This window comes from Ectobacillus sp. JY-23, assembly GCF_023022965.1.
In the GTDB taxonomy this organism is placed as follows: domain Bacteria; phylum Bacillota; class Bacilli; order Bacillales; family Bacillaceae_G; genus Ectobacillus.
The window spans coordinates 342,857-400,527 of the sequence record NZ_CP095462.1 but is presented as its reverse complement, the minus strand read 5'-3'; the positions used below and the strand labels follow the sequence as shown (position 1 = coordinate 400,527).

The following is a 57,671-nucleotide window of genomic DNA, read 5'->3' as shown; positions in this document are numbered from 1 at the left end:
AATCGATAAATAGTGTGTATTTATATGTTGCTGGCGGAAATTTTCATATGTAAGTAAAAATGGGTCTAATGAGTTTGTATCGTGTACATAAAAGCTTTGTAAACGCTCATCATATCCCATCACTACTTGTACATGAGCCGCCTGTTCAAAGTCAACCGTCATCAAAATGGGAATTCCCGCATCTAATAACTGTTTATATAAGGCAACCTCACCCGTAAAATAGCGACACACAAATCCTAGTGATTCTCCATAAGCAACAGCTTCAGAAAGTTTCGAACCACTTTGGTCAAATATATGTGCACCAATTTCATCTTGATTTTTCGTTTCTCCAAACAAACGCAGCATCATCTCCATGCTAGCTGGCACACAATAATTATCCTTTTGTAATACAGCAGTAACAGGAAGCTTCACGTTTTTTCCTTCCGGAGTTGTAACAATACGTTGATACGGTGATGTTTTTAAAGAAGGGACTGTTTGTAAAAGGTTTATCAAATGAGATTCCTTTTGCTGTTCATAATACACATGAGCTCTCATGTCTGCGAAATACGCTTTATATACATGAAGGGGAAGTTTCTGATCAAAGTGATTCAGTTCCTCCAACAATTTGTCATATTGTTTTAACTCACGTAAACGCCGAATACGCTCCATCTGTAGTGCCGGAACTTGCGGATATTTTATAATTCCTTCCTCTAACAGCTGCAGTGACCGCGCATGCTCTCCCTTTGCAGCATAAAGGTGTGCGAGAAAATACCAGCATACATCGGCGCGATCACCGCCTTGTGTCCCGCGTAAAAAGAATGCTTCTGCTTCTTCCCAGTCACCTCGCTGCATATGATAATAGCCCCATCGATCGTCCGATACCGGTCCATATCCTTCTGCTCGTTGCAAATGTAACAACGCTTCATTATACCGATACATGTCAAGTAAACACTTCGCTAACGTAACATGAAGCCTTCCCTTATCTTGATCTGAAGCGTCATTCAGCGCCTTTAGCAACAATTCTTCCGCATCTAGTGGTTTTCTTTCACTTAACAATTCCTCACAAAGCCAGCTAAGCGTTCTAGGTGTTTGAAACCGTGCATACGCATATCGAACAAGAAACGCGCTATATTGATACATATAGCACTCATCCAAAAGACGAATCAGCGCATAGAAATCATCTTCACATGAAATACCGTCTAAATACATTTTCACATACGAAAAAGATTTTTTTGCTTTGATGTCATGAATAATCGTTACAATTTCATGTGATGCATCTATAAACTTTTTTTCTTCCAATTGCGTTTCTATATGTGTAAAACTCCTCATCCCTACACCCCTTTCTATTTCTTATAGTTTACAATTTACATAGGGTGCACTCAATGCTTTTTCCAAAAATAGGTCCGAAGCCACACGGCTCCGGACTTATTCACTAAATATTTTTTTACCTAGAACATGATCAATTGGAACAAAGCCAATCTCTCGGCTATCTCGGCTATTATTACGGTTGTCTCCCATCACAAAGACGTGGTATTTCGGCACAACCCACTTACCTTCATTCATAACCATCATCGGTTCTTTTATGTATGTTTCTTTTAGCGGCTTTCCGTTTCGATACACTTTTTCATTCTTTAGTTCAATCACATCGCCAGGCTTTCCAATGATGCGCTTTACATATAAAAACCCTTCTGGCTGTTCTGGAGACAATAGCTGATAAATGGCATTCTCTGAAACATCATCTGACCAGCTTCGTTCCCGATTAATTCGACTATCAATAATCACAATATCCCCGTAATCAGGTGTTGAACGAAAGGTGTGTGACAGCTTGGACACCATAATGCGTTCTTGATCGTGTAGCGTCGGATCCATCGAGTGCCCTTCGACGCGGTACGGCTGTATAAGAAAAACGCTTGTGAAAAAAGCCAGTGCCAACGCGAGTAAAATGGAGCGCACCCAGCTCCATATTTCATTAATTGTTTTCTCTTTCAATAACACCACGCCTTTCCATTCTTAGTAAGACAAGAGTACCATGATTACCCATCTGGAGACAATGCTTTTAAAACAATCCTGTATATTGCAAGAACAAAATGAGCAGACCGAGTCCCCATACATAATAAGCAAATATCTTAAGGGAGTGTTTTCGTAAGTACTGGATCATCCAAGAAACTGCAATATATCCGAAAAATGCAGCAGATACAGCACCTATGAATAATGCCGTACCGGAAATGGCTTCTGCTTTTCCTTGAAATAAATCAGCTGATTGCAATACGATACCACCTACAATAGCGGGTGTAGATAATAAAAAAGAAAAGTATGCTGCTGTTTCACGATCTAACTTCCGCCAAAGTGCGGCAACAATGGTCATACCTGATCGTGAAATCGCCGGAAAAATAGCAAAAGCTTGAAAGGAGCCAATGAAAAGTGCGTCTCCATATGTAATATCTTTCATTTTCTTCCTGCCGCCTTTTCCCAGCTCTGCCCAATATAAAAATACACCAGTGGCCAAAAATTCCCAACCAATTGTTATCCCTGTTTTAGAAATCTCGTCAAAAAAATCTTTGCATAGTAGCCCTACAATAACTGCTGGAATTGTTCCAATGACCAATAGCCAAGTTAATCTCCCGAACGGTTTTTTCAACATATCTATAAAGTCACGCTTATAATAAACAAACACAGCAAGCAATGTTCCAATATGAAGCATTGTATCCAAAAACAAACCTGCTTCATCGAGACCGACTAAATGTCGTCCTAAATACAAATGACCTGTGCTGCTAATCGGTAAAAATTCTGTTAGACCTTGTATAATCCCAAGTAAAAATGCTTCTAACCAGCTCATTCTGTCCCCTCCTCATCAGGCTCGTACCAATATATGAGATACATGTCTGATTCATGCGGATAGAATAATTCTTTTTAAATATTCCATAATAAGTATGAATTGGCAGGAGGTGCATGCATTGCAACGAACGCAGAGCGAATTTCCTAAAGACACAAACATTACAACTATCCAGCAGCTTTTTAAAACACTCGGTGATTCATCGGATTTTGTTCGCTATCCCATTCACGAAAGCGATAATGCTATGTGGGTTTCCTTTTTTAGGACAATGCTTGATGGAAACATTGCACAACGGGACTTTTTGCCGTATTTAAAAGAAGCACAGGTAACATCCTTAGAAGAATTACAGCAATTATTGCCGCTAGAAGTGATGGAAATTATATCTGACCTTGAAAAAATCCAGCTACTTATCGTAAAAGGATATGCTGCTGTACAATTGCGTGAATATGATGAACGATTTTTGCTGGTGAAGGTATCCTCTGACACATATCGTACATCTGCTACAGCCATCAACGAATCGACGATTGTAGGTCCACAAGAAGCATTTATTGAAGATATTGACACGAATATTAAGCTTGTACGAAAGCGTTTACCCTTGCCATATTTAAAAACAACGGGGCTTGATGTAGGGACGATTTCTAAAACAAATGTAGTTGTTATGTATTTAGATGGGATTGCCGATCCAGTTAATGTGCAAACCATTCTTCAAAAATTACAAGCTATTACCTTTGATCAAATATTAGATAGCTCTTATATCGAGCAGATGCTCGAGGATAATACACATTCTATTTTTCCTTTATTTATGAATACTGAGCGTCCGGATCGTGTTGCTTCCGCACTAGGAGCTGGTAAAGTTGCTATCTTTGTCGATGGATCCCCCTCTGTGATTATGGCACCTACAACCTTCCTGGATTTTTTTGTTTCAACTGAAGACTATAATGTATCTTGGATTATTGGTACTTCGTTTCGGTTATTGCGTCTTATTGCTTTGATCTTTTCTGTGTTCGCAACACCCTTGTATGTAGCTATTATGACATTTCATTATGAACTCATTCCGCGTGATTTATTACAAACATTAATATCTTCACGATCTACAGTTCCCTTTCCACCTTTTTTGGAAGCGTTGTTTCTAGAAGTGATTATCGAATTGCTCCGGGAAGCAAGTACAAGATTACCTGTAAAAATTGGGCAGTCACTCGGTGTTGTAGGAGGAATTGTTGTCGGACAAGCGACAGTGCAAGCTGGTTTATCGAGCAATATCCTGATTATTTTTGTTGCACTTTCCGCACTTTCAGCTTTCACATCACCTCTATATAAAGTAGGTTTCACCATTCGGTTCATTCGTTTTCTTTTACTTGTATTAGCGCAAGCATGGGGTATGCTTGGCATTGCAATCGGTTTTTTATTTATCGTAACACATATGCTTCGTTTATCCTCTTTAGGTCGTCCGTATACGGGAGTGGTCCCGTTTCGTAAGCAACACCTTTTGGATACATGGATTCGTTTGCCCTTTTTTAAGCAAACAAAACGCACATCACAAACTAGCTCTCCTCATCCAAATCGCACGACAGTTGAGGATTATTCACATCTTAAACCACGTACTGACTTTGATGAATGGTAAAAAGGAGATGAATCATATGAAACAAATTCCCCCTCACTTGCAAGTCTCTCCTTACTTTGCCTTCTTTTTAATTCATAGCAGTCAAGTTGGAGTAGGTATTATTGGGTTTCAGCGCATCATTGCTAAAAGTGCCGGTTATAATGCTTGGATTGGACTCATTATCGCTGGGGTGGCTACTAATGTCCTCATATGGATTATGTATCGGCTTCTTAATTGCGCAAAAGGTGATATTACCGATATTCATAGAGAACTTTTTGGTAAGTGGATAGGCGGTTTTATTAACACCATTATTATTTTCTACTTTTTAATGGCCTGCGTGTCTGTATTACGGGGATACATCGAGGTGGTACAAGTATGGATGTTTCCAGGGATACAAACAGCAGTATTAGCACTATTATTTTTAATTTTAAGCTATTATATTATTTCTGCTGGGTTTCGCACTGTAGCTGAAATTTGCTTTTTATCTGTTATCATTCCGTTTTTTATTGTAATTGGTCTCTTTTTACCGATTAAATACAGTCATTGGGACAACTTACTCCCACTGCTAAATCATTCATTCCCTGCGTTATTACAATCCGCAAAAGACTCTGCCTATACATTGGCCGGATTTGAGGTGCTGCTTATGTTTTATCCTTTTATAAAGAATGCCTCCTCGTCACACCGCTATGCACAGTGGGGCGTAACCTTTACAACCATCCTGTACTTGTTTTCCACTCTCTTTACTTTTGCATTTTTTAGTGAAATGCAACTATCACAAACTATATGGGCGCAGCTTTCCATGTTTAAAGTAATTAGTTTTTCTTTTCTACAAAGATGGGAGTATTTAGCTGTATCGGCGTATGCGTTTGTTATTATATCCAATATCGTATTGCCGCTTTGGATGGCAAGTAGAGGTGCGAAGAAGGTATTTCGCATCCAACAGAAGTACACACTCTTTGTAAGCCTTGTGGTCGTAATGATCGTATGTGAAATGCTGAATGATCGATATACTATGAATACTTTCTTTAATGGTGTAGCACAATTTGATTTATATTTTATAGGTGTATACATCCCTATCTTAACAGGAGTATATCTACTATATAAAAGGAGAAAACAAAAGCATGAAGCGGGCTAAATTTCTGTTGGTATGTACCTTGCTATGCGGCTGCGCAGAGAAGCATATCATCGATGATGTGAGCTTAATTCAAGCTGTCGGTTACGATGTAGGAAGTGATGGACGCATCAAAGGTGTGAATCTTGTACCCATTTATAATGAAGCGCACAAAAGTTCTGCCGAATTGTATATGTCAGAGGCTCACACTAGCAAAGCTATTCGCTTTCAAAATAATCACTCTGCCTCCAAACCGCTAGTGGGTGGTCAACTACAGTTAGCATTATATAGTAAAGAACTCGCTCAAAAGGGTATATATCCTATTTTGGATACATTAAATAGAGACCCCATTATTGGAAATTTAATCATCTTGGCAATCGTAGATGGTTATGCGGAGCCTTTATTGAAAAGTAAATACGCTAATAGCCAAAATGCAGCCATTTATGTCACAGAGCTCCTGCAGCAGATGATGAAAAATGATGTATTGCCACAGAGCAATCTCCATTCGTTTTTATTTGATTTTTTTCAAATGGGTAAGGATCCATATCTTCCTATAATTCGACAACAAAAAGATAAAGTTACAGTAATTGGTCTCGCTTTGTTCAAAGGTGATAAATATGTAGGTATGATTAAAAAAGAACGACTATTTGCGTTTAAAGCATTAATACAGGGATATGAAAAAGGGATGCATGAATTTAAAATTAGCAACAATGAGTATGTGATGTTAGAGAGTATGCGTACGTCTCATAAGTATCGTATGCAAACTCATTCTCCTCCATCTATTGATATTGATATCTCCGTAGAAGGGCGCATTCAGGAATTTTCAAATCGTAAACCATTAACAGGTGTACGATATATCAAAACACTTGAAAAAAAGATGGCAAAGCAACTTGAGACAGAAGCAAGTGCTGTAATTAGCCAATTAAAAATCCTACATGTGGATCCACTAGGGTTAGGAAATCGATATCGCAAACAGGAAACTCATCTCACAGAAACACAATGGGAGAAGCTATATGAAAAAATTCCAATCCGTGTTCATGTACGCTTAAAAATTGTGGAGCAAGGCGCTGTAGAATAAAAAAAAGTCCTGCAATATGCAGGACTTTTTTACACTGGATAGACAGGGTGTTTTCTGTCTGTAAATATTTGATATTTACTACCGTATACATCGTAGCGTTCTGACAATTCTTGACGAAGCTTGTTTGGGTGTACAATTCCGTCAATGACCATCTCGGAAGCCAAATGATAAATATCAATATCTTTTTTATATTCTTCTCGTTTTTGCTCAATAAATCTTTGGCGGTCTTCCTCAGGTAATGCGGCGATTTTATTGGCATACACTGCATTGACCGCTGCTTCAGGCCCCATAACAGCGATAGATGCTGTCGGCAGAGCCAAACAGCAATCCGGTTCAAACGCAGGACCTGCCATCGCATATAAGCCGGCACCGTACGCTTTACGGACAATAACTGAAATTTTTGGTACCGTTGCTTCGCTCATCGCTGATATCATTTTTGCACCATGTCTAATAATACCAGCGCGTTCTACCTTTGTACCGATCATAAAGCCTGGTACATCCGCAAGAAACAAAAGTGGGATATGATACGCATCACAAAGATTGATAAACTTAGCAGCTTTATCAGCAGAATCGTGAAATAATACACCGCCTTTCATACGAGGTTGATTGGCTACAATCCCAACTGGCTTCCCATTGATACGCGCTAAACCAGTAATCAACTCTTGCGCAAACAACTTTTTAATCTCAAAGAATGAGCCCTCGTCAATGATGCGATAAATAAGATCCATCATATTAAACGGCGCATTTTGATTTTTAGGAATAATTTCTTCCAGTGTTTTATCAAAAGCTTTTGGTGCACTCGGCGTAACATGAGGTGCTGCTTCTAAATAATTCGTTGGAAAGTAGGAAAGATATGTACGCGCCAGCGATAGCGCTTCTTCCTCTGTTTTACATAATACATCACCACAACCGGATACTGAGCAATGCATACGCGCACCACCCATTTCTTCTAACGTCACCTTCTCACCAATGACCATTTCTGCCATACGAGGCGATCCCAAATACATAGAAGCGTTACCATCAACCATCATGACGATATCGCAAAATGCCGGAATATACGCACCGCCCGCTGCAGATGGACCAAACAGCAAGCAAATTTGCGGTACTTTACCTGATAACTTTACTTGGTTGTAGAAAATGCGACCAGCACCGCGGCGTCCAGGAAACATCTCTACCTGATCTGTAATGCGTGCACCGGCAGAATCCACTAAATATAAAAGTGGCACACGTAATTTCTCTGCCGTTTCTTGAATACGGAGAATTTTTTCAACTGTGCGCGCCCCCCAAGACCCTGCTTTTACAGTAGAATCGTTGGCCATCACACAGACCGTACGGCCATTGATTTTCCCAATAGCAGTTACAACGCCGTCGGCCGGTAAATCAGCACTGTCGCAGTTTGCATACAGCCCGTCTTCGGTGTAACTATCGTCAAATAAAAGAGCCAAACGTTCGCGAACAAACAATTTGCCTTTAGCTTTGTTTTGTTCGTGATATTTCTGTGCTCCTCCTGCTTTGATCAATTCTTCACGTTCTTCCAATGAAAGTTGCTTTTGTTCTTGGTCCAACATGCTCATTCCCCCCTGTATTCCGGTTTTCGCTTTTCTTTAAAGGCTTGTAGCCCTTCTAAACGATCTTTTGTACCAATTACACCCTCGTATGCTTGCCGTTCCATACGAAGTCCCGTGTGTAAATCAGCTTGTATCCCTTGTGATATCGCTTGTTTTGCCAATTGAACAGCAATAGGACCGTTTGCCGCAATAGAGGTTGCTATGTTGATACATATCTCTGTTAAAGATTCAGGTGATACACTATATTCTACAAGTCCGTACTCAAGCGCTTCGGCGGCTGAAATGCGACGGGCTGTAAAAATTAATTCCTTCGCACGGCCCAGCCCGATTAAACGAGGCAAGCGTTGCGTTCCGCCAGCACCAGGAATGATAGCAAGAGACGTTTCCGTAAGTCCAAGTGTCGCTGTATGAGAAGCAATCCGTATATCACAAGCTAGACTGAGCTCTGTGCCTCCTCCAAGTGCAACGCCGTTAATCGCAGCGACGACAGGTTGCGGCAGCTCTTCCACCATATTAATGGTAGAACGAATGAGTGCTACTGCTTCTCGCACTTCAACCTCATTCATACCAGCTCGCTCTTTTAAATCTGCTCCTGCGCAAAATGCTTTATTTCCAGCCCCTGTTACAATTACAGCACGAATATCCTTACTTTCTTTAATTTGCTGCAATACGTCTTGTAACTCTTGTAGCAGTGCGATAGAAAGTGCATTCGCTTGCTGAGGACGATTGAGCGTAACGCGAACAATATAAGGTGCAATAATTTCCATTTGTACATACTGCAACAAAAGCAATACCATCACCTACTTATCGTTTTTGGCTTTCCTGCTTGATACACTTGACTCGGAAGCGAAGTTTGTAACGTATCGGCAATAAAGCGACTCGCTTCAAATAGTTTATTTTCATTTATATTTGTCCTAATTCCCATTTGGTGCAGCATATGCACAACATCATTCGTTGCAACATTACCGGATGCACCCGGTGCGTATGGACAGCCTCCTAAACCGCCGCAGGAACTATCAAATACAGTAATACCAGCTTGTAAGGAAGTAAGTATATTAGGAAGTGCCATACCATATGTATTATGAAAATGCATGGCAAAGACTGAGGCCGGGAAATGCTTCAGCAGATGAGTTAACACAGACTCTACCTGCATCGGGTTCGCGACACCAATTGTATCACCAAGTGAAATTTCGTATACACCGGAAGCAAGCAAATCTTCACATAAGCGTTCTACCGCTGAAAATTCCACTCGTCCTTCATAAGGACAACCGAATACGGTAGATACATAGCCTCGCACCTTTTTACCAGCCAGTAGGCTTTGCGTTGTCACTTCTTTGATTGTCTGGAAAGCCTCAGAGATAGACTTGTTAATGTTTTTTTGGCTATGCGTCTCACTTGCTGATAAAAAGACATTGACTTCATCCGCTTCTGCAGCTAATGCACGCTCAAGACCGCGTTGATTCGGAACAAGCGCAGTATATATTACATCAGACTGTCGCTGTATACGATGAAACACATCCGTTGCATCCGATAAAGCTGGAATCCATTTAGGATGAACAAAGGATGATACCTCGATATATGTTAATCCTGTCTCAGACAACATATTAATCCATTGTACTTTATCCGCTGTAGCTACTATTTGTTTTTCGTTTTGCAGCCCATCTCGTGGACCGACTTCTTTGATTTGAACAGAAGCAGGGAGTTTCATCGACATGCCTCCTATTCTAATTCGGCTAACACATCGCCTTCATTCACAAAATCGCCTTCTTGTACTAATAATTTCACAATTGTTCCTGATTCTTCTGCCATAATTGGAATTTCCATTTTCATAGATTCTAAAATAACCACATCTTGTCCCTCTTCTACTGTATCTCCTACATTCACTACGATTTTCCATACGTTTCCTGCCATTGATGCATATACCTTTGTCATGGTCATTTCCTCCCTGAATATAAAATGAATATAATCGACTCAGCTGCGAGCACCTGAGTCGATCACCTTTATTTTTTCACAAGCTGCTGCGATACAAAGCTGGTTGTGTAAATTCCGCTTTGAAACACTTCATCTGCAAGTACACGGCGCAGCATTGGAATATTTGTTTTGATACCTTTAATTTTTGTTTCGGCAAGCGCCTCATCCAGTTTTTGTAGCGCTTCTTGGCGCGTAGCACCATGTACAACCACTTTGGCAATCATAGGATCATAAAAAGGGGTAATCATTACGTTATCCTGCAAAAAGTGATCAATGCGAACATGTTGCGGCAATTGCAGCGCTGTCACCTTTCCTGGGGAAGGGAAAAACGTATTTGGGTCTTCTGCATATATACGTGCTTCCATCGCATGACCATTTCTCGCAATTTCCTCTTGTTGATAACGAAGACGCTCACCTGACGCAATGCGGAGCTGTTGTTCTACTAAATCAAGACCTGTAATTTCTTCTGTTACTGGATGCTCGACCTGTAAGCGTGTATTCATTTCCAAAAAATAAAATTGTTGATTTTCGTCTACTAGAAACTCAATCGTACCGGCATTTTCATAACGAAGCGCTTTTGCAGCCTGTACCGCAACTTCTCCCATACGCTTACGTGTACTTTCTTGTAAAAACGGGGAAGGCGCTTCTTCGATTACCTTTTGGTTACGACGCTGTACAGAGCATTCACGCTCCCATAAATACACCGTATTCCCATCTGCATCAGCCAAGATCTGGATTTCGATGTGATGCGCATTGGTAATAAGCTTTTCCATGTACATTTCACCGTTACCAAAAAAGTTTTTTGCACGCGTTTGATTATTTACAAATGCCTGAACGAGCGTTTGCTCAGTTTCAATGACCTGCATACCGATACCGCCACCGCCGGCAGAGGCTTTTAACATGAGGGGGTATCCGATTGTATTCGCGATGACTTTTGCTTCTTCTACATCGGCAATCGCAGCTGTAATACCTGGTACAACAGGTACGCCAGCTTCTTGCATTGCCTTGCGAGACTCAATTTTGCTACCCATACGAGCAATCACATCAGCGGAAGGCCCGATAAATACAATGCCTTCTTCTGCACAGCGCCTTGCCAAGTTTGGATTTTCAGATAACAAACCATATCCTGGGTGAATAGCCTCTGCGTTTGTTTTTTTGGCAATCGCAATGATTTTTTCCAAATTCAAATAGCTTTCTTGCACACGAGAAGCTCCTAATAGATAAGCCTCGTTTGCCATCTGTACATGCAAAGCATCTTGATCGGCTTCTGAATACACCGCTACTGTTTCAATGCCAAGTCGTTTACATGTTTTCATAATACGAACGGCAATCTCACCGCGATTGGCAATTAATATTTTGGAAAACATAGCTATTCCTCCTTATCGGCAACCAAGTTGTCTCGCAATAACAAGACGTTGAATTTCGGAAGTACCTTCTCCAATTTCAAGCAGCTTCGCATCACGGATATAGCGCTCTACTTCGTACTCTTTCATGTAGCCATAGCCACCGTGGATTTGAACAGCTTGATTCGCGGCGCGACTTGCTGTTTCAGAAGCAAACAGCTTCGCCATTGCGGCTTCTTTAGCAAACGGTTTATTTTGATCTTTGAGCCAAGCTGCTTTATGTACCATATTACGCGCCAATTCGATCTCAGTTGCCATGTCTGCTAACTTAAACTGAATGGCCTGGAAGGAAGAGATCGGTTTGCCGAATTGTTTGCGTTCTTTTGCATAACTGAGCGCTCGCTCAAATGCAGCCTGCGCGATACCCACAGCAAGAGCTGCAATAGAAATGCGACCACCGTCCAGCGTGTATAAAAATTGTTTAAACCCTTTGCTTTCATCACCTAAAATATTCTCTCTCGGTACGCGAACATCTTCCAGTATAATTTCACATGTGTTAGATGCCCGAACACCCATCTTGTCATATGGACTTGAAATTTTTAATCCTTTTGTATCTGTAGGTACGATAAAGGCGGAAATTCGTTTCTTTCCGTTCTCATCTACACCATTGACAGCGGTTACAATAATGGTCTTAGCATATTCAGCGTTAGTAATCCAACACTTTTCCCCATTAATGACGTATTCATCTCCATCTAGTACTGCCTTAGTTTGTGTTCCGCCTGCATCAGACCCTGCATTAGGCTCTGTTAGACCAAAAGCACCCAACGTTTTCCCGGAAGCCATCGGAACCAAGTAGGTTCTCTTTTGTGCCTCTGTACCAAAGTAATAAATCGGCGAAGCTCCTAGAGAAATTGTTGCAGCATAACTCAAACCTGTTCCGCCGCAAGCACGGCCAATTTCTTCAACTGCAAGGGCGTAAGATACGGTATCCCCACCTGAGCCACCGTATTGTTCTGGAAACGGAATTCCTAAAAGGCCCAATTCTCCCATCTTTTGAAATGTTTCATAAGGGAACTCTCCTGTACGATCGTAATACACCGCTTTTGGTGCAATCTCTTTTTCTGCAAAATCACGAACCATCTCTTTAATCATTTGTTTTTCATTAGTAAGCGTAAACTCCATCCTGTCACACTCCTTCAGCATTTTTCGACATGCTTCATTTTGTGCTACATATAGGGCTTGATTGCATATAATGTATGTCGCTAAAACTATTTTGACAATTCTGTCATTAATTCTATTGTAAAGCATATTCTGTATCTATGCACAAAAAAAATCCTACATTGTTCTACAACAACACAGGATGTTTTTTGTCGAAATATGTAATACAATCTAATAATCTCTTCCTTTTCCTGAATCACTAATGTCTATTAAGTCTTCCGGATAGGGTTCAAAATATGTTTGCTGCTCTAAGTATTGTTCTTCGAATCGAATGGTCCAAGAACGCAGCAGTGCCAGTATACTACTAAGTGGTATTTTTTTCTTGCTGTACTTATCAAGAAGCAATAAAAAATGCTCCTTTTCCTCTTTGCGTAATTTATCTTTAAAATAACCAAAAATATGCTGACATACGTTTACATGAGATGTATAACGTGCCGCACGCTGAAACATGTCATAAAGCCCTTTTTCGTATGCAACAAACACCTCAGATACTGAAAACTGTTCATGGTTCGCGACAATTCGGCCAATCTCTTTTAATTTTGTTTGATTATACGCCATAAACAAATATTTGTTATCACTATGAAACTTGACTAATTTTTTCATATTTGGTTCGTGTTTTAATGCTTTAAATGCCGCAATCGTAAATAGTTTTGTGAAAAAATGTTCACGAATCGTAAAATTACGAAGTCGGCCCTCTTCTTCAACTGCAAGGTGAGAAAATCTCTCTAGAACAGCACCGCCAAACAAACCACTGCCTTTGCCTGCCGGTATCTTACCACCGGCATATATTTTCACATCGCGTGTACCACAGCTCGGAGAACGACTTTTTAAAATAAACCCGTCAGCCTCTATGGATGATAAGTAGTGTGCAGAAAATGACATCATCGCTTCTGTTACATCTTCACCAGTAGAAGGTTGTACAAGCTTTAAAATACCACCTTCTTCAACAATACGAATCGTTTCACGTGGTGTACCAAGCCCAATTTCTACTTCCGGGCACACGGGGATGAAATGAACGTGCGGCATAAGACTTTTAACGACTATATCAGAGATCACATCACCGTTATAACGGCATGCATCAAATTCCAAACATTTGCTGACGATAACTTTCGGCTTAGTGAACGTTCTCATAAATTCCTCCGTACTCTTAAAAGTGATGTAAATGAGATACAAAAAACTTTATGATCTTATTATATTCCCCCGGATACTTTGCAAGCAAATATATCATTATGTTAGCACCAAGAATATGAAAAACGCACCCATGCTGGATGCGTTTTTCGTATGTATTATTTTACCGCTTCTTTAAGCTCTTTTCCCGCTTTAAATGCTGGTGCTTTTGTCGCAGCAATTGTAATCTCTGCGCCCGTTTGTGGGTTGCGGCCTGTACGAGCTGCACGTTCGCGAACTTCAAAAGTTCCGAAACCAATCAACTGTACCTTTTCTCCTTGTGCCAATGCGTTTGTCACTGCTTCAAATACAGCATTTACAGCTGCAGACGCATCTTTTTGAGATAGTTCAGCTTTTGCTGCTACTTGTTTTACTAATTCTGTTTTGTTCATGTTTTTCACCTCTAATTAAACTGCTGATGCGGGTTTATTATACCTTACTCTCATATAATTATACAAGTCTTACACGTTATTTTCATATAAGATTTGCATGATAAAGTACAAGAAAAGGCAAATCATAGGAGAAGAGCGTCCCTTTACCATATTGAAATTTTCTAAAAATTGAAGTATAATATGCTATATCTCAGGCTTTTCCTGTTACATGTGAATGTTTCATTATATGACCGGGCATACTATACAAGGTGTAAGAGTACTGCTTCATGTAACGTATATTTTATGAAGTGATGCAAGAAACAACCGTAATCCTAAAGGGAAATGCGTGCCAAACCGTAAAGAAAGGCTGTTAACGGTGCAGTTAACAGCCTTTCTGTGTTTGACGTACCACATAAAGGAGTGATTGTATGCACTGGAACAAGAAAAAAGATGCTTTCCAGCAAGAAAAAAAACAAGAGGACGTTGCGGTATGGGAATGCGAATCTGATGACTGCCTTGGTTGGATGCGCAAGGAATTTTCCTTTACTGATGAACCAGATTGTCCTTTATGCGGTACGAAAATGCAAGACGGTACTCGTCTTCTTTATGTGTTGTCAGAGTGATAAAAAGCTCTTGCATATCGCAAGAGCTTTTTACTTCATTTTCGTTACCATGCATGCGGCATAATATATAACGTTTAAGATTGTTTACGTTTCTTCAACATGTGATAATACGTAAATAGTAAACACCCAACCGCTGACGCAGAACATACATATTGGAAAAACTTCAGCATAGTCGCCCTCCTTATAGAAGTGTTATCTATCATAGCATCTCACATTTTTATTCTCTTATTCTCTCGACGTGTAAGACACAATTTTGTAACAGTTCTATTCGTGTTATCGTCCATTTTTGTTTATAATAAAATATAATCATTATAAACTGGAGGTATATATGCTTACATCTGCTGTTGGACGCCTTCGTATCATCGGCTTTATTGAAGGTATTTCTTATTTGTTATTACTTGGAATCGCTATGCCTTTAAAATATTTGGCGGACATACCAATGGCTGTAACAATCGTAGGAGCTTTGCATGGCTTATTATTTGTGCTATTTATATTAGCATTGCTTCATGTTATGCTTATCCACCGTTGGTCTATTTTGAAAGGTTTTATGGCTTTTGTCTCCTCTATAATCCCATTCGGTACCTTTTATCTAGATGCACAATTAAAAAAGGAATACTTCTAAAAAAAGAGAGCATCTAATTTGCTCTCTTTTTAATTGCTATATGATAAACAAGGTGATGCAACGGACACAATAGATGATATCGACATGTATAAAATTTAGACCCTTAATAAGCCGCGAAACCCTCTAGAAGCATAGTAGGAATCTGCTCCATTATGATACACAAAGATATGATTGAAGCGATTATCGCAAAAAAGTGCACCACCAAGTTCTCTGATATCAGCTGGTGTCTGTATCCAACTCGACGTTTTCATATCGAAGTTTTCAAGTTCCTGTAACGCTCGATACTGTTCTTCAGTTAAAAGTTCTATCCCCATAGAAAGTGCCATATCAATCACATTATTTTCAGGTTTGTGCTTCTTTCTTGACTCTAATGCTTCGCGGTCATAACATAAACTTCTGCGTCCTTTAGGACTTTCAGTTGAACAATCACAAAAAATGTATTCTTCCTTGTTTTCGTCATAACCGATTACATCTGGCTCTCCACCTGTTTTTTCCATTTCATTAAGCGACCACAGTTTTTCCGCATTTACATCCAATTTTGCCCGGACTTTAACCCATTCAAAATCTTTATGACGACTCATGTTTTTCTCAAACCTTGTTTTCAATATTTCCAGTAATTGTTCCCTTTGTTCTTTTGCCAACTCTTTTTTATCACTGCTTGTATTTCTTGTTATCACACTAATCCCCCCTTGTTGTTTTAAAAATCCCAATAAGTTCGACATATACATAATCAAATTGGAATTCTCTAATACAGTCTTCTTATTTTAGAATAAACTTCGTTTTACTACTACCGTCATGAAGTTTACTTACTTCTAAGGAAGCCGGCAAAGCATTTTTTAATTCTTGTACGTGCGAAATGACACCGATCAGCCGACCGGATTGTTGCAAATCAATCAATGTATCAATTGCTTTTGTTAACGACTCCTCGTCAAGCGAGCCGAATCCTTCATCGATAAACATTGTTTCAATGGAAATGCCACCCTCATATACTTGAATCATATCAGCCATGCCAAGCGCGAGTGCCAGAGAGGCATTGAATTTTTCTCCCCCGGAAAATGTTTTTACATCGCGTGTTTGTCCAGTATAAGCATCATATACATCCAAGCCCAAACCACTTTGACGATTTCTTTTTTCAACACGTTCACTGCGCTTTAAGAAAAATTGCCCATTAGATAGTTTACGCAGCCGCTCATTTGCAGCTTGTACAATTTGTTCTAAATATTCAATGAGAATGTATCTCTCAAAGGATAGTCTGCTTTCGTTATCACCTTTTATCACTTCATATAAATCTACAAGCTCTTGATAAACCGCCTCTTCTTCTTGAATCGCATCGTTTATCTTTTGAATATGTGAATGCAAATCTGAAATGTGGGCTAGCGTGTGACGCAAAGATTGACGTTGTTCTGTCAGTTTTGTCAGAATTTGATTACCACATTCTATGTCAGTCTGCATCTCGTTCAATTCAGTGTATTGCTTACCGTTTAGTTGTTCTCTCAGTTCTTCTATACGCTTCTGTACAGCTGTTATATTCGCATAATAAGCTTGAATTTGCTGTCGCAATTCTTGTATCTGCATCTGTGACAACTTAGATCTTGTATAATCTTCTTGCGACGCAAATCCTGCTTTTTGCAATTGTGTTGAAAAAGCTTCTTGTTTTTCGGCTTGCTTCTTCATGGCTTTTTCGTATTCCATTTGCAGATTTTCATACATAGATTGAATACGTACCAAGTGTCCGGCGCTTTGTTCATACTGTTTTTGTACGTCCTGCCATATTTGTTCTGCTTCTTCGTGCGCTTGCTTGGCCTTCTCCATATGCTGATTCCACATAGCAAAAGATGTAATCCCATCTGGCAGTTTACTGCGATCATTCTCATACAACATACGCTGTTGCAACTCATCCATTTGTAAACGCTGTAATTCTGTTTCTATACTACGCTTTTCATCTGCAAGTTGCTTTTCCTTTACTTCCAAAGCTTCTATTTGAGGCTGTAACGTTTTACGAATCTGCTCCTTGTTTTGTAAATATTTTACATATGCGTCTAGTTCTTTTCCTCTCACAACAAGTTGTTCATAGGCTGTATCAAAATCTGTATATCCCTTGCTTCTTATGTCTTGCTGATATTCTGTATGCTGCGCCATGTATAATTCGTACGTATTCTTTGCTTCAATATAAGCAACCTCTGCTTCTTTTTGCTCTTCACGAAGTTGCTGTAAGCGCTGCTCGGCGACAGTCGTTTGCTGTGCTGATGCTTTATGAGGATGATGAGCACTCCCGCAAACCGGACAAGGAGAGCCAGCTTGCAGATGAAGTGCTAATTGCGCAGCTTGCTCCGCAATCCAACTTTGTTCCACCTCTTCGCATGCTTTTGTCGTTGCTAGGAAATCATCTTTTGCTTTTTGATACTTCGCTTTGCTTGCTGCTACAACGTCATTTAGTTTTTTATATTGTGTGAGTTGCTTTGCCTCTTCCCGTAGTGCATGCAATTCTGTTACTTTATCTATGTAGTCACGTAACTCTTCTTCTAGCTCTCGATATTGCTTTATAAGCAATTCCTTACTCTTTACTTCTTCAACTTCTTGCATTTCTATACACAACAAGCGGTTTTTTCCATTTTGGATTTCCTGTGTCATCTGTACAAGGGTCTTTTCTCTATCGAATAACGTTTGTACAATGAGTTCTAGTTCTTCTAATACACGTATATGTTGTTTTAATTCTTCACGAATTGGTTCCCGTTCTTTTTCTTCACGCAAACGGAAAGCCGCTTTCTCATATTGCTTTTGTATATGTGCATACTCTTCTTTTATCTGACGTAATTGTTCTTCTACCTGTTTGGTATATGTCCCGGCTTCTTCATAAGACTGTTCAAATGTTACAATACGAGCTGCTTCTTCACCGTTTCGTAGACGTTGTTCTTGTTCTTGCATAAATTCATTTTGTGTTGACAGTGTTGCCAATTCTGCTTCCTTTGTTCGAAGCATATCAAACCGTTCATTGTTGGATTGTGCTTGCTGAAAAAGGCGCTGCATATCATCTAATTTTTTCCGCTGCATAGTTTCTTCTTTTGTAATATGATTCAACTGTTTCTCGTAGAATTCATATTCTTCATGAAGTACATCAAGGATTTGATAACTATTATATTGCTCCTGCTGCTGTAGCTGCTCTAAAGCGCTGTCTGGTCTTACAGGTAATTGTTTTACGGTCCGAAAATAAATTTCACGCTCTTGTTGCTTTTCCTGTAACACATCTTTTAGTGCCTTGCGCTTTTCATCTAACTTATCTCGTATTCGTTTATAACGCTCCGTTTTAAAGATACGACGTAAAATCTCTTCTTTATTTTCCGTTTCAGAGGTTAGTAGTTTTCTAAACTCTCCTTGCGGCAGCATCACAATCTGACTGAATTGATGCTTTGTTAGCCCAATAATTTCCTCAATTTTGCGATTGACATCTGTAACATGAAAACGATCTACACATGGCACCAATCGATTTTCAATAATTTCATGTAACTCTACTGCAGCACCAGTAGCCGTCTTGTTTCCTTTTTTTCGATGGCCCATTTGACGCATCACTTCATACATTTTATCCTTGATTTGGAAAACCAATCTTACGCTGGTGTAGACATCATCTGTTGCAAAATGACTTCGAAGCATGTTCACATCACTTCGCTCTTCACCGCTTGCTTCTCCGTAAAGCGCATAACAAATCGCATCAAAAATAGTTGTTTTTCCAGCACCAGTGTTACCAGAAATAGAAAACAAGCGATGAGGGCCAAGCTCAGTGAAATCAATTGTTTCTTGTTTTTTATACGGACCAAATGCGGTCATAGTTAGTCGAATCGGCTTCACATTCGCTCCTCCTCATTCACTTTTTCTAATACTTGTATAAATAATTGACGCTGTGCTTCTGATAGCTCGTTCCCTTTCATTTCCTTAAAAAATGCTTGCAGTAGTGTTACGTCGTCCACTTTATGTTTTTGTACAGTTGTTTCATTAATAGCTGCTGTATACTGGGTGACTCGCTCGACATGCATCGCATTTGGATATACAGAACGAATTTTCTCCATGGGCTGCATAACAGGTGTAGCATCATACAATTGTACAAATACATAATCCTCGTTACGATCATGCTGTAAAATTTCATCTACAGTGCCTTTAACCGTTCTCATATCACGTCGTGGTATAAGCTCTCGTTTTGACAGCGTTACATCGCCAGATGCATCCAATTCGACAATATAAAAACCTTTGTTGTGTTTTTCTTCAGAAATAGAGTACTTCATAGGGGAGCCCGCATAGCGAATTCGTTCAGAGCGGACATAGTGACCTTGATGCAAGTGACCAAGTGCTGTATAGTGAAAGCCTTCAAAATATGCACTATTCACGTGTTCTGCTCCCCCAATGGCAAGTGGTCTTTCAGATTCACTTGTGTTTTCTTTTGCTTCTCCCGTTGCTGTAACAAAGGCATGTCCGACACACACATGACGCACATTTTGATTTTTTTGCTCATGAATATGACTAAGAAACATACGCATCGCATCATCGTGATTTCGTATATCTTCATTATCCAAAATACCACGTACAATACCGGGATCCGCATACGGAATTAAATGAAAATGCACTTCTCCATGTTCGTCTTTTAACACAACAGGCTCATGAGGATACTGTAAACGTCCCACAATGTAAAGTCCTTGTGACCGCATTAATTCACTTCCAAAATGAACGCGATCGGGACTGTCGTGATTACCTGCGATTGCTAAGACTGGTGTTTTCAAGTCAATTACAATGCGCTTTAAAGTTTGATTTAGCAAATCAACCGCTTCCGTTGGCGGAATAGCTCTGTCATATAAATCTCCTGCGATAATAACTGCATCGGGCTTCTCTTGCTCTACAGCTTCTATGAATTGATTCAGTATATACTTTTGCTCTTCGGTCATATACACGCCATGAATCAACTTTCCTAAATGCCAATCAGCAGTATGAAATAATTTCATTGCTTCTCATCTCCTTTCTATTAGTTAACGGAATGTAGAGATGTTAAGCGATACCATAAAATAGTCTGTCCTGCTTCCCAAGAAATCTTTTCGGGTACAGCTTGTCCAATTGGCTCTTTATCAAATTTCCAAAGTGTCATCATCTCTTGAAGCGGATACAAATGATAACCATCCAATTTCAACTCAAATATATTGTTAGCAATGTCAACTCGCGTCTCCTTATCATAAGTTACAATGTTCGTATGCATTTCAAATTTCATAATAACATCTCCTTTTTGTCTTTTCTTTTATAGTAAATGCTAAAGTCGTAATTTACAAGATAACCCAAGCCTTACACAGGTAGTAAAAATAATTTTCTTTTAAGAGTGGAAGCTGTGTAGCTGCGGGACTGAGTAAAAACATACAACTGTCCAATCATTCTTGTGCATTCGCACTTTATTTCTATTAGGAAATGCAAATGAAGCATATAGATAGTACGATTCTCTTTAGCGCTTAACGTTGTCTATAATATCTTGCACTTGTTGTTCAAATGTGCGGTATGGTAACATACACATAGCTGGTATTCACAAATAAGGAGAGAAGATACATGATTCCAATTAGTACTGAAGAACAATTTCGTGAAGTGATTGGCGGAGAGCAAGCTGTGGTTGTCAAATTTTATACAACATGGTGTCCAGATTGTGTGCGCATGGATAACTTTATTGGCGATGTGATGGAAGAATTCAATAAATTTCAATGGTATGACATCAACAAGGACGAATTTCCAGAAATCGCAGAAGAATATCAAGTAATGGGGATTCCGAGTTTACTTATTTTTCAGAACGGACAAAAATTAGGCCATCTACATAGCGCGAATGCTAAAACTGAAGCGCAAGTAACAGAGTTTTTAGAAGCATACTAATTTTATTTCTCGAAAAAGCGTTGCTTATGAGCAACGCTTTTTTTACATTTATGGACATACTACTAAGTAGCCCACATGATTAAAGTAGTTAGAAGTGTATTTTTGTATATGTGCAACAATCTTATCTTATGTTCAAAAAGCTATCTCCAAACAAAAATGTTTGTATAGACCCACTCAATATTGGTTTGATAAGCTATAGAAAGTGTTTAGGAGTGGAGTGATATGATGAATACCCTTTCTAGAAAAGCGCAATATGGTGCACTTATTAGCATCGGTGCTTACATATTTTTATCATTAACGAAAATTGGCTTTAGCTTTTTAACTTCATCCAGCGCTTTACGTGCGGATGGGTTAAATAATTTGACTGATATCGGTGCTTCTTTAGCAGTTTATATCGGTCTGCGTATTTCCAAAAAGCCTCGTGATCCAGATCATCCGTATGGTCATTCTCGCGCAGAGCAAATTGCATCTTTGGTTGCTTCATTTATTATGATGAGTGTAGGACTACAAGTTATTTTTCAGGCATCCAAATCGTTTTTTACAGAGCGAACGACCGCACCAGATCCCATCGCAGCAGGTATTTCCTTATGTTCTGCACTATTTATGTATATGATTTACAGATACAACCACAAGCTTGCGCATGAAACAAAAAGTAAATCACTTGAAGCAGCAGCTAAAGATAATTTTTCGGATGCGCTTGTTAGTATAGCAACAAGTGCTGGTATTGTTGCTTCGCAATTCGGCATGCCAATTATCGATCCCATTTTTGCCGTAGTTGTGGGGGTTGTAATTTGTAAAACAGCATGGGAAATCTTTTCCGAAACTTCGCATATGCTAACGGATGGTATTGATCCTAATCATATGAAAGAATTCAAAAAAACAGTCCAGTCCGTCGAAGGTGTTGTTACAGTTGTAGATATAAGAGCCAGAATGTACGGTAACGACACGTTTGTGGATGTTACAATTCAAGTCGACAGCAGGATGAAGGTTTGGGAAAGCCATTGTATTGCGGATGCTGTAGAAGAAAAACTATTTCATACACATGGTGTGGGAAATTCGCATGTGCATATTGAACCAAGCGATACATCAGTACATTAAAAAATCCCCTGCTAAGGGGATTTTTTATATGTTCAAAAGAAGTCTCTTTGCGCAAAGGATTGGTGAATCGTTCACTGTATAAATCGCTGATGGAATAAAATACATAATAATAACCAAGCAATCCCTGCTGCGCTGCCCGCTATAATATCAGTTGGGTAATGTACCCCAAGATACACGCGACTAATACTAATTGAGAGAATCATAAGCGTAGTGAACACGAGCAATATAGTTTTTTGCCACAAGCGCAATTGATGCTCTGTGATAATCAGATATGCTATAAATCCTAAAAATGCTGCAGCATTCATAGCGTGGCCACTTGGAAAACTATATCCTGTAGCAGTTGTTAAGGTGTGAATATCAGGTCTTGGTCTTTGATACCATAATTTGAGCACTTGGTTTAAATAACGAGATCCCCATAGATTAAACACCAAGAAACATATATTGAGAAGTTTTTTTCGGACAGCACAGTAAATAGATAGAATACATATTACAGGTACATACATACGAATAGATCCTACATAAGTCATACATTGAAAAAAATAAATACCCGGTCTGGTACGAAAGTGTTGGATATACGAGCTAATCACTGTATCAAACGTACCCAGTTTTGTATAGGACAGCGAAAGTACTATGAATAGAATGAGACAAACAATAAAAATAATGATTATACTTAATTTATTCATTTCTGCACCTCAAAATAACAAAATGGAGAGGAATTATAGTTTTCCTCTCCATTTGTGTTATTATGCGCAGTTTAACAATATTTTGAGATGGTTTCTTGTAAGATTTCTGCTAATGTAGGAATATCTGCAGGTTTTACCACAAGCTGAACATGCGTTTCATCTAAATCAAGGGCTTCTGAAAACAGACCTGCCAAGCCCCTCGCTTTGCGATCAATCTCCATAATTATTCTGAGCTCTTCATTGGACCTCGGAAACAGTAGCAATTCTAGCTCATCTAGCTTGCCTCTGAACATGCCATAAACTGGAATAAATTCAAGTTCTTGTGCAAATGGAATACGTTCTCGCAAACGAAATGGAATCTCTTTGCATTCTGTCTGACGTAAACGAAAACCAAGTTGCTCAGTAGCCTGAATGACGCCAGCTATAAGCGGATTTGGCAACACTTCAATAAAGTCTTTATCAGTTGGATCTACACTGCTACTAATATCAAGACCAGTATGAATCCAAACTTTACCGCTTCCAAATGTCACTGGTGTGTCCACTGGTAATAAAAAAGAAAACGGAATCGTCTTTTCCTCAGCAGGTACAATATCAATACGATCTGTTAAGCGATGCTTATAAAGTGCATGCACAGCTGTAACTTTTTTATCGTCTACTTCACGTATGTAAGAACCAAACACCGTCAGATAAATGCTATCAACTTGTTGCGGAACATTTCCGCCTTTCACATGAACTATTCCTCGTACTTCTTCTCCGGCAAAATACTTTTCTTTTTCTAAGATTGTGTCTACTTTTGCTGCTCCGATTCCAACACTTGCTAAAAACTTTTGCAACATGTTTCTCACTCCTTCAGCATGGATTGAATCTGATTACATAGCTCATCTATTTCTTCGTAAGGCTGTTCTATCTGTAGCATTCTTTTTATGATATGCTTGCCCTCTTTTGTTAGTATCAACTCTTCAAACCAAGGACGTTCTTGTTTCATTGTAGGCTTATATCCTGCATACAGTAAAAACAATAGGAAATGACCGAGTGCATAAAAGTCGCTTCGATAGTGCACTTCTCGCATAAGTTTTTTCTCATCAGTAAATGCTTTAGCCCGCTCATCTTGTTCTCCTATATAACGAGCCAAGCCAAAATCAATAATATGAACTTGCCCTGCGTGCCACAATAAATTGGGTGTTCGTAAATCGCGATGAACAATTCCTAAACGATGAAAGTAAGCTACCGTTTGTAAAATAGAGAGTAAAATAGTAAAAGCCTCATGCTCTGTGAATGTTTGTCCATGTTTAAAAATTAAATCTTCAAACGTAATACCTTGCACATAATCCATCGTAAAAAACAATTGTTTTCCCTGCGAAAAAGCTGTGTGTTTCTTCGGTATCAGCGGATGTTTAAGGCGTTCTAATATACTTTGCTCATACTGAAAAGATTTTCTTCCTGATGCAGTACGACGCTTGCTGGTTCTTAATTGTTTAACAACAATTTCTTTTTGTGTTTGTAAAGATACAGCAAGGTACGTAAAGCCATAGCTCCCCATACCAAGCGTACGCTTAATTTGATAATTATCCACAATGGAGCCTTGGCGAAGCGGTCTATCAAACCAAGCAGATAAATACTCCCAGTTAATCATTAACTGCTGAAGAAGCTCGATAAGAAGCTACTTTTATGCTTTTTCTTGTAATATCCATGACCATGATGACGGTGTGCATGACGATCGCTGCTGGAATAACGCTTATAGCTAGGTCGACGATGGTAATCACTGCTAGAATAACGCTTATGGCTATGACCTAGTAATGATTTTAAGATTTTTTTTAACACTTCTTTCACCTCTTTTTGAAAGATTCAGTTTTATTATAGCAAGAATTCAGATAACAGAATGTTACATTTTTATAACTAATTACGTGGTATGTCGATCATTGCAATACGCTACTATCATTATATAGACTATAAAGTCACAGATAAGTAAAGACGACGAGTTACCTCGCCGTCACTCTTCTATCATTCCTCATCAAAAATCTCATCAATCATGCATTTTTCTAAGAGATAGTCGAATGTGATGTCCGCTAACTCTTCCATTTCTTCAGGTGCAGGCACATACCCCCGCTGGACTAGCTGCTTGTAAAAAAACTCCGCAATCTCTTCTGTATCAATGACCACTTCGATTTCTTTCACATTCATCACCCCTTTATTTCTGTTTTATGAGAAAAAAAGAAAATTATGAACACTTATCCTATACATTTTTCGTATCTTTTTTCTATACGCGGGTCTATACCACATCGCATATTCATATGTATATAGTACAAGTTGCATGAAGGGGGATTTATATATGAAAAACGTAAAATATATGCAGACAGAAGAAAAGCCGCTTTTGACTAGTTGCGAAAGCGAGCAGTTCGACACTATAATGGACAAGCTAATTTCCATCTTACTTTTGTTTTTAACAATTGTGGGCATACCTTACACTGTGTATTTATTACTAGAGCTCATTTTGATTCATTTGTAAAATTCCTTATAATCCGTTACTATTTCTTTTCTGATAACTTCGTTAAGTAATGCATTACTAAATTCATTACAATCATATATTCTTCATCTTTAAATGTTTCGTACAACTCCCGATAATCATTATAAATATCAAGCAGTCCATCAATAATTTCTTGGCGGTTTGTCTTTGCACCACTTCGTTTTGAATGATTCATAGACTTTAATTTTTCTAAATCCAATTTATTAATCCCTGCTTTGTCGTTTTTCAACTTTTTTAAAATGGAATTTGCAGTTTGTGCATTTGCAAGCAAGGTTAAATCAGATTCATCCGCTTCTAACCATTCACCATCAGTAATGCGTGATAACTCATAAATGGTATCTTCCCAAGCGTCATTTTTATATCTCCATACTTCAGTACGATAGCCGACAACGCGAAACACATCTTTGTCATAACCAGTTACCTGCACAAGATCTCCAAAGGTAAACTTGTAGTTAAGTTCAATCCATTCTTTTTCCACGTTACGTCCCTCGTAATCTGTAATTAATTGCAATGTATTTTCTACATAAAGACCGTCGTGATTATTTACTTCATATACATAAACACCATCTAGAATTTTTGCGTTTGTAATCTTTCCAACTGTTCCGTATAGCGTAATCACGACTATATCACCAACATTATATTTCGGTTGTTTTTTCCTGGTCATGTTGCTCCCTCCTTTGTAAGTCGTGATTGAAAAATGGCACTTTGACGATATCAGTATATGCCATAGAAAAGAAAACGCTTATTAGAGACGCGCCTGTTGTAAAAAGAATTTATAACAAAAAAAGACCTTTATAAAAAGGTCTTTTTTTGTGTGTAATTGTTTACTTATACAGCTTGCAGATAATACTCCCAGGCGCTGTCAAAAACAGACATATTAGGAAGTAGTCCGCTTAGCTCCAGATAAGAGCTGATTTCTTCGTAATCATTGGATTGCTTCGGAAAGCTATGATCTTCATACATGATTTGTGCCAAATCACTTAAATCATCTCGTTGAAATGTATCGCGATATTTCATCATGTAGTGATAAAAAGACTTTGTCATACCTCTATATCCCCTTTTGTAGCTTTAACGTTTTTGTGGTTATCACTTATCCCTACAATATAAGGAGATGTTATATATTTTGCAACATATTTATTTTTTTATTATGGTACATGAAATTTACAATTGTAAATGAAAGAACGCCGGACACGACAGCGTCTCACTTTTAACCTTGCGTAAAGTCAAAATAATTTCGCTTTAATAACCGGGGTTTTGCCATAAGCTCTTCATATGCTAAGGACTTTTCCAACTGCTTTGTGTTGATTAGAAATAACTGGTCTTCAATGTTTTTCACAATCTCAGTTGTTTGGTACTCCATGCCGCATTCAGCACAGCATATACATGGCGTATCTATAATGCCGATTGTTTTTGTACCGTCTGGCAATTCCCAAAACACTGTATTGCTACTTTCTTTTACATGTGTTGAACCACACCATTCACACGTCAACATATTTACCCCTCCTTATCAACACCTTCATGCAACTTCTTTAATTGAGATTGAAACTTCTTTTCCTTCAGTTCATCACGTTTTTCACGTTTGTTCTTCAAAGAAACGTGTTCAGGGTTGCTTTCGTATTGCTTGCGGCGATTAATTCGTTGTAGTCCTTCCGGCACTATATTTTGCTTTACATCGTTCATCAAACCAGACACACCAACATTTGATTGTTTAGTAGAATAATTTGGATAAACTGTACTAAAATAGTCTTCTGCACGACCTGCTATATAGTTTTCAGGCTCGGGATATGTCGTAATTACGCCTTCAAAATTACGAAGTACTACTTTATCCGGACTTTGAGATAGCAGATAATTGGGTTGTAGAGTAATTTTCCCACCTCCACCAGGCGCATCAACTACAAATTGTGGATTTGCATAACCTGATGTGTGACCGCGCAATCCCTCGATAATTTCCAACCCCTTTGAAACTGGTGCTCGAAAATGGCTGATTCCTTCAGACAAATCACATTGATAGATATAATAAGGCCGAACACGAATTTTTACTAAATCATGCATCAATTTCTTCATAATTGGCACGCTGTCATTAATGCCCGCTAAAATAACAGCTTGGTTACCAAGTGGAACACCTGCGTCCACTAACATTTCACAAGCCTTTTTTGATTCTTCGGTAATTTCAATGGAGGTATTGAAATGTGTATTAAGCCAGATTGGATGATATCTTCTTAAAATATTGCACAAATTCTCAGTAATACGCTGAGGAAATACGACTGGTGCTCTTGTACCGATTCGAATAATTTCCACATGAGGAATAGCACGTAAATGTTTTAAAATGTATTCTAAGATATTGTCATTAATTAGCAATCCGTCTCCTCCTGAAATAAGCACATCCCGTACCTCAGGCGTACAAGCAATATAAGATATGGCATCATCAAGTTGCTTTTTAGGTACACCCATACCGATTTGCCCGCTGAAGCGACGGCGTGTGCAATACCGACAATACATAGAGCATTGATTCGTAACTAAAAATAATACACGATCCGGATATCGATGTGTTAAACCCGGTGTTGGAGAGTCTTCATCCTCATGGAGTGGATCTTCTTGATCATATTTTGTTTTGTACAGCTCTTTTGAAATGGGAACGGATTGCATACGAACCGGGCAACGAAAATCATCTGGATTCATGAGCCATGCATAATAAGGTGTTATATTCAGAGGAATGGTTTTCGTAGAAATTCTAACACCTTCTTCTTCATCTGGTGTAAGGTGTATCACCTTCTTCAAATCTTCTAATGTTTTGATTGTATTGGTGAGTTGCCAAATCCAATCATTCCATTGCTCTTCTGTAACATCTTTCCATAGCTCAATATCCTTCCAATGCCTGTTCGGTTTATATAAATCATAATGCATACAATTCTCCTCCTTTGGCTTTCATCTATACATAAGCAAAAGCTATGCCGCTTGCTCTGTCGCAACTCTGTAAACATTCGCCTACTTTCTTTATATGAACGAGCGCAACAGTCTGTGAAACAGAGACAACATAAAAAGAACTGCTGATTTTTCAGCAGTTCTTTTTCATTTCTTTCGTTTCGCGCCCATATTTTGGCAACTTCTTTCCCTTGAGTACGGACTGTATGAACATCTTCGGTAAGTACCCTACTCACTTATCGTGAGTTTTTTAGTTTGTCTGTACATAGTATGCACAGCATCTTGTTTTCTTTCCACATATTACAAAACAACAGCTTCTCTGCTTGGCGCCTCTATTTTTTTTACAATATCACGTGCAATCCATACACCGCATGCGCTTGCCTGCGCCAACCCGCGTGTAACACCTGCACCGTCACCGCCTAAATACAGGCCGCCGATTTCTGATTCAAAATACTCATTTAACTTCGGACGCGCTGAATAAAATTTTGCTTCTACACCATAAAATAAAGTATGCTCTGATGCGATACCCGGCGTCACTTTATCTAGGGCTTCTGTCATCTCAATTAAACTTTTCATTGTATTATATGGCAAAACAAGTCCTAAATCCCCTGGAACAGCCTCTTTCAACGTTGGCTCTAGGAACCCTTCCCGAATTCGTTTTTCAGTTGAACGTCGTCCTTTTAAGATATCACCGTACTTTTGCACAATGACACCGCCCATTGAAATTCGGTTTGCTAATCTTGAGACCTCATGTGCATATTCATTTGGTTGATCAAATGGCTCTGAAAATTGATGTGATACAAGCAAAGCAAAGTTCGTATTTTCACTTCCTAATGTTGGATCTTTATAAGCGTGTCCGTTTGCGGTCATAATGCCAGAGTGATTTTCCACTACAACGTGTCCAGAAGGGTTGCTACAAAATGTACGTACCCTTGTTCCAACAGATGTATTAAACACAAATTTTCCTTCATATAAGTGCTTATTGATTTCTTCCATAACCACGTTGGAAGTTTCAACGCGAACACCAATATCCACTTGATTCGTACTCATTTTTAAACGGCGCTTTTTCATTACTTTCGTTAGCCAAGCAGATCCATCACGGCCCGGTACAATCACTACCTTTTGTGCTGAGATTTCTGTTCCATCTTTCAACAATACCCCACGAACAGCAAGTGTATTTTCAACTTTTTCCGTAATAAGATCTTCTACTTCTGTTTTGAATTGCATGTCAATTTTCGTCTTTAAGTATTCAAATATGCTTTGCAAAATCTCTAGGTTTTGTTCTGTTCCTAAATGACGAACTTGAGCACGTAGCAGTTTTAGGCCAGCTGCGTATCCTCTCCGCTCAATATCACGCACTTCTTCTGTTAATGGGTCGGTAATAGACGTTGTAGCCCCATGTGCTAAATTGATTTCATCTACATAGCGAATGAGCTCCATAACAGTGGAAGGTGATAAGTAATCTGTCATCCACCCGCCAAACTCACTCGTAATATTGAATTTACCGTCTGAGTATGCACCCGCTCCTCCAAACCCATTTGTAATAGAGCAAGCCGGTAAGCAGCCTGCAAATTCTTTTTTCCCTGCTGCAGGTGGACATTTCGTGATTTTTTTTTGTAAAATCGGGCAATTTCTTCGATAAATATCATGTCCTTTATCAATTAACAGTATGTTAGCTTGTGGCATTTTCAATGTAAGTTCATAACAAGTGAAAATCCCGGCAGGACCTGCTCCTACAACAATCACATCATAATCTCGCTTCATCTACGTATCCCCCAGTTCACTTATCTTTCGTAATTTCATAAGTAGCTATATCAAAAAATCCTTTTTAAAATTACCATAACCACACTTTAAAGTCAACAAATTTACGAATTATAAATACAAACAAACCTTATAATGTTCGTATTAAATTCGTCAGACCTCTTACTTTAAGGGCTTGAAAACCCTATTATCCATAAAAAAACGAAAAATACCGATCACACTACCGTGATCGGTTTAAAAAGAAACAGCGCCCTTTCTAATTACATCAGTGATACCATGCTGCTCCGATAATTACTAATAAAATAAACAATACAATCAATAAAGCAAAGCCATAGCCGCCGCCGTAACCACAACCGGCTCCATAACCTCCATAACCCCACATAGTTTTCACTCCTTACATACAAAAGTGCTTACATCTACAAGGTATGTCGGACAGGTATACATGCGTATGTGCATTTGCCCATACCATAAAAAAATCCCCCAGTGTATTGGGAGATTTCTCTTGAAATACCTATCACCTTTCTTAAGGTATAACCTGATGGTAGTTGTTATACGTTAATAATTCCAATGCTTCATGCATATACATACAACGGAATTACATCTAAGCAAAGGATGTGATATATTCTTATGTATCGTTCTGCTACTCCTGCAAAAGTACGCGTTTTACACGCATTTCCCAAATATCCTGTTTATGATATACACGTAAACCACCAACCTGTCCTGCAGAAACTTGCCCTTAAACAATGTAGCGAGACCTTTTCCTTACCCCCAGGGCAATATCGATTTGATGTAATGGAAGGTGTAAAGACAGCCCTTTCTGCTATCATTCCTATACGTAGCGGGATGAGTTACTTGCTTATTATCACAGGCAAAAGTACGCCGCGCATTCTTCAGTATACAGAAGATACGTTTTTGCCATTTGGTCAAGCCAAAATTCGATTGGGCCATTTTTCTTCTGATGCGCCACCCATTGATTTATTTCTTAAGACTGGTGAGCCGTTATTTTCAAGTGTAGCATTTACAGAATTAACTGCATATCTACAGGTAAGTCCAGGTGTAGCAGACTTCGAAATTCGCGCATCAGAAAGTGAGAAACCTTTGTTAACATCGCCTCGTCTACACATTGAAGCAAACCGAGTTTACACTTTTTATACAGTTGACTTCCTATCTAAAATGGAGCTTTTATACATCACCAATTAAAGCGGCATTTGTTATTATGACCTTGTTCGGCTAGGATTGGCTTGCTTTTGAAATGTCATACAAAATCGTGTCCATTCAGGTGAAGATTCACATGAAATATGACCATCATGCTTTTCGACAATTTGCTTACAAACAAACAAGCCAATACCCGTACCAAGCTTTTTTGTTGTAACAAACGGTTCAAATATGGTTTCAATTTTATCAACTGGTATCATAGGACCGTTATTTTTAATAATGATATGAATATCTTGTTCATCTTCAAATGTATCAATTATAATTTTACGATTTTTCCCGTGTGCTTCTAAAGCATCAATAGAATTCAATAAGATATTTAAAAGGACTTGACGCACTTCACTTCTGTATCCATACAAATCAATAGGATAAAACATATTTTTTTCAATCGACACGTTTGAATTCACCAAGCTCGGATATAGAAAATGAATAATCTCATGAAATAGTTCATTTAAACTAAACATCTCTTTCTCATTCCACATTTCTTTTCGGGATACGAGTAAAAATTGCGAAATGCGAAAGTTTAGCTGATCAAGTTCATGAGAAATGATATCAAGATACGGTAACATTGGATTATCTGCTCGAAGTAATTTTACAAATCCCATGATTGAGGTCAGGGGATTTCGAAATTCATGGACAAAGCTCGCTGACATTTGACCTAAAATAGTAAGTCGTTCTTTATGTGTTTCATCAATAAAGTGCTGCTTTTCTTCTAACGTTTTTGTGATGATTTCAGAATATTTAAGTACCGTGTGATAAATCATCGCATCAAAACAATGATGAACCTTTGTAATAAGCGGCTTTAGTTCGCTTGCTTGAACATCCAGTCCGTACATGGCTTCAAACAGCTCATTTCTCCCAACATTTACATTATATACAAACTCTCCAATATTCACATCGGCTTGCGCACGTTCCGATGCAATCTTATGACAAATTGGCTGAATATCCTCAATAACTGTTTCACCTTTTAACAGTGAAATAATAAATCGAAATAAATTCTCTCCATTTTCTATCATCTCTTTTTGAAATGGATCATGTTTTGAAACAATAATTTTACTTTGCCATGTTGCTACAAATCTTTTACTGTTCTCTATCAAATATGTACAAAATTGTTGTTCAATTTGGCTAATAATGTGAAAAACCTCCCGTTCCTCCATTAAATCTTGCCGTATATCTATATGTTGTATCGTAACATAAGAAGATAACTTCGCCCACAATTTATTGAAAAACATTCTTTTACATCTTTCGAAAGTGATACCTGTATTTCCTGCTTTTTAGACAAAAATTTTTAATTTGGATGTTCAACGGCATTTTGACATAAATTATTATAGAGAAGGAGGACTGTTATGAACAAAAAACTAGATGATTACTTACAAGAAGGAATATATGGTGCGAAAGAGCAACACCCGGAAGAGCGCCGCTTGTTTTTAGGTACTTTACGAGAAAGAGTTGAACTTGCATTAACAAAAGGACAAGTTATGAGACAGACGCCTTATCAAATTGGCACAGCGCTGCAGAAGAACGTAAAAATGCTGTTGAACGGGGATGTTGCATACTCTTATTTATCGCCGTATATTAGGTTTGCAAACGAAAAAAAAATCCCATTTACCATCGTTCAAAATGAAAAAGGAAATTCTCCATTCGGCCTTGTCCTTACTTATGACCAAGCAGTTGATACACCAGATATTTACATACGAGATGAGATTTTCCATGCAGAAATACCTGCTACACTTCCATAAATCTATATAGTAATTTGACAAATTCCTGAGAGAACTCGGGAATTTTCACTTTCTTTGACGATTCCCCACTTCTTTTGTCACGCTTGCAGGTAATTACATTCTAAGCGAGAAATCGTATTCTATTCAGAATGTAGGAGGGATTAAGATGGAATATAAAACTCCCATGGTCGCTCGAAAATTAGGTGTTAGTCCAAAGGTTATAATGCGGATTGTCAGTCAACTACAGATGGACGTTGAAAAAAATAAATTTGGTCATTATATATTCAGCGAAGCAGATGTGAATCGAATTATAGATTACTATACAAAAGAAGTTGCCAATACTGAAGTTGCTGCTACGGTTGCTTATGAAGTTACATCTGCACCAACTCAAGTTCTTGACATGAAACCAAACACAATACCTTTCATGCAAGATGAACGCTCCATAAAAGAAAAGATATCCAGCACAGAACTCCTTTCACGCCTGGATCGAATGGAAGAAAAGCTAGACACCAAGGCTGATGAAGTGGTAGCTTATCAACTTTTACAGCATCGCAATGAGATTGAAGAACTTCGAATACAAATTCAACTACTACAGACGCAATTACAAAAATTGGAGGAAGCAAAACCCCTTGCCCCCATTCGAGAAATTACAGCGGATAAAAAGAGACGTCGTATGATTTTAAGTATTTTTGGGTTTTAATACTTGATATCCTCTCGAACATGTATAAGCAATCTTTTTATAATAATGCAGCAAGACAATACCATAAAATGCTATCCAGTCTTCTTCAAAAAGGCACAACGAACTTACGGTTCATTGTGCCTTTTTCGCATAATTCTCCCAAAACGATTTATACTAATTGACAGTACGTACAAGGAGGATGATTACGATGAAAAAGAAGGCATTAATAGCGCTCTCTTCTGTGCTCTCACTTTCCATGATTGTCGGTTGCGGTGGCAACAAAGACGAAGGTAAAGAGAGCACAGGTGAAAAGCGTCCACAGGTTTTAAATTTAATTGAAACAGATGAAATTCCAACGATGGATACAACAAAAGCGACAGATGCTATTGCGTTCCGTATCATGGTTAACACTATGGAAGGTTTATATCGTCTTGATAAAGAAAACAAACCAATCCCTGGTATGGCAGAATCTTATACAGTAAGTGATGACAAAAAAACATATACCTTTAAGCTTCGCGATGCTAAATGGTCAAATGGTGATCCAGTTACAGCACAAGATTTTGTATACGCATGGCGACGATTAGTAGACCCAAAAGTTGGAGCGGAATATGCTTATATTATGTACTACATAAAAAATGCCCAACAAGTCAACGAAGGTAAAGCTGGGTTAGATACGCTGGGCGTGAAAGCAACAGATGATAAAACACTAGTAGTAGAATTAGAATCCGCTTTGCCAGAAACAACCTTACTGGCGTTAACAACGTTTCCGTCCTACTTTCCATTAAATGAAAAATTCATCAATGCACAAAGTGGAAAATTCGGTTTAGAAGCTGCTAATACATTGTATAATGGTCCATTCCAGTTAAGCGAATGGAAGCACAATGAAAGCTTCCAATTTAAGAAAAATGATTCCTATTGGGATGCCAAAACAGTTAAACTGAATACTATTAATTTTAACATTGTTAAGGATGTCTCTACTGCAGTCAACCTGTATGAAGGCGGTCAGGTGGACCAAGTGGGACTTTCTTCAGAATTTGTAGATAAGTACAAAAACAGTCCTGATTTCAAAACAGAACCGGAAGCAACCATTTTTTATCTGCGTATGAACTTTAACAATCCAGTGCTTAAAAATGTTAATGCCCGTAAAGCAATAGATTTAGCTATCGACAAAAAAGCATTAACGACGGTTATTTTAAACAATGGTTCAAAGCCAGCATATTTCTTTGTACCAAAAGACTTTGTCAGTAACCCTGCCGGCAAGGATTTTAGAGAATTGAACGGTGACTTTAATAAAACAGATACCAAAAAAGCTAAAGAGCTTTGGGCAAAGGCAAAAGAAGAAACTGGTCAACAACAAGTTACGTTAGAGCTTTTAAACTTTGATACCGAAACAAGTAAAAAGGTTGGCGAATATTTAAAAGAACAAATGGAAAAAAACTTGGAAGGTTTAACTGTTACTATTAAACAGCAACCATTTAAACAAAAGTTAGAGTTAGTCAGCAAAAAAGAATTTGAAATGTCGATTGACGGGTGGGGTGCTGATTATTTAGATGCGGTCTCCTATCTGGATATCTTTGTTTCAAGCAGTCCGAACAATAGCTCTTCTTACAGCAATCCAAAATATGACAAACTGATTAGTGACGTGAAATCCTCATTAGCCACCGATGAAGAAGCTCGTTTTAAAGCATTGTTAGATGCAGAAAAGATCTTATTTGAAGATGCTGCATTAGCACCTATTTATCAACGCGGACGCGCCATTATCACAAAACCGTATGTAAAAGATGTATATTATCATCAAATTGGCGGCGATTACTCCTATAAATGGGCGTACGTTAAATAAGAAAAAGGCTTGCTATAGCAAGCCTTTTTCTTATTTTTATACGTTACATGAAATTTTAAGACTTACTGCACCCATTCCGTAATAATACGCTTTAATTCTTTTTGTCCCATAAGATGTTCTACCTCTTTTTTGATATACGGATAAAACTGCAAAAAAATACCGCACCCAGCCTCAATTTTTTTTGCATGCATTTGGCTGCCTGGATATACACAAATTACTTCGTAGATTGCTCTTCTATGAAACACATTTCGTCCATCTTGCTGCTCAACATATTTAATGGACCAATACTTATACATCTGTTCTGTAGCTTTCGTATTCCCTATTGGTTGGAAAATATTATACATAGGACTATATTTAACCTCAATAATGATAGATGATTGATACATCCAACCCTCATCCTTCTTACGAAAATAATCAATTCGTACATCCGGCTTTTTTGTGTCCTCTCCGTTATAAAAATTACTTCCTTTACTGAGCGCAATCAGCGGATGTGTTTCAATCAATTCATTAAAAACGATGCGCAGGCGAACATCTTCTTTCTCTGTTACAACTGCAGTTCCATCCTGTAAACCATCTAAGTAAAAATAAGATTTTATTTGTTCAGACACAGATGGATTTGCTATGAACCCCATATCCTCTAAGATAGTAAGAACGGCAAAAAAGACATAATATTCATAAATCAAAAACGTTGGTTTATAAACAAATAAATATATGGGTTCATCATATACTTCTTCTCTTTTTTTCAAAAGCTTACGCATAAAATGACAAAACTCTTGATATACAGGAGCAGTAGGTGGTTTTGCATCACTTACCTTTACTTCATTCCAAAAACTCGTATGCAACCTCCCTCGCATGTCACACATCAGTTTATTGATGAGACTGTATAACACTTTATATTCCTGCAATTTTACAGAGACTTTCCGCAGATCTGTCTCTTTTAACAGTTGTATATTCTTATACTTTTGTTTATCACGCTCTGTTACAGACCCGTTTTTCTCAATATTTTGTACAATATTTTGAACAGCTTGTTTTTCTTGTTTGCCACTTTGTTCAATGCCTTGTAATTTTTGAATATTATCAGTAAGGAATTCATTCAGCTCTTCTAATACACCTAAAAACGAAATAGATTGCATTTTCACATATTGTAAATCCGTTCTCTGCTTTGCTTCTATCAGACGTCTATTCCAGTATTTAGTCTCCCCTTTAGCTGCATATAGCGCATTTCTCCGTATAGTCGCGCTGATAGGTTTTCGATAACACCTTTCCTGATGCAATATATATTTATACCCTACGTCTCTCTCAATCTTCTTATACATCCGTGTGATTTGTGCTACCTGTTGAGAAAGCCAGCGAATTGTTTTTAATTGAGAATGCTCCTCTAGGTCTTGAAACACAGAAAATGTTTTTTTATAATACCCCCGATCTGCAATCAAACTACCCATTATGGACTTAACCTTATTTTGAATTAAAGTTAATTGCTCATCGTAAAAATTTTTAGGATAAATACGAAAGGCACCATAATATACGTTTTGATTGTATATGACTTCAAAGTGATAAATGCCGCATCGCCACGGATATACGTAATCCGTTTTACCATGTTCATAAAGCAGTATGATGGGTTGTTTTTTCGTTAATATATGGCGATTCTCTCGTTCTTTTTTTCCTTCGTAGATTTTGTTCCATAAAAAAGTCACTGCTACACTGCCGAAAAGTTGCAAACGTAATGGCTTTAACTCTGGTACATTGTATACGCACATATGAATTTGGCTAGGTGAAGAACATAAACGTGACAATGACAACTTTTCTCCTTTATCCGCCGATCCAATAATCAGTTGAACCAAAAAAGGTAAACTCTCCCCATCCAATACTTCTGTATATGGCTCATTTAACATATCCATACAGCTCCAGCTCTTTAGCCTTTTTATTCATATAGGTAATACTGTGCTCAAAATTAGACACTTGTTGCGCCAATGGAGATCGCAGGATATGTTGTAGTGCGCTGTCTTTTTTTATGTCAAGTAAATGACCAATTGCAGTATCAATACCTCGTATTTTCGTTAATACACGCTGTTTGATTTGTAAATCAAAAGCTTCTTCTCTTGTAATGAGCGTTAATTGATTTTCATCCTTTGGTATATTGTGCAAATAGATTGCTATACCGGTTACACACCGAAACGAAATTCCCTTTGTTGGATCATTTGCATGTAAAGCATCGTGCAATGTATCTAAGAGTTCAAGTTCTGCTTCTGTAAAAGCAGATAATACATCCCCAGTGTGTGTCCATTTCTCCCGAAAATCAGATGTGGAAACATGAATTTCTGCCGGCTTTTTCGCACTATTCATATGAAGAGATTCTCGAAATGATAGTTTTTCCAGTTGTATGATGTTGACTCTGTCCAACAATCGATCAGATAAATCTTTTGTAGTTTCATCAAAATTTACTGTACCCACAAAAATCAGATTGGAACCCAAAGCAATTGTAGGTGGAATGTCCCGTTCTATCCCATCAGGTTCATATAGAGTGAGTATACGCTGTGTAGCCTCCAGCTCAAGCAAAGATAAAAACGAGGTGAACCAATGTTCAATATGTGACATATTCATTTCATCAAATACAATCATATATAACTGCCCAGGGTTTTTAGCAGCTGCAAGGAGTGTTCGCACTACTCCTGTTTCACTCGCTACATACATACCATCTGGATGCAAATAGCCCAGTATATCTTGAGGGTCTTGAAATGCTGGTGAACAAGGCACCCACAAAAGTTCCGCACCATAGCGCAATCCTAAGGCAGACGCATATGCCCCAACTAATTGTGATTTACCTATACCTGACATACCGCCAATGATCGTAATAGAAGAACTTTTTATACATACATGAATATTACAAAAATCAGTTTCTTCAAAAAATAATCTTTTATTGTAAGCAATTTGTTTAAACGTTCGTAAAAACATGCGTTCCTTCTCTGGAGTAACAGGAGTACGCACTTTTTCTTCTACACTGTTGACCACTAGTTCCCTTCCGTGTTCTTCTATTTTTTTTATGAGATGATCATAGGTACTTTGTGTGACAAAATACAGCTGTTCTTCAATCAAAATACCTTTCCAATCGTAAATATCATCTATTTCTACATACTTTACTTGTCTTTTCTTTTCTACATATAAAAATGGACTAAACGTAGCGCTTATATTTAAATTTCCATATAAACGCCCTCCATGTAAAAGTAGTTTAGGAGTAGGTAAATCACTCGGATACCGTCCTAGTAAAAAAGAGATGTAACCGTTTGTTAACTTACGTTCAAAGACTTCCCGTTCTTGCCCTTTTTGGAGCTGCGGAATCGGAATCATTTGATATGGTTCTTCTGTTGTATAAGGTTCTATTCGAACTGTTTCTGCATAAAAAGTACGATGTGCATACTTTAATCTAAAAAACAATAGTACTTCTCTACCTTGCTCATTTAACAACTTTTGATTTCCTTTATACGTATATAACCCCTTAAACACAGGCTCTTTTCCTTCAGCTGCGCTTGTAATCACATTTGGAACAGGTGACAAACATCTTGTCAAAAAGTAACTTTCGTTTTTATGTTCATACGTACCGACGAAAATCATGCGTTGTAATCGCTTGATAGTATGTGAGTCAAGAGCTTGCCGCAATCTCATTTGTCTCTCTCCCCTCTGTTCAACTTTTATCATTATATGAAGAAGACAAACTCGATAGAAATAAAAAACCTCTCTGTAGAGAGGCTAAGCTAGGTTCTTTTTAGTTTCTTTTTCATGCTGCATAGCATTTCGTGCAATTCGCATTTTAGTAATTGTATATCGTAATGTATCTTGTACATTTACATCTTGATCTAATTGAATTTTTGTTAACGCATCAACCGTATTAGCTAAATGCTCTACCGAATCTCTTAAGTAAGAATTGCGATCAAACAGTGATTCTTGCAACAGCATCTCCATAATCTCTCGGGCCAACTCTTGAATGCGTTGTAACTGCTCTCTTTCATTCATCATTTACACGCCCCCTCATGTATGTGTTCTCGCCATTCATATACCTATGTAGAATAGTATTCGCCTCACATATACGGAATTCCTGTTACATACTGATTTTTCCTGCCATCAACATGAAAGCGGAAATACCAGCACATAGTAAGATGCTTAACATAATAAATCGTTCCCATTTGGTAAATATGTATTGATTTTGTTGCTTTCGAGCTATGATATATACTAAAATTCCGATACCGTATACAATTGACACTAGCAATAAATTTTGCATTCCAGCAGCATAAACCAACCAAAAAGAATATGTTACCGCACAAATAGCAAGTATTCTGTCTCTCACTTTATTCGTTCCGTAATTTGGCTGAAATGTAAGTTTCAACGCATACAAGCCGGAAAATAAGTACGGTAAAAGAATGGACGTAGTAGCAATAAAGTACATAATTTGATAGGTTGAATTAGAAAACAAAATAATGATGAATAAAAATTGTGCAACACCACTTGATATCCATAACGCTGCATAAGGTGTGTGCTTCTTATCTATTTTTTCAAATATACGGGGAAACACGTGGTCTTTTCCAGCAACATGAGAAATTTCAGAAACGAGTAGAAACCAGCCAATCAGTGTACCTAAAAGCGATATGATGAGACCAATGTTGATTAGCGATGCTCCCCATGGCCCTACTACATGCTCTAGCACCTGACCCATTGAGGGTGTCTCCAGCTTAGACAGCTCCTGACGCTCCATTGCTCCAAGTGATAAAACAGAAATAGCGATATAGATAAACATAACAATAAGAAGACCCCATACAGTTGCTTTTCCAACATCACCATGTTGCTTGGCTCGTCCCGATAGAACGACTGCTCCTTCTACCCCTACAAATACCCATAGTGTAACGAGCATCGTATTTTTTACTTGTATCATGATAGGTTCTCCGCCCCCCCAGAAATCCACATGAAATGTTTCCCCTTTAAATACAGTTGTCATGATTGTAATGAATACGAGAATAGGAACAAGCTTCGCGATTGTTGCAATGATATTTACAACAGATGCCTCTTTAATCCCCATTAAAACAAGTCCATGCAACGTCCACAAGAATAGAGATGAGCCGATAACAGCATATGTGTGATTATGAAAAACAGCGAAAAAGTAAGATAATGCATTAAATAATAAGATAATGCTGGCCACATTTCCTAAAACACCGGCAATCCAATATCCCCAAGCGCTATTGAACCCCATATATTCACCAAATCCCTCGCGAGCATACGTATATATACCCCCTTCTAACTCTGGCTTTTTTTGCGCCAATGTTTGATATACTACAGCTAGCGGAATCATCCCCATAGCCGTTACCAACCATCCTATTAAAACTGCACCGCTATTCGCTCCTTCTGCGAGATCATGCGGTAAACTAAATACACCGCCGCCAACCATTGTACCTACTACTAAAGACATGAGCGCTAAAAATCCAAGCTTTTTCTCGATACCCGTCCCCTCCTCTCTATGTCTTATACTTTCTCTTTTCCTCAAAAATATTACACCTCTGCACGCAGAGGTGTAATATAGAATACTATTTCAGCAAGCCTTTGTTTTGTAAATACCGCTTAGCCACTTTGGCAGAAGTTTGTCCTTCTACATTTACCTGATAATTCATATCGCGCATTTCATCATCTGTGATTTGATTTGCAAGACGATTTAATATAGATGTAAGCTCAGGATATTGTTGCAGTGTTTCCTGTCGTAATAGCGGGGCACCTTGATAAGGAGGAAATACACCTTTATCATCAGCTAGCACTTTTAGGTCATATTGTCTTAACTCACTGTCAGTTGAATATGCGTCAATCACAGTCACATCCCCGGATTGTATAGCACTATAGCGCAATTTCGGCTCCATTGTTACTAAATTTTGAAATTGTAGCCCATAGCGCTTTTTTATCCCTTGATAGCCATCTTCTCGATCTGAAAACTCTAAAGTAAAGCCTGCTTTCAAATTACTGGCGACAGCTTGCAAACCTGAAATGCTTTCTAAGTTATATTGCTTTGCGACCTTTGAAGGCACTGCAAGAGCATAAGTATTGTTATATTGCATTGGTGCTAGCATAATCATTCCAAATTTCTTTCTCATACCATCACGTGCTTGTTCGTATACCACCTGACGGTCAGTACTTATGGCGTTCTCCTTCAAAAATGTAGAGATAGCGGTTCCCGTAAATTCGGGATATATGTCAATCTCACCCGATTGCAAGGCATTAAATACAAATGATGTTTTGCCAAATCCAGGTTTAATGGCAACATCTAAATCCGTTTCCTCTTCGATGAGTAACTTGTACATATGAATTAAGATTTCTGGTTCAGACCCTAATTTACCGGCAATAATAAGATCAGGCTTTCCGCTACCCAATACAGGTGCAATTAAAGTGCCTATCAAAACAATGGCGGTTATAAGTAACAGTTTCACTGAACGGCGCTTCTCTATAAACCGTAATAATCGATCCAAAATCAATGCTAATGCCGCAGCAGGAACAGCCCCTAATATAATTAGGAAGTGATCATTACGATCAATTCCAAGTAAGATTAATTTCCCAAGGCCGCCTGCTCCAATTAAGGCTGCCAGTGTAGCTGTACCCACAATTAATACCATAGCCGTTCGAATACCAGCCATCATAACTGGTAGAGCTAATGGCAGCTCTACTTTCTGTAATCTTTGCAGCCGGTTCATTCCCATTGCTTCAGCAGCCTCAATTAAAGCTGCATCAATTTCAGTAATCGCTGTATACGTATTCCTTAAAATAGGAAGTAGTGCATAAAGGACAAGTGCAACAATGGCAGGAATCTTTCCAATTCCCACAAGAGGAATAAGCAAACCTAATAATGCCAACGAAGGAATGGTTTGAATAACTGCAGCACTACCAATAAACCACTCTGCATTTCTTGTTTTGGTTAACAAAACAGCTACAGGGACAGCTATTAAAACAGCAATACATAATGCAGTAAATGAAATTTGCAAATGTTCGAGTAACGCAACCGTTAATTCCGCGCGACGGGTCAAAAACACCTCTATTACATTCACATTTTTGCCCCCTTTGCAAAATAGCTAACAATCGTACGATCTGTCACAACACCCACAATATTACCATTTTGCTCAACGGGAACTGCTTGTTGATTCTCTAAGCGATGGTACAGCTCTTGTAGCGAGGCCTTTATAGAGATTGGATTCGTTTCTCCGTTCCATGGCAAGAACACTTCTTGCAAATCATAAACAGTATGTCTATTTATACCCATAAACATTTGAACGAACTCCGTATTAGGTCGCATCAATAATTCCTCAGGTGTTCCTAATTGTTCAATCTCTCCGTTTCGCATTAAACAAATACGATCACCTAACATTAAAGCTTCTTCAATATCATGTGTAACAAAAACGATTGTTTTTTGAATACGTTTTTGTAATGACTTTAAATCCTGTCGCAATTGCTCCCTGCTGATAGGGTCTAAAGCACTAAACGGCTCATCCATTAAAATAATATCTGGATTTCCTGCAAGAGCTCTTGCCACACCAACTCGCTGTTGTTGACCTCCTGAGAGTTCGATTGGTTTTCTCTCTCGGTAAGAACTTGGCGATAATCCTATCATGTCCAGTAATTCGTCTACTCGCTTATGTATTTTATTTTTATTCCATTTCCGAAGTTCTGGCACAATGGCAATATTTTCTGCTACTGTCATATGTGGAAACAGGGCAATTTGTTGCAATACATAACCAATATTCCATCGTAATTCGTGAATAGTATAGTCTTGTATATTTCTACCTTGCATATAAATGCTTCCCTGAGATGGCTCTAGCAATCGATTCATCATCTTCATCGTCGTGGTTTTTCCACAACCACTAGGTCCGATTAATACAAAGCATTCACCCTGTTCTACTTGAAAGTTCACATTGGTAACAGCGCTAGTTTTATTCGGAAAACATTTCGTAACGTTCTCAAATCGAATCATTGAACTCCCCCCTTTATTGATCGAATAACCATGTTTTTAAAATTGCAATGTATTCGCGCACATACGACTTAGGCTTTGCTTTCCACGGTGTAGGTGCTGCGAGGCTTTCAGTCTCCATACCGAGGCGCTTAGCTATCAACTTAGCACGATACATATGAAAGTCATTTGATACAAGTACAACCTTATTTACTGAAAATTTGTCCATTGTATACTTAATATTCTCGTATGTGCTTGTGGCACGATCTTCCACTAAAATTCGTTCTTGTGAAATGCCTTGCTCAAGTAAATAACGTTCCATTGCTACACCTTCTGCTATTGTTTCATTATGCCCTTGTCCTCCTGAAACAATGACTTTAGTGTTTGTGTTGTGATGTAAATATATAAGCGCCTTGTCCATTCTCGCTTTTAAAGCAAGCGATAGACGATCGTCGTAGACTCGCGCTCCTAATATTAAGATATATTCTGCATTTTGCGTTGGCTTGTGCTTCGCTGCCGATATCATTAAAAATGTTGCTACAATAAAGTATATCAAACTCATTATTATACATATTTGTAATACACGCTTCATTGTCTCTCCTTATCCAAATACTTGTTTTATAATATAATATGGTTTTTTACTACGTATAGTGCAGCTTGTGTTCGATCTTCTAGATTGAGTTTCATCAGAATGTTAGAAACATGTGTTTTTACAGTTTGCTCTGTAATATGTAATGCAGCACCGATTTCTTTATTACTTTTCCCGCTTGCCAACTCGCGAAGCACTTCCCTTTCCCGACGTGTGAGCTTTACTACGTCTTGCTGCGCAGTATGTTGCCACATCAGGGACGATACTTTTTGATGCAATGAGATTGTGCCTTCGTATACTGCTTGAATGGCAGCAACTAATTGTGTTGGTTCTACATCTTTTAACTGATAGCCGTCTGCTCCTGCTTGCAAGGCAGGACGTACATACTCCTGTTCGGAAAAGCTGGTCAATATTAGAATTTTTATGGTATAATCCCATTCCTTTATTTTCTTTGTTGCTTCAATCCCATCCATAACAGGCATTGCCAAATCCATAAGTATAACATCAGGTCTCTCTTTTTGAACCATCTCATATGCTTCTTTTCCGTTGTTTGCTTGCTGGATAAAAGAAATCCCTGGTTGGCTTTCTAAAAAGAATACTAATCCTTTTCGAACAATGGGATGGTCATCTACAATTAATAATTTCATGCTATGTCCCCCCAAGGAATAGTGACAGTAATTGTTGTACCATTATTGTCTTGAATTTGAAAGGTGCCTTTCATTAATTCCGCTCTTTCTTTCATACTCTTTAACCCAAGTCCATGCTTCTTTGTGTGAGTACTTTCAAATCCAATTCCTTCATCTTGTATAACCATTCGAACTTCTCTTTTAGACCGGTGTAAGGAAAGGATAATTGTTACTTTGCTACACTCTGCATACTTTTTACAATTATTTAATGCTTCTTGTCCAATCCGCCAAAGTGTCTCTTCAATTTCACTTGGCAACATCAGTACTGACGAAACGCGACAATCAACTTCCAGCCCTAATATTTCACCATAACGCGTCAGCGCAGTAGCAATTCCCTCTTCTAGCCCTTCAGGACGTAATTGCCATATCAATGTGCGCATTTCCTGTAATGCAGTTGTTGAAAGTTCACTGATATAAGCAAGCGTTTGTCCAAGTTCTCTATCTTCAGTTCGATTTTGCATCCCTTTAGCTGTTAAGGAAATTGTAAACAATAATTGTTTGACAGAGTCATGTAGATCACGTGCCAAGCGATTTCGTTCAGAGATAATATCATACTTGCGCTCTTGTTCAACCAGCTTCATCCGCTTAATCGTTGTTCCAATTTGCAGTGCTACTGCCTCAAGCAACGCTAGTTCTTCATTTGTAAATGTTTGCTTTCCGGCTGCCGCTACATTCAGAACACCCAACCTTTCTTCACCAGCACGTAGCGGAACCGTTGCATGATGTGTAATGCCGCCTGTTCCGTTCCATTCTAAATCCAAAGCTTCTTCAATTCGTTTACATTCAATAATATTTGTAGCCTTTTGCAGACGACCTGAAGCAAAACGCTCTGTGCACCAACATGCACCTGTACACATCAGCTTTTTTTGTTCATGCTGTAATGCGGCTGGTAAGTTTGCATCGGCAATTAATTCATGTTTCCCAGTTTCATTTACAAATAAAATCCAACCAGTTTCTAAACTCATTACTTCAAGAAGACGGTACAATACATTCTCTAACATGTCATTCATGTCAGTCGCTTCATTTAAATGTTCGGCTATCTCTTTAAGTGCTTGTAGTCGATGTATATCCATGGTTATCTCTCCTTTGCTAGCTAGCGTACTGAGGTACGGTTTATTACCGTTTCATGGGAAACAAGAGAAAACGACGTTTTTCTCTTTCTTCTCTTTCTAAACTATACTTTTTCGACATATTATGATAATACTCCTTTTGTCTCTTTCTTTCTGCCCAGTTCATAAGAATAAATGTGTATGACTTTAGGCAATCTAATGGCAACAAAGCTGTTAGGAGGCATTCATGGAACATAATGTAAAGTTGTCATCCGCAGAAACTTCCCAAATATGGTCCTCTTACATGAATGATAGTGCTGTTATATGTATGTTACGATCACTTTTGGTACATGCAGAAGATAAGGAAATTCGTGCTGCTTTAGAATATGCTCTAGAAATTTCACAGCAACACATCACAAAACTAACGGCTTTTTTTCAAGAAGCCGACTATCCTTTGCCTCACGGATTTACAGAGGCGGAAGATTTAAACTTAGATGCACCCAAACTATTTTCTGATACATACTGCATTAACTTTCTTTCACAGTTGGGTAAAACTGGCCTAAACGCTTACGGTATGGCAGTTTCATTAGCAACCAGAGATGACATTTTCGACTACTTTCAAACATGCCTAATGGAATCTGTTGAGCTAACAAAGCGTGCTAATACTATTATGCTTCATAAGGGGCTGTATGTGCGACCTCCGTTTTTACCTATCCCTGCAACAATTGATTTTGTAAAAAAACAAAAATTCTTAACAGGATTTTTAGGTGAAAAAAGATCTTTAACCGCTTTAGAAATTACGAACCTTTATGCAAACATCCAACGTAACGCATTAGGGGTGGCAACTATGATTGCCTTTAGTCAAGCTGCAGAAGCAGAGGATGTTAGACATTTGATGGTTCGTGGAAAAGAAATTGCTTCTAAACATATTGATATTTTCACTACTTTGATGAGAAAAGATGATGTGCCAGCTCCGATGCGATGGGATACAGAAGTATCCGCTTCCACAGCAGCTCCGTTTTCTGATAAACTAATGGCATTTCAAACTACAGCATTGATTTCATTGGGAATGGGCTATTACGGAGCCAGTATCGCATCAAGCCCAAGAAGGGATATAGCAACTATGTACACAAGGTTGATGGCTGAAATCGGGAGTTTTGCAGAAGATGGAGCGAATTTGATGATTCAACACGGATGGGTAGAAGAACCCCCTATGTCACCTAACCGTGACGAACTCGCAAAAGGCTAGAGGCATGTGGGAAAACTACAAGCTGTGTTATGGAGTGTTGCACTTCCCGGTTTTGGACAATTATTAAACGGTAAATATCTAAAAGGTATCGTATTTATCTTTTTAGAATTTCTCATCAATGTACAGGCTAACTTTAATGAAATCATTTTATTAAGCTTCAATGGCGAAATTGAAAAAGCAATCCAGCAAGCCAACTATCAATGGTTAATGTTTTATCCCTGTGTGTATTCGTTTGCCATTTGGGATGCCTTTCGAGACGCCGGTGGGGGGAAAAGTCCTTTTTCAGCTATTCCGCTTGCTGCATCAGCGTATAGTACAACAATAGGACTCATGTATTCTGCACGTGTAAAGCTGTTTGGAGTGTTGCTAGGCCCAATTTGGTTGCCTATCTTATCATTCTTTATTGGTTTATTTATCGGCTATCTGTTTTTACGAATTTGTTTATATATACAGCAGCGTGAACGTACGTAGCCCCCACTGTAAAAATGGGGGCTGTTGCGTGTTCTGACATTAGTCACTTCTTAACCAGTTTACCAGAAATATGTAGGTTTGGTAATGTAAAATCTTAATAAAAAATAAAAACAGCAAAAAAAGAGAACCGGTAGCGCTGTAAATAATACCGAATTTTAAGCAAAGTGATACAGAAGGTGATAGTACCATGAGACGCAGTATAGCATACAACGACAGTAGCATAATACTAAATAGAGGTAAGTGTTGTAATTCAAAAGGAGCACCTGCCTGGCGCAATGTACGTGCCAAGCGTATGTGAACCCACTCAGCCATCAATAAACAAATGACTCCGTACATGATACTTAAAACCGCCACCTCCCCCTTTCTTATATAAGCAACTCGTAAAACATAACGTCTTGCCATTGTCCAAATTTATAACCTACTTCACGAAATGTGCCGGCATGTGTAAAGCCAAATTGTTCATGAAGATGGACGCTTGCATCATTTCCCTTTGTGATTCCCGCTATAATGACATGATATCCAGCATCTTTGGCCATATCAATAATACGGGCAACAAGTTGCTTGGCAACTCCTATTCCTCGTGCTTCTTTATGAACATAGACAGATATTTCCACCGTTTGCTTATATGCCTCTTTCTCCCGAAACGGAGATAAACATGCGTACCCAATCACATTTCCAAACCTTTCCGCAACAAGCAATGGATACTGCTCATTATATTTCGAAAACCAAATCCTGCGTTCTTCTACTGATTTTACATCTAAGTCAAAGGTAGCTGTTGTATGCAACACCGCATCATTATATATATTGGTAATTTCTTGTACATCTCTCTCTTCTCCTCTTCGAAGAAAAACAGAAACAGTAAAATTCTTTTCTAAGCAATCGACTGTAATTCCTTTAGTAGACTGCTTTTGGGCATAAAAAGAAAAGCCAAGATGTTCCCAAAAACGTTTTGCCTGTGTATGCCCTTTTATCACCGCTAAACGTATCGACGTTATTCCTTGCTGTTTCCACATGTCCTCTAGCATATAATACGCATTGGTCCCATAGCCATAGCCTTGATAATCACGATGAATCATCAACAGTCCCAACCATGGACGACCATCTTTTTCATGTTGCTTCATATATTCGACCAAACCAACATACGTCTCATCAGCTTTGATAAAATAAGTCACACGATTATTGTCATTATGGAAAAACTCTTCCCGAATTTCATCATCTGTACGAAACTCGCAACCATTCTCTAGCGTATTATATACATCGTTTGAATTCACAATCTCTTTCACAACTTCAAAAAACTCTTCTGTTACTGGTTCAAAAGTAAACATATGTCCTCCATAGGTGTTTTCTTATCATGTTAATATAAATGTATCATAAAGAACAAGCATTTATGATTGAATTATGGACTAGTTTCTATCAGCAGTTATCTATAATTTTATAAAAAATCTTTTATACATTTTTTCGGTAAATGAAATTTAGAGATATGAATAAAAAGTGTGTCTAAAAATGGGGAATCCATTCTTAGACACACTTGCTTTTATACATTCATATATGTTTGTTTTGTTGCTTCTTGAAAATGGCTGATATCATACTTGTGTTCAACATAAATCTGATGCCACACCATGAATGATAAAACTGTCCAGATTTTGCGACTGTAATCAGCTGTTCCAGCGCAATGTGCATCCAATAGATTTAGAACGTACTGCTTATCAATTAAATGATCTGTAGCGCTCTCTTTAATAATTGCCATTGCCCAATCTCGCATTTCATTTTTTAACCAATGACGAATCGGTACAGGGAAACCTAGCTTTTTGCGATTTAATACATGATCTGGTACAATTCCTTCCACTGCTTCACGCAATATCGCTTTTGTTGTACCGTTTGCAATTTTCAGTTCTGTTGGCAATTTAGACGCTACATCAAACACCTCTTTGTCTAAGAACGGAACGCGCAATTCTAGTGAATGTGCCATAGTCATTTTATCTGCTTTTACTAAAATATCACCGCGAAGCCAAGTAAACATGTCAATATATTGCATTTTGCTTACATCGTCATACATGTCAATTTCATTGTAAAGCGGCTTAGTAATATCAGTATAACGAATCGCGTTATTGTAAGAACGCATTAGCTGTTGCTTTTCTTCTTCTCGGAAGATTTTTGCATTTCCATAATAGCGTTCTTCAATTGGCGTACATCCGCGCTCTAAAAAGCTCTTTCCTTTAAATCCTTCCTGTAAAGCGCCGCTTAGTGCCTTTAACACGCGTTTACCCGGTTCCGGAATATATTGAAACATTTTTAATGAATTTGGCTCACGATAAATATTATATCCGCCAAATAATTCATCAGAACCTTCACCAGACAATACAACTGTCACATGCTTACGCGCTTCTTTCGCGACAAAGTACAATGGCACTGCAGCTGGATCCGCAAGTGGATCGTCCATGTGCCACATGATTTTAGGGAACTCGTTCATAAACTCTTCTGGCGTAACAAGGACACTATGATTTTTAACATTTAATTTCTCTGCTGTTTCTTTTGCAACATCTACCTCACTGAAGCCCTCGCGCTCAAAACCGACAGAGAACGTAAGTAAGTTTGGATTAAATTCTTTTGCAATAGATACCACAATGGACGAATCAATACCGCCTGATAAGAAAGAACCAACCGGTACATCGCTACGCATATGCATTTTAACAGAATCATACAATACGTCACGAATATTTGCGATATGTTGCTCTTTTGTCTCACCAGATGGCTTGAAATACGGTTTCCAGTAACGATGCGTTGTTAATGGTTTGCCAGGCTCCTTCACAAAGTAATGACCTGGTTCAATTTTATTAATATCTGCTGTCAAGGAAGCAGGCTCCGGTGCGTATTGATACGTAAAATAATGCTGCAAGGACGCAACATTTACACCCTTATCCTGCAAGGCATGAACAATGCTTTTCTTTTCAGAAGCAAAGTAGATTGCATCACTTTCTTCCGCAACAAATAACGGCTTAATACCAAAATGATCACGAGCACCAAATAAACGCTTTTCTTCGCGATCCCAAATCATAAACGCAAACATGCCGCGCAAATAGTCTACACATTTCTCTTTCATATGCGCGTATAACGCAATAATTACTTCCGTATCAGAATGCGTAGCGAATGTTGCTCCTTTTTCAAGAAGCATTTCCCGTAATTCTACGTAGTTATAAATTTCACCATTAAAAATAATCACATAACGCTCATTTTCATATGTTAACGGTTGATGCCCTGCCTCAATATCAATGATACTTAAACGACGGAATCCAAATTGAACATGCTCGTCCCTAAAGTATCCCTCATCATCCGGTCCGCGGTGAAAAATAATTGAATTCATCGTTTCAAACTGCTGCATTTCTTCAGTTGAAAGTTCTCTAGGCTTCTCGTATAAGCAACCTACAAAGCCACACATAGCCTTACCTTCTTTCTATAATAAAATCCATATCAACCTTATTTATACTAGCATAAGAATGACAATCAAGCGAGAAAAACCAAAAATGTTGTTTTAAAAATGTATCACGTTTAGGCATCTTCATCATATGATATTGCAGATTCACTTGAGGGAGGTATTACGATGAGCGAAGAAAATAAAAATCATCCGTCTCGTTCACAAATTAAAAATTACTTAAAGCAAATTGATGAGTTTTTTGAGCAAACCCCATTGCGCGGTCTTATCGCCGAAATGAATCACTTTTTCCAAAAAGGCAATCGCCTGCTTACATTTCCAGTGGACTTATATGAATCAGGAAATGACCTTGTGATAAAAGCTGAGCTTCCGGGTATTGCTAAAAATCAAATTAAACTTGAGATTCAAGGAGAATATTTACAGATCTCCGTCCAAGACGATATTGCAGAAGAAGTTGACGGTAACAACTATTATCGAAGAGAACGCTCTATTACAGAAGCGACCCGCGTTATTAAATTGCCTTACCCTATCCAAAAGAAAGCGGCAAAAGCATCCTACTATAATGGTGTTTTGGAAGTCCGTGCCCCGAAAGTCGTTGTACAATCTGATATTTTGACAATTGAGTAATAGTATAGTAAGGGATGCCATATGGCATCCCTTACTGCGTCAAGCGCTCTATATCACGCAATATTTCTTCATACGGTGTATTTTCCAGCCCGCTGTACTTTTTCATGACAACTCCATCGCTGACAAGAAAAAAGGAGGTCTGATGAATAACTTGATCTTCCCCTTCTGGCTTTTTAATAAATGATTTAAAATTTTTCTTTGCAAAAGCCTCAATTTCTTGTTGTGTGTAGCCGGTCAAAAAGTTCCAATTGCTATAATCAGCCGCAAATTTATCACCAAATGATCGCATCGCCTCGGGTGTATCAACCGTAGGATCTACACTGAACGAAACAAACTCAACGTCTAAGTTTTTTTCAGCAGTCATTTTTTGCAAACGGGCCACATTTGCTGTCATTGGCGGACAAACAGTGGTGCAGCTGGTAAAGATAAAGCTGGCAATCCAAACCTTGCCTTTTAAATCTTTAGAGCCGAACGGTTTCCCCTCTTGATTTATGTATTGAAACGATTCTGTTTTCCAATTTAATGGATCACGAATTTTCGCACCTGTACATCCTGTGATGACAAGCAGAATAGCAAGCACCCCTAATATCCTTGTACGCATCATGTTGATTCTCCTTTTTTGCAACTTCTCTTACAGTGTATCAAAAACATCTAGCATTCCCAACCTATTCACTTCCTTGACACAATTTTGTCAATTTCTTTGTCGCTTCTGTCTTATCAAATGTACTATACCATCGATAATCATCATCATCTAAAATGCGATAATGTTGACTGATTATATTTTGTTGCAATCGAAACGAACTCATTCTTTGAATCTCTTTCCACCATACTTTACCGCCCATTGTTCGTTCTTTTCTATACTCTACATGTTGCCGTGCAAGATTTGTTAAGGTATCAAGTGCATCATCACCAAATTGAATGCGTAAAATCTCGCTGTCGCGAAATAATGCACAAATAGTTACAACCGTATACCACGCCGGTGATATACGACCTTTTTCAATTTGTACAAGGGTTTTCTTAGAAATCCCTAAAATTTCAGCCATTTTTTCTTGTGTATAACCACTTTCAATTCGTACCAACTTGATATATTGTGCCATATGAGTAATAACTTCCTCTTTATTCATGTCTACACCTCAATACGTTTGTAAATAAAAGCTCATTGTAATTTTACACTTTTTTAATAGTAATTTAAAGGATTTCACCTCTTTGACTCGTATACAATGAACTGAGAAGCAATTCCGTATCAAACATTGAAACTCGTGTCACTGAAAGAGACTTATATTCTAAAAAGGGGGGTATATGATGGGAGAAAAGTATAAAAATATGGACGATGTCCAAACAACCAAATCTCTTTTTACGTATTTACGGTGGCGAAGAGAGCGCAGCAGCAAAAAGAAAGATTACTCACAAACCATTCCTCACTGTTCAAACAAAAAAGCTACATTTCTACAACAAAACACACAAGAAACTACAGTAACTTGGGTTGGTCATGCAACCTTTCTCATTCAAATGCAAGGTTTACATATTCTAACGGACCCCGTGTGGTCTGAACGCTTAAAGATTGTACCCAGGCTAACAAAACCCGGTTTGTTACTTTCTGAATTACCTCCTATCGATATTGTATTATTATCACATGGTCATTACGATCATCTGGATTTTGCAACAATTCGTCAACTACCACCCAACGTGTTATATCTCGTTCCAGTTGGAATGAAGAAGATATTTCTTCGTAAAGGCTTTTCAAGGGTGCAGGAATTCAATTGGTGGGAATCGACTACTATAGACCATGTAAGATTTCACTTTGTACCCGCACAGCATTGGACGCGCCGTACACCATTTGATTTAAACCGCTCACACTGGGGGGGCTGGGTGATGAAGAACGAGTCAGAAACGATTTATTTTTGCGGGGATACTGGATATTTCCGAGGCTTTCATGATATACACGAACGATTTCAAATTGATATTGCTTTAATGCCGATTGGTGCTTACGAACCAGAGTGGTTGAAAATCATTACATCACCAAGCTTTACCACCCTTTAAAAACCCTTGGTATTAAGCATTTCCTTGGACATATCAGCCTAAACTTATTACTTCTATTTAACACTGATTTTTCATTTCGTTATCATTTTTGTTAGCAAATTTGTTAGCATTTTCATGTAGAGTTTTAACAATTAAATTAAATTCTATTAATTACTTACTTAATCTCATAGGTAGCAGTGTATCATATATGTGATAAGTGGATTTATGAACTCCGCCCGTGATTAAAATACTAATCACATGTCATCCTTCCAAACCTTATTCATATAAGATATCTTACTGGTAGTTTTTTGGCACAGTGAAAAGGATTATTCTTTGGATGATCCAGATGACATAATGCGGATTATCAGCAGTTGTTTCATAAAAAAAACCATCTAATGTAAGATGGTTTTTTTATTTTTATAAAGTTTTCTCCATTTCATATTGTTCGATGTGTATATTGAGACCTATCTTTTTTAGGAAACGTATAGACTCTATATCGTACTTGTCTACATTGTTGATCGAGATTATTGAATGTCTTTTCCCAATCCATTGAAATAAAGAGTGACCAAAGCCTTGGTTTCTTTTTTCCTTAAGGACACCAAATTGGAGGATCCTCCCTTGTTTTGAATCGATTACAGCATATCCACATATAGTATTTTGTTCACTTATCGTAATCACATCATATAAGTGTGGATTACGTAATATAGCCTGAACAGATTGTTCCCAAGAGGGTTCAAAGTTCCAAAAAGCATGCACTATGCTCCAATCAAATTTGTTTGGACTAACAGTGGTTATACATATATGTTCAGGAGTAGTGGAGGGGGGTAGATCAATCCGAATACTACCTTTGAAACAGGAAAGTTCTCGCTTTATCTGAAACCCTAAATTGTTATAAGCCTTAATAGCTTTTTCATTCGTCTGGATAACTTCTAATAAGCATTTTTGAACATTATGTTGTTTCAGAATAGGAATAGCATGATTATAGATTTGTGCCACAAGACGCTTACCTCTATATGAGGGAATAACTCCTGTACCAATATCGAAAGCTATTTTTTCACCATTGTGTTCTTCAATTCCGTGCATAATAAAGGCTACCTGCTTATCTTCACTGAATACACCAAATGATAAATTATAATGAACCCCTGCACCTGTGAATCTTTCAGCTAAATAATGCGGAGATACTTTAAACGGAATTATATAATCAGAGAAAGCGTCATTAAAGCAAATTGTAAACTCTTGCAAATTTATGTTCTCAAGACTTTTAATAATTATTTTAACCACCTCTTAATATTCTCATCCAATGCTATTACTTTTAAATTATAAGCATAATCTACTTTTTTGTATATCCCATACAATGCTAGTTAACATAAGATTACATTATAGACAGTCACGATTTCTTCAAGATACAGCAGTCACAAGGTTTTTTAATCCTCTATCCCTTTTATTATGTATGCAGGATTTTATACAGTCTTGCCGCGGTTGTATTTTATAACATAGATCGTAACATCATTCTGCATAAAACCCTGTATAACATTATTATATAATGTTTATATTCTTCTAGTCATCACTTAATTTATCAGATAAATCAGCATTTTCTTTTTAACCTCATAATAGGCGGAGCTGCCATATGTGCGACAAATGGCTTAGTAGACTCTCCACCAATACGCAGGATATTAATTGCATGGAATCTCTTTAAATTGAAACAGTCCGCCAAATCAAACGGTGCGATCTCTTCTTTAAACTTTAGCCAGGTTTCTTTTGATGTTGGATACAAATGATAATGCGGCAATGCGTTTTTCACTGCGCTTTGTGCTTGCTTCGGCAGCTGATCCCAGTAATGAAACAGCCACACGAACCCCACACGCCATTTCCGACTTTCTACCGCCATACTCTCCCATAGCTTCGCACTTCGGTTAAATTGGTGCGGTTCATCAATCAGTACAAAGAACGGAAACTGATCTTCTTCTTTCCTCATTTGCATTGCCAGGTTCACCTTAGTCATGATGAGATTACCAATCAGATTGATTTGTTTCGGCGTGAGTCCATCCTTTTTAGCCACATCAATAATGATTGCTTTCTTTTGACTAAGTAGTTTCACGAAGTCAAGTGATACATCACTATGGAAACATTCCATCATAAAAGAATCTCCCATAATCATATCCATGCGGTTATAGATAGGCTTTACAATCTTCATCCGCATGTTCTCACTTTCTTTAGAAAACTGCATGAGTGTGGTTTTGTGCATCCCGTCTGGAAGCTTCTCAGCAACCTCCTCCAGGTAGTTCATGTCCTCCATGATACGGAATATCTCGTTAAGTTTGGCGGTCTGCATACCCATGATAAACGCCCGTAAATACCGCTCTGTTTGCACGCTATCTTCCAATGAATCTTCAAAGAAGGAAAGAACTGCATCAGCGAGTAGCCCCTTCCCATACTCACTGTACTGTGCCTCACACCAATCAAAAGAAGGTTTTAAGTGTTTGATATTGATAATTTCATATTGGTCCGGTTGTAATACCTTCTTCACCTGTTCGCTCACCTGATGTTTAGCTGGGTCGATGAACATGGCGCCAAATCCATTTCTCACCGCTTCTACTACACGATTTGCCCCAAAGCCATCTGTTTTCCCTTGCCCCATGCCACCGATCGCACAGACCGGCAGGCAAAGTTCATCCCAATTTGTTGTCGGCATATACACTTGTTTAGTCTCACCACGGTGTGTTTGTTCACCAAGAAGTAAACCACCTTCAAATAATGTAGCTGCCACCTCTGTCTCCTGGAGCTTAATGCCTGGGATATGATACTTTTCTTGTAGAGATAATGGCGGCAATGTGAATAATCGGGCTATTTCCGGAATAGACATGTAATCAGACGCTAGCTTCAACCCTTTGCGACGTTCTTTCATTAGAGAGAATGTCTTTTTTGTGTTCGTGATACGGTTCTGTAATTGGTTATCTCCATCAAACTCTCGGAATGCTGTACTAACAGCGCGATTTAACAGGTGCGCTTGCTTCGTATTTGGGCTTTGGATACCAATCCTAATACTCACGTCATATGCGTCTCCTCGTGTCTTCTGGACAGTCTCCGGACGTAAGGGACCGTCTCTAAGAATCATCCCACGTTCGCCTGCGGATAAATCCACCTTTTCCGGTTCTTCCCCTGTGAGTATCTCTGTTACGATAGATATGGCACCAAACGTAACATAAGCAGCTGCTTTCACCGTTGACTGCACCATATCCTTTTTTGTGAAACGCAGGCGCTGGGGCATACTTCCTTTTTTAAACTGCGTGTAAGCATCCGTTGCTGGCACGTACCAATCATGAAACGCTGGCTCACTGAACACTTGAATGACGACTTTGTCACCTTCTTGCATGATGTTCAGGACCTCAAGTAACGAATTTAACCAGTTGCCCCTCCGATCTACACGCATCGCTAAGAAATAATGGTGTCTCATCTCCATAACCGATGTGAGTGTGGGTGTAAAAGTATGCAGAATATCTTCCTGCTCTTGCACAGTCACTTGTGGCCAAGAAGAATGAACCGCTTTTTGTACAATTCGTTCCGCATCTGTTGGTAACGTAATATGAAAGCTGGTGTTCTTTGGCTCAAGCATAATTTCCCATGAAAAGAAATTGGCATCTAAGCGTTTTGTTTCCTTATTAAAACGTTCCAACATGGAGCGGTAACTGCATAAGGACTGTGCAAAATGTTCTACCCTTCCGTTTTCTAAGCGGCTATCCGGCATGATCCGCATATGCTTCATTTCGTCACCATCGCCTTT

59 protein-coding genes and 1 pseudogene (2 of these 60 running past the window's edge) are annotated in these 57,671 nt (G+C 38.4%); 16 read left to right on the top strand and 44 right to left on the bottom strand.

The features are described 5' to 3' along the window. The 3 genes from MUG87_RS02170 to MUG87_RS02160 all read right to left on the bottom strand — a co-directional run. Positions 1-1,308 carry the 5' portion of a tetratricopeptide repeat protein gene (locus MUG87_RS02170; RefSeq protein ID WP_247085107.1) on the bottom strand. It extends 2,832 nt beyond the left edge of the window, so only the first 1,308 of its 4,140 coding nucleotides appear in the window; it begins with the start codon at positions 1,306-1,308; the stop codon falls past the left edge of the window. A gap of 96 nt (positions 1,309-1,404) precedes the next feature. Next, the gene (gene lepB / locus MUG87_RS02165) at positions 1,405-1,953 is read right to left on the bottom strand and encodes a signal peptidase I (RefSeq protein ID WP_247087451.1); all 549 of its coding nucleotides are present in this window, start codon (positions 1,951-1,953) and stop codon (positions 1,405-1,407) included. A gap of 82 nt (positions 1,954-2,035) precedes the next feature. Beyond that, positions 2,036-2,815, bottom strand: coding sequence for an undecaprenyl-diphosphate phosphatase (locus MUG87_RS02160; RefSeq protein WP_247085105.1), 780 nt, complete (start codon positions 2,813-2,815; stop codon positions 2,036-2,038). Between the two features lie 118 nt (positions 2,816-2,933). Here MUG87_RS02160 and MUG87_RS02155 point away from each other — a divergent pair, with 118 nt between their 5' ends. The 3 genes from MUG87_RS02155 to MUG87_RS02145 are packed head-to-tail and all read left to right on the top strand — an operon-like array spanning position 2,934 to position 6,601. Next, entirely contained in the window at positions 2,934-4,433 is a 1,500-nt protein-coding gene (locus MUG87_RS02155; RefSeq protein ID WP_247085103.1) for a spore germination protein, read from the top strand. Between the two features lie 16 nt (positions 4,434-4,449). Beyond that, the gene (locus tag MUG87_RS02150) at positions 4,450-5,547 is read left to right on the top strand and encodes a GerAB/ArcD/ProY family transporter (RefSeq protein ID WP_247085101.1); all 1,098 of its coding nucleotides are present in this window, start codon (positions 4,450-4,452) and stop codon (positions 5,545-5,547) included. Beyond that, positions 5,534-6,601: a Ger(x)C family spore germination protein gene (locus MUG87_RS02145; RefSeq protein WP_247085099.1), complete on the top strand. Its 1,068-nt coding sequence runs from the start codon at positions 5,534-5,536 to the stop codon at positions 6,599-6,601. The genes MUG87_RS02150 and MUG87_RS02145 overlap by 14 nt, the downstream gene beginning before the upstream one ends. Before the next feature lie 29 nt (positions 6,602-6,630). Here the strand turns inward: MUG87_RS02145 and MUG87_RS02140 are convergent, their stop codons facing one another. The 8 genes from MUG87_RS02140 to MUG87_RS02105 all read right to left on the bottom strand — a co-directional run bounded on the left by MUG87_RS02140 (position 6,631) and on the right by MUG87_RS02105 (position 14,260). After that, a complete protein-coding gene (locus MUG87_RS02140; protein WP_247085097.1) occupies positions 6,631-8,169 on the bottom strand; it encodes an acyl-CoA carboxylase subunit beta in 1,539 nt (512 codons plus the stop codon). A 2-nt stretch (positions 8,170-8,171) separates the two neighbouring features. Beyond that, a complete protein-coding gene (locus MUG87_RS02135; protein ID WP_247085095.1) occupies positions 8,172-8,960 on the bottom strand; it encodes an enoyl-CoA hydratase in 789 nt (262 codons plus the stop codon). Between the two features lie 5 nt (positions 8,961-8,965). Beyond that, a complete protein-coding gene (locus tag MUG87_RS02130; protein WP_247085093.1) occupies positions 8,966-9,877 on the bottom strand; it encodes a hydroxymethylglutaryl-CoA lyase in 912 nt (303 codons plus the stop codon). A gap of 11 nt (positions 9,878-9,888) precedes the next feature. After that, positions 9,889-10,101 carry an acetyl-CoA carboxylase biotin carboxyl carrier protein subunit gene (locus tag MUG87_RS02125; protein ID WP_247085091.1) on the bottom strand — a complete coding sequence of 71 codons (213 nt, stop codon included), beginning with the start codon at positions 10,099-10,101 and terminating at the stop codon, positions 9,889-9,891. Between the two features lie 68 nt (positions 10,102-10,169). Further along, a complete protein-coding gene (locus MUG87_RS02120; protein WP_247085089.1) occupies positions 10,170-11,507 on the bottom strand; it encodes an acetyl-CoA carboxylase biotin carboxylase subunit in 1,338 nt (445 codons plus the stop codon). 12 nt (positions 11,508-11,519) lie between these two features. Beyond that, positions 11,520-12,665, bottom strand: coding sequence for an acyl-CoA dehydrogenase (locus MUG87_RS02115; RefSeq protein WP_247085087.1), 1,146 nt, complete (start codon positions 12,663-12,665; stop codon positions 11,520-11,522). 207 nt (positions 12,666-12,872) lie between these two features. Next, positions 12,873-13,832, bottom strand: coding sequence for a YbgA family protein (locus MUG87_RS02110; RefSeq protein WP_247085085.1), 960 nt, complete (start codon positions 13,830-13,832; stop codon positions 12,873-12,875). 155 nt (positions 13,833-13,987) lie between these two features. Next, positions 13,988-14,260 carry an HU family DNA-binding protein gene (locus tag MUG87_RS02105; protein WP_124564671.1) on the bottom strand — a complete coding sequence of 91 codons (273 nt, stop codon included), beginning with the start codon at positions 14,258-14,260 and terminating at the stop codon, positions 13,988-13,990. A 407-nt stretch (positions 14,261-14,667) separates the two neighbouring features. Between MUG87_RS02105 and MUG87_RS02100 the strand changes: the two genes are divergently transcribed. Then, complete coding sequence (locus tag MUG87_RS02100; RefSeq protein WP_247085083.1) at positions 14,668-14,862, top strand: cold-inducible protein YdjO-related protein; 195 nt, start codon at positions 14,668-14,670, stop codon at positions 14,860-14,862. A gap of 328 nt (positions 14,863-15,190) precedes the next feature. Next, positions 15,191-15,484 carry a DUF3817 domain-containing protein gene (locus MUG87_RS02095; RefSeq protein WP_247085081.1) on the top strand — a complete coding sequence of 98 codons (294 nt, stop codon included), beginning with the start codon at positions 15,191-15,193 and terminating at the stop codon, positions 15,482-15,484. 95 nt (positions 15,485-15,579) lie between these two features. On the opposite strand, the gene MUG87_RS02090 is transcribed toward MUG87_RS02095, so the two are convergent. From MUG87_RS02090 to MUG87_RS02075, 4 genes are all read right to left on the bottom strand, one after another. Continuing rightward, a complete protein-coding gene (locus MUG87_RS02090; protein WP_247087449.1) occupies positions 15,580-16,158 on the bottom strand; it encodes a DUF4256 domain-containing protein in 579 nt (192 codons plus the stop codon). Between the two features lie 85 nt (positions 16,159-16,243). Then, on the bottom strand, positions 16,244-19,327 hold the full coding sequence (locus MUG87_RS02085) for an AAA family ATPase (RefSeq protein ID WP_247085079.1): 3,084 nt from the start codon (positions 19,325-19,327) through the stop codon (positions 16,244-16,246). Next, the gene (locus MUG87_RS02080; RefSeq protein ID WP_247085078.1) at positions 19,324-20,469 is read right to left on the bottom strand and encodes an exonuclease SbcCD subunit D; all 1,146 of its coding nucleotides are present in this window, start codon (positions 20,467-20,469) and stop codon (positions 19,324-19,326) included. Before MUG87_RS02080 ends, MUG87_RS02085 begins: the two co-directional genes overlap by 4 nt. Before the next feature lie 20 nt (positions 20,470-20,489). Beyond that, a complete protein-coding gene (locus tag MUG87_RS02075) occupies positions 20,490-20,729 on the bottom strand; it encodes a DUF2584 family protein (protein ID WP_247085076.1) in 240 nt (79 codons plus the stop codon). 326 nt (positions 20,730-21,055) lie between these two features. Between MUG87_RS02075 and MUG87_RS02070 the strand changes: the two genes are divergently transcribed. Together MUG87_RS02070 and MUG87_RS02065 are read left to right on the top strand one after the other, a co-directional pair. Further along, positions 21,056-21,370, top strand: a complete 315-nt coding sequence (locus MUG87_RS02070) for a thioredoxin family protein (protein WP_247085074.1) — start codon at positions 21,056-21,058, stop codon at positions 21,368-21,370. Between the two features lie 225 nt (positions 21,371-21,595). Further along, on the top strand, positions 21,596-22,468 hold the full coding sequence (locus tag MUG87_RS02065; RefSeq protein ID WP_247087447.1) for a cation diffusion facilitator family transporter: 873 nt from the start codon (positions 21,596-21,598) through the stop codon (positions 22,466-22,468). Between the two features lie 71 nt (positions 22,469-22,539). Here the strand turns inward: MUG87_RS02065 and MUG87_RS02060 are convergent, their stop codons facing one another. The 5 genes from MUG87_RS02060 to MUG87_RS02040 all read right to left on the bottom strand — a co-directional run bounded on the left by MUG87_RS02060 (position 22,540) and on the right by MUG87_RS02040 (position 25,326). Then, positions 22,540-23,151, bottom strand: a complete 612-nt coding sequence (locus MUG87_RS02060; protein ID WP_247085072.1) for a phosphatase PAP2 family protein — start codon at positions 23,149-23,151, stop codon at positions 22,540-22,542. 71 nt (positions 23,152-23,222) lie between these two features. Beyond that, the gene (locus MUG87_RS02055; protein WP_247085070.1) at positions 23,223-23,987 is read right to left on the bottom strand and encodes a sporulation protein; all 765 of its coding nucleotides are present in this window, start codon (positions 23,985-23,987) and stop codon (positions 23,223-23,225) included. Positions 23,988-23,992: 5 nt separating this feature from the next. Beyond that, entirely contained in the window at positions 23,993-24,781 is a 789-nt protein-coding gene (locus MUG87_RS02050; RefSeq protein ID WP_247087445.1) for a serine/threonine protein kinase, read from the bottom strand. A gap of 2 nt (positions 24,782-24,783) precedes the next feature. After that, positions 24,784-24,972, bottom strand: a complete 189-nt coding sequence (locus MUG87_RS02045) for a hypothetical protein (RefSeq protein WP_247085068.1) — start codon at positions 24,970-24,972, stop codon at positions 24,784-24,786. A 180-nt stretch (positions 24,973-25,152) separates the two neighbouring features. Next, positions 25,153-25,326: a YozD family protein gene (locus MUG87_RS02040; protein ID WP_247085066.1), complete on the bottom strand. Its 174-nt coding sequence runs from the start codon at positions 25,324-25,326 to the stop codon at positions 25,153-25,155. Positions 25,327-25,480: 154 nt separating this feature from the next. Between MUG87_RS02040 and MUG87_RS02035 the strand changes: the two genes are divergently transcribed. Further along, complete coding sequence (locus MUG87_RS02035; RefSeq protein ID WP_247085064.1) at positions 25,481-25,657, top strand: DUF3930 family protein; 177 nt, start codon at positions 25,481-25,483, stop codon at positions 25,655-25,657. 19 nt (positions 25,658-25,676) lie between these two features. On the opposite strand, the gene MUG87_RS02030 is transcribed toward MUG87_RS02035, so the two are convergent. From MUG87_RS02030 to MUG87_RS02005, 6 genes are all read right to left on the bottom strand, one after another. Continuing rightward, positions 25,677-26,339: a hypothetical protein gene (locus tag MUG87_RS02030; RefSeq protein WP_247085061.1), complete on the bottom strand. Its 663-nt coding sequence runs from the start codon at positions 26,337-26,339 to the stop codon at positions 25,677-25,679. A gap of 164 nt (positions 26,340-26,503) precedes the next feature. After that, positions 26,504-26,719, bottom strand: coding sequence for a YozE family protein (locus tag MUG87_RS02025; protein WP_247085059.1), 216 nt, complete (start codon positions 26,717-26,719; stop codon positions 26,504-26,506). 163 nt (positions 26,720-26,882) lie between these two features. Next, positions 26,883-27,164 carry a YokU family protein gene (locus MUG87_RS02020; RefSeq protein ID WP_247087443.1) on the bottom strand — a complete coding sequence of 94 codons (282 nt, stop codon included), beginning with the start codon at positions 27,162-27,164 and terminating at the stop codon, positions 26,883-26,885. Positions 27,165-27,169: 5 nt separating this feature from the next. Beyond that, positions 27,170-28,579 (bottom strand): lysine 2,3-aminomutase, encoded by a 1,410-nt coding sequence (gene ablA, locus MUG87_RS02015; protein WP_247085057.1) that lies wholly within the window; start codon positions 28,577-28,579, stop codon positions 27,170-27,172. A gap of 318 nt (positions 28,580-28,897) precedes the next feature. Continuing rightward, positions 28,898-30,361: an NAD(P)/FAD-dependent oxidoreductase gene (locus tag MUG87_RS02010; protein WP_247085056.1), complete on the bottom strand. Its 1,464-nt coding sequence runs from the start codon at positions 30,359-30,361 to the stop codon at positions 28,898-28,900. Between the two features lie 262 nt (positions 30,362-30,623). Beyond that, a complete protein-coding gene (locus tag MUG87_RS02005; RefSeq protein ID WP_124564655.1) occupies positions 30,624-30,740 on the bottom strand; it encodes a YjcZ family sporulation protein in 117 nt (38 codons plus the stop codon). A 245-nt stretch (positions 30,741-30,985) separates the two neighbouring features. On the opposite strand from MUG87_RS02005, the gene MUG87_RS02000 reads away from it, so the two are divergent. After that, positions 30,986-31,558, top strand: a complete 573-nt coding sequence (locus tag MUG87_RS02000; RefSeq protein ID WP_247085054.1) for a DUF4397 domain-containing protein — start codon at positions 30,986-30,988, stop codon at positions 31,556-31,558. Between the two features lie 14 nt (positions 31,559-31,572). Here MUG87_RS02000 and MUG87_RS01995 read toward each other — a convergent pair whose 3' ends face one another. Then, a complete protein-coding gene (locus tag MUG87_RS01995) occupies positions 31,573-32,727 on the bottom strand; it encodes a histidine kinase N-terminal domain-containing protein (protein ID WP_247087441.1) in 1,155 nt (384 codons plus the stop codon). Positions 32,728-32,916: 189 nt separating this feature from the next. Here MUG87_RS01995 and MUG87_RS01990 point away from each other — a divergent pair, with 189 nt between their 5' ends. The 3 genes from MUG87_RS01990 to MUG87_RS01980 all read left to right on the top strand — a co-directional run bounded on the left by MUG87_RS01990 (position 32,917) and on the right by MUG87_RS01980 (position 35,807). After that, positions 32,917-33,309, top strand: coding sequence for a YueI family protein (locus MUG87_RS01990; RefSeq protein WP_247085052.1), 393 nt, complete (start codon positions 32,917-32,919; stop codon positions 33,307-33,309). Positions 33,310-33,454: 145 nt separating this feature from the next. Next, the gene (locus MUG87_RS01985; protein ID WP_247085051.1) at positions 33,455-33,988 is read left to right on the top strand and encodes a chromosome segregation protein; all 534 of its coding nucleotides are present in this window, start codon (positions 33,455-33,457) and stop codon (positions 33,986-33,988) included. Between the two features lie 187 nt (positions 33,989-34,175). Further along, entirely contained in the window at positions 34,176-35,807 is a 1,632-nt protein-coding gene (locus tag MUG87_RS01980; RefSeq protein WP_247085049.1) for a peptide ABC transporter substrate-binding protein, read from the top strand. A gap of 62 nt (positions 35,808-35,869) precedes the next feature. Here the strand turns inward: MUG87_RS01980 and MUG87_RS01975 are convergent, their stop codons facing one another. From MUG87_RS01975 to MUG87_RS01935, 9 genes are all read right to left on the bottom strand, one after another. After that, positions 35,870-37,699 (bottom strand): hypothetical protein, encoded by a 1,830-nt coding sequence (locus MUG87_RS01975; protein WP_247087439.1) that lies wholly within the window; start codon positions 37,697-37,699, stop codon positions 35,870-35,872. Beyond that, complete coding sequence (locus MUG87_RS01970; RefSeq protein ID WP_247085047.1) at positions 37,689-39,467, bottom strand: AAA family ATPase; 1,779 nt, start codon at positions 39,465-39,467, stop codon at positions 37,689-37,691. The genes MUG87_RS01975 and MUG87_RS01970 overlap by 11 nt, the downstream gene beginning before the upstream one ends. Positions 39,468-39,551: 84 nt before the next feature. Continuing rightward, complete coding sequence (locus tag MUG87_RS01965; RefSeq protein WP_247085045.1) at positions 39,552-39,818, bottom strand: LemA domain protein; 267 nt, start codon at positions 39,816-39,818, stop codon at positions 39,552-39,554. An 82-nt stretch (positions 39,819-39,900) separates the two neighbouring features. Next, positions 39,901-41,289 (bottom strand): basic amino acid/polyamine antiporter, encoded by a 1,389-nt coding sequence (locus tag MUG87_RS01960; protein ID WP_281503692.1) that lies wholly within the window; start codon positions 41,287-41,289, stop codon positions 39,901-39,903. Positions 41,290-41,374: 85 nt separating this feature from the next. Beyond that, positions 41,375-42,874, bottom strand: coding sequence for an ABC transporter permease/substrate-binding protein (locus MUG87_RS01955; protein ID WP_247085043.1), 1,500 nt, complete (start codon positions 42,872-42,874; stop codon positions 41,375-41,377). Beyond that, positions 42,871-43,794: an ABC transporter ATP-binding protein gene (locus MUG87_RS01950; RefSeq protein ID WP_247085041.1), complete on the bottom strand. Its 924-nt coding sequence runs from the start codon at positions 43,792-43,794 to the stop codon at positions 42,871-42,873. The genes MUG87_RS01955 and MUG87_RS01950 overlap by 4 nt, the downstream gene beginning before the upstream one ends. Positions 43,795-43,807: 13 nt before the next feature. Further along, positions 43,808-44,362 carry a YdcF family protein gene (locus MUG87_RS01945; protein WP_247085039.1) on the bottom strand — a complete coding sequence of 185 codons (555 nt, stop codon included), beginning with the start codon at positions 44,360-44,362 and terminating at the stop codon, positions 43,808-43,810. A 26-nt stretch (positions 44,363-44,388) separates the two neighbouring features. Further along, positions 44,389-45,006 (bottom strand): response regulator, encoded by a 618-nt coding sequence (locus MUG87_RS01940; RefSeq protein WP_247085037.1) that lies wholly within the window; start codon positions 45,004-45,006, stop codon positions 44,389-44,391. Beyond that, positions 45,003-46,118: a GAF domain-containing sensor histidine kinase gene (locus tag MUG87_RS01935; protein ID WP_281503669.1), complete on the bottom strand. Its 1,116-nt coding sequence runs from the start codon at positions 46,116-46,118 to the stop codon at positions 45,003-45,005. The genes MUG87_RS01940 and MUG87_RS01935 overlap by 4 nt, the downstream gene beginning before the upstream one ends. 223 nt (positions 46,119-46,341) lie before the next feature. On the opposite strand from MUG87_RS01935, the gene MUG87_RS01930 reads away from it, so the two are divergent. Continuing rightward, a complete protein-coding gene (locus MUG87_RS01930; RefSeq protein WP_247085035.1) occupies positions 46,342-47,343 on the top strand; it encodes a DUF3231 family protein in 1,002 nt (333 codons plus the stop codon). Positions 47,344-47,349: 6 nt separating this feature from the next. Further along, positions 47,350-47,814 carry a hypothetical protein gene (locus MUG87_RS01925; protein ID WP_247085033.1) on the top strand — a complete coding sequence of 155 codons (465 nt, stop codon included), beginning with the start codon at positions 47,350-47,352 and terminating at the stop codon, positions 47,812-47,814. A 39-nt stretch (positions 47,815-47,853) separates the two neighbouring features. Here the strand turns inward: MUG87_RS01925 and MUG87_RS01920 are convergent, their stop codons facing one another. The 3 genes from MUG87_RS01920 to asnB all read right to left on the bottom strand — a co-directional run bounded on the left by MUG87_RS01920 (position 47,854) and on the right by asnB (position 51,250). Beyond that, the gene (locus MUG87_RS01920; protein ID WP_247085031.1) at positions 47,854-48,168 is read right to left on the bottom strand and encodes a hypothetical protein; all 315 of its coding nucleotides are present in this window, start codon (positions 48,166-48,168) and stop codon (positions 47,854-47,856) included. Between the two features lie 11 nt (positions 48,169-48,179). After that, the gene (locus tag MUG87_RS19660; RefSeq protein ID WP_368042553.1) at positions 48,180-49,139 is read right to left on the bottom strand and encodes a GNAT family N-acetyltransferase; all 960 of its coding nucleotides are present in this window, start codon (positions 49,137-49,139) and stop codon (positions 48,180-48,182) included. 209 nt (positions 49,140-49,348) lie between these two features. Continuing rightward, complete coding sequence (asnB, locus tag MUG87_RS01905) at positions 49,349-51,250, bottom strand: asparagine synthase (glutamine-hydrolyzing) (RefSeq protein ID WP_247085029.1); 1,902 nt, start codon at positions 51,248-51,250, stop codon at positions 49,349-49,351. A 162-nt stretch (positions 51,251-51,412) separates the two neighbouring features. On the opposite strand from asnB, the gene MUG87_RS01900 reads away from it, so the two are divergent. Further along, positions 51,413-51,871, top strand: coding sequence for an Hsp20/alpha crystallin family protein (locus MUG87_RS01900; RefSeq protein WP_247085027.1), 459 nt, complete (start codon positions 51,413-51,415; stop codon positions 51,869-51,871). 31 nt (positions 51,872-51,902) lie between these two features. Here the strand turns inward: MUG87_RS01900 and MUG87_RS01895 are convergent, their stop codons facing one another. Continuing rightward, on the bottom strand, positions 51,903-52,475 hold the full coding sequence (locus tag MUG87_RS01895; RefSeq protein WP_247085025.1) for an SCO family protein: 573 nt from the start codon (positions 52,473-52,475) through the stop codon (positions 51,903-51,905). Positions 52,476-52,536: 61 nt separating this feature from the next. Then, positions 52,537-52,995, bottom strand: coding sequence for a helix-turn-helix transcriptional regulator (locus MUG87_RS01890; RefSeq protein WP_247085023.1), 459 nt, complete (start codon positions 52,993-52,995; stop codon positions 52,537-52,539). A 178-nt stretch (positions 52,996-53,173) separates the two neighbouring features. On the opposite strand from MUG87_RS01890, the pseudogene MUG87_RS01885 reads away from it, so the two are divergent. Continuing rightward, positions 53,174-53,872: pseudogene (locus MUG87_RS01885) on the top strand (MBL fold metallo-hydrolase); the annotation flags it as partial. Positions 53,873-54,307: 435 nt separating this feature from the next. Here MUG87_RS01885 and MUG87_RS01880 read toward each other — a convergent pair. The 3 genes from MUG87_RS01880 to MUG87_RS01870 all read right to left on the bottom strand — a co-directional run. Continuing rightward, a complete protein-coding gene (locus MUG87_RS01880; RefSeq protein WP_247085021.1) occupies positions 54,308-55,171 on the bottom strand; it encodes a GNAT family N-acetyltransferase in 864 nt (287 codons plus the stop codon). A 304-nt stretch (positions 55,172-55,475) separates the two neighbouring features. Next, on the bottom strand, positions 55,476-57,653 hold the full coding sequence (locus MUG87_RS01875) for an ATP-binding protein (RefSeq protein WP_247085019.1): 2,178 nt from the start codon (positions 57,651-57,653) through the stop codon (positions 55,476-55,478). After that, on the bottom strand, positions 57,650-57,671 hold the 3' portion of the coding sequence (locus MUG87_RS01870) for a hypothetical protein (RefSeq protein ID WP_247085017.1). The gene runs 359 nt beyond the window's last position; 22 of the gene's 381 nt are visible here — the last part of the coding sequence; its start codon lies beyond the right edge, outside the window; it ends in the stop codon at positions 57,650-57,652. The genes MUG87_RS01875 and MUG87_RS01870 overlap by 4 nt, the downstream gene beginning before the upstream one ends.

Bases quoted from the DNA above. Each gene is read 5' to 3' on its own strand.
- MUG87_RS02160 (WP_247085105.1), bottom strand. From the start codon at position 2,815: ATGAGCTGGTTAGAAGCATTTTTACTTGGGATTATACAAGGTCTAACA.
- MUG87_RS02150 (WP_247085101.1), top strand. From the start codon at position 4,450: ATGAAACAAATTCCCCCTCACTTGCAAGTCTCTCCTTACTTTGCCTTC.
- MUG87_RS02145 (WP_247085099.1), top strand. From the start codon at position 5,534: ATGAAGCGGGCTAAATTTCTGTTGGTATGTACCTTGCTATGCGGCTGC.
- MUG87_RS02140 (WP_247085097.1), bottom strand. From the start codon at position 8,169: ATGTTGGACCAAGAACAAAAGCAACTTTCATTGGAAGAACGTGAAGAA.
- MUG87_RS02130 (WP_247085093.1), bottom strand. From the start codon at position 9,877: ATGAAACTCCCTGCTTCTGTTCAAATCAAAGAAGTCGGTCCACGAGAT.
- MUG87_RS02125 (WP_247085091.1), bottom strand. From the start codon at position 10,101: ATGACAAAGGTATATGCATCAATGGCAGGAAACGTATGGAAAATCGTA.
- MUG87_RS02120 (WP_247085089.1), bottom strand. From the start codon at position 11,507: ATGTTTTCCAAAATATTAATTGCCAATCGCGGTGAGATTGCCGTTCGT.
- MUG87_RS02115 (WP_247085087.1), bottom strand. From the start codon at position 12,665: ATGGAGTTTACGCTTACTAATGAAAAACAAATGATTAAAGAGATGGTT.
- MUG87_RS02110 (WP_247085085.1), bottom strand. From the start codon at position 13,832: ATGAGAACGTTCACTAAGCCGAAAGTTATCGTCAGCAAATGTTTGGAA.
- MUG87_RS02105 (WP_124564671.1), bottom strand. From the start codon at position 14,260: ATGAACAAAACAGAATTAGTAAAACAAGTAGCAGCAAAAGCTGAACTA.
- MUG87_RS02100 (WP_247085083.1), top strand. From the start codon at position 14,668: ATGCACTGGAACAAGAAAAAAGATGCTTTCCAGCAAGAAAAAAAACAA.
- MUG87_RS02095 (WP_247085081.1), top strand. From the start codon at position 15,191: ATGCTTACATCTGCTGTTGGACGCCTTCGTATCATCGGCTTTATTGAA.
- MUG87_RS02080 (WP_247085078.1), bottom strand. From the start codon at position 20,469: ATGAAATTATTTCATACTGCTGATTGGCATTTAGGAAAGTTGATTCAT.
- MUG87_RS02075 (WP_247085076.1), bottom strand. From the start codon at position 20,729: ATGAAATTTGAAATGCATACGAACATTGTAACTTATGATAAGGAGACG.
- MUG87_RS02070 (WP_247085074.1), top strand. From the start codon at position 21,056: ATGATTCCAATTAGTACTGAAGAACAATTTCGTGAAGTGATTGGCGGA.
- MUG87_RS02065 (WP_247087447.1), top strand. From the start codon at position 21,596: ATGAATACCCTTTCTAGAAAAGCGCAATATGGTGCACTTATTAGCATC.
- MUG87_RS02060 (WP_247085072.1), bottom strand. From the start codon at position 23,151: ATGAATAAATTAAGTATAATCATTATTTTTATTGTTTGTCTCATTCTA.
- MUG87_RS02055 (WP_247085070.1), bottom strand. From the start codon at position 23,987: ATGTTGCAAAAGTTTTTAGCAAGTGTTGGAATCGGAGCAGCAAAAGTA.
- MUG87_RS02035 (WP_247085064.1), top strand. From the start codon at position 25,481: ATGAAAAACGTAAAATATATGCAGACAGAAGAAAAGCCGCTTTTGACT.
- MUG87_RS02030 (WP_247085061.1), bottom strand. From the start codon at position 26,339: ATGACCAGGAAAAAACAACCGAAATATAATGTTGGTGATATAGTCGTG.
- MUG87_RS02025 (WP_247085059.1), bottom strand. From the start codon at position 26,719: ATGACAAAGTCTTTTTATCACTACATGATGAAATATCGCGATACATTT.
- ablA (WP_247085057.1), bottom strand. From the start codon at position 28,579: ATGCATTATGATTTATATAAACCGAACAGGCATTGGAAGGATATTGAG.
- MUG87_RS02010 (WP_247085056.1), bottom strand. From the start codon at position 30,361: ATGAAGCGAGATTATGATGTGATTGTTGTAGGAGCAGGTCCTGCCGGG.
- MUG87_RS02005 (WP_124564655.1), bottom strand. From the start codon at position 30,740: ATGTGGGGTTATGGAGGTTATGGAGCCGGTTGTGGTTACGGCGGCGGC.
- MUG87_RS02000 (WP_247085054.1), top strand. From the start codon at position 30,986: ATGTATCGTTCTGCTACTCCTGCAAAAGTACGCGTTTTACACGCATTT.
- MUG87_RS01995 (WP_247087441.1), bottom strand. From the start codon at position 32,727: ATGGAGGAACGGGAGGTTTTTCACATTATTAGCCAAATTGAACAACAA.
- MUG87_RS01990 (WP_247085052.1), top strand. From the start codon at position 32,917: ATGAACAAAAAACTAGATGATTACTTACAAGAAGGAATATATGGTGCG.
- MUG87_RS01985 (WP_247085051.1), top strand. From the start codon at position 33,455: ATGGAATATAAAACTCCCATGGTCGCTCGAAAATTAGGTGTTAGTCCA.
- MUG87_RS01980 (WP_247085049.1), top strand. From the start codon at position 34,176: ATGAAAAAGAAGGCATTAATAGCGCTCTCTTCTGTGCTCTCACTTTCC.
- MUG87_RS01975 (WP_247087439.1), bottom strand. From the start codon at position 37,699: ATGTTAAATGAGCCATATACAGAAGTATTGGATGGGGAGAGTTTACCT.
- MUG87_RS01970 (WP_247085047.1), bottom strand. From the start codon at position 39,467: ATGAGATTGCGGCAAGCTCTTGACTCACATACTATCAAGCGATTACAA.
- MUG87_RS01965 (WP_247085045.1), bottom strand. From the start codon at position 39,818: ATGATGAATGAAAGAGAGCAGTTACAACGCATTCAAGAGTTGGCCCGA.
- MUG87_RS01950 (WP_247085041.1), bottom strand. From the start codon at position 43,794: ATGATTCGATTTGAGAACGTTACGAAATGTTTTCCGAATAAAACTAGC.
- MUG87_RS01945 (WP_247085039.1), bottom strand. From the start codon at position 44,362: ATGAAGCGTGTATTACAAATATGTATAATAATGAGTTTGATATACTTT.
- MUG87_RS01940 (WP_247085037.1), bottom strand. From the start codon at position 45,006: ATGAAATTATTAATTGTAGATGACCATCCCATTGTTCGAAAAGGATTA.
- MUG87_RS01935 (WP_281503669.1), bottom strand. From the start codon at position 46,118: ATGGATATACATCGACTACAAGCACTTAAAGAGATAGCCGAACATTTA.
- MUG87_RS01930 (WP_247085035.1), top strand. From the start codon at position 46,342: ATGGAACATAATGTAAAGTTGTCATCCGCAGAAACTTCCCAAATATGG.
- MUG87_RS19660 (WP_368042553.1), bottom strand. From the start codon at position 49,139: ATGTTTACTTTTGAACCAGTAACAGAAGAGTTTTTTGAAGTTGTGAAA.
- asnB (WP_247085029.1), bottom strand. From the start codon at position 51,250: ATGTGTGGCTTTGTAGGTTGCTTATACGAGAAGCCTAGAGAACTTTCA.
- MUG87_RS01900 (WP_247085027.1), top strand. From the start codon at position 51,413: ATGAGCGAAGAAAATAAAAATCATCCGTCTCGTTCACAAATTAAAAAT.
- MUG87_RS01895 (WP_247085025.1), bottom strand. From the start codon at position 52,475: ATGATGCGTACAAGGATATTAGGGGTGCTTGCTATTCTGCTTGTCATC.
- MUG87_RS01890 (WP_247085023.1), bottom strand. From the start codon at position 52,995: ATGAATAAAGAGGAAGTTATTACTCATATGGCACAATATATCAAGTTG.
- MUG87_RS01875 (WP_247085019.1), bottom strand. From the start codon at position 57,653: ATGAAGCATATGCGGATCATGCCGGATAGCCGCTTAGAAAACGGAAGG.